The organism is Candidatus Villigracilis proximus (genome assembly GCF_016717045.1).
Classification (GTDB): Bacteria; Chloroflexota; Anaerolineae; order Anaerolineales; family Villigracilaceae; genus Villigracilis; species Villigracilis proximus.
On record NZ_JADJUO010000010.1, the window covers coordinates 1 to 55413 of the forward strand.

Sequence of the window (55413 nt, forward strand, 5' to 3'; positions counted from 1 at the left end):
CCAGAGTCTGTGTTCCAAATTGAAGTACTCACTTCATCCCCATTTATGCCAGCGGCATTTGCCATCTTCAAATAACGCGCCAGCTATAATCGTATCATCAGATATAGACACGTGAACAGCAAATTCATCGCCTGCTTCTGTGTTAGAGGCTTTTAAATAAGCCTGCTGACTCAAACCCCTGCTGTGCGGGTGAAGACATACGCAGCACCAGGATTGCATTACGGCTGGATTATCGGCCTGATTGCCATTCCACCAGTTGCGTTACTATCTTCATATCGCGCTGTAACGACAAGGGTATCTCCAAAGAGTGACACATCCCAGCCGAAGTAGTCGCCTGCTTCGGTATTTGAGGCTTTTAGGTAGGCTTGCTGAGTCCAAACTCCCCCAGCGCGGGTAAAGAAACTGACATGGCATTGCCAAATAGATCACTTTCTTCAGTGTTAGAGGCTTTCAGATAGGCTTGTTGAGTATTAGGAACTACCCCGCAGGCAACAAGGCTTTGACTTGTGCCCAATCAGCTGAATTCAAACTGGTGGAGGTTTCAAATCTGTTGATTCAACCGCCTGCACAGACGGAACAAACACGGCGCTGCCAAGCAGGGATGCCAGTAACGCGACAAGAGTAAAAATATTGAACGTTATTTTTGATCGGATTTTCATTATATATTCTCCATAGAAGTTGGATAATCTTATTTTTTCTGCGGCGTTGAATAAACGGATTCACAGGGAAATACAATCACAGATTGCCGCAGCCAATAGACACAAAAATCATATCTGCAGTTTTTTAGAATTTTTATGAGGGTTTGATTTACGCTTCCCCCATTTTTTTTATTCGTGAACATCTTACACCCCGCGAAAAAGAAAGTCAAGATTCTCACAATTCACCCATGGCTCTTCCAGAGGTGGGAAATCTTAACAAGCGCACCCACGCATACATAAATTCTATATTTTCCCCGCAATAAGGTTTTGACTTTATAAAAGCGGTTAAAAAATCCGTTGTGCATTGTCCCCTGCAAACAAATGTGGTTAAATCGCTCTGTTATAAAATCCAGACGTAGGAATAGAGCCATGCACATCCTTGGAATTGACGTAGGTGGATCAGGCATCAAAGGCGCCCGTAGACACAGAAACAGGCCTGCTGCTTGCAGAGCGGATTCCGGATTAAGACACCCAAAAAAGGCGAACCCGAACCCGTGGCCGAAGTGGTCAACCAGATCGCGCAATCCTTCAACTGGCGGGGGCCGATCGGCATTGGGTTTCCTGCGCCGATCAAAGGCGGGGTGACCATGATGGCGGCCAACGTCTCAGAAAAATGGGTTGGCACCAATGCAGATGCGCTCTTCACCAAAGTCACAGGCTGTGACTGCACAATGATCAACGACGCGGATGCAGCCGGGCTGGCGGAAATGCACTTCGGCGCCGGGCGCGGACAACCCGGGACCGTGATCATGATCACCCTCGGGACAGGCATCGGCTCCGCGATCTTTCACCGCGGACAACTGCTCCCCAACACTGAATTTGGTCACCTCGAAATAGAAGGGGAAGACGCAGAATTCCGCGCTTCTGATGCGGCTCGTCAACGCGATGACCTTTCCTGGAAAAAATATGCCCGGCGGCTCAATAAATACCTGGCGACAATGGAAACTCTTTTCTGGCCCAATCTGTTTATTATTGGCGGCGGCATTAGCAAAGAGTCTGAAAAGTTTTTACCTTTGCTTACGCTTGAAACGCCCGTTGTACCCGCGCAGTTATTAAATGAAGCCGGCATCGTCGGCGCAGCGCTGGCAGTTCGAAAAGGCGTTTAATTTTTATCCAACAGATCCTAAAGTAAACAGTCACAAAATATGACCCACCCCCGAAATTAAGGTTTCGAGGGTGGGTTCGTTTTTAAGAATAAATGGGACGCAGATTGCTTCGCACACTAACCCACGCTGACAAATGCAAAAAGTCAGCGTTTTCTGCATGAGCCAGCGTGTGGTCAGCGCGGAGAAACCCGAAGCGCAGGCTGGCAGCGTGATCCCGAATCTCGAAGATGCATATCTCTATTTCATCGGCTCGCACAACGACGGACATCAGCAATTCCAGTTTATCCATTACTCACGTTAATGAAATTGCTCCTGTTCCACAAAATAAAAAACTCCCCGAGATTTTCATCCCGGGGAGTTTCCAGTATTCAGTGTGAATTAGTTGACCACAACTACGTTAGTAGCCTGCGGACCCTTGGGGCCTTTCTCAACGGTGAATTCTACTTTCTGACCTTCTTCAAGATTTTTGAAACCGTCGCCCTGGATCGCGGAGAAGTGGACGAATACATCTGCGCCGCCTTCACGAGCAAGAAAGCCGTAGCCCTTGCTTCCGTTGAACCATTTGACTGTTCCTGTAATACGTTCTGACATGTTTGCCTCCTATGGCAAATAAAAAATTTGGAGGACCCGGTGCTTTCGCCAGAACTCTAAAACAAAACGGCTCATGGACTGTTACCCATGAGCCGATGGTTATACTTCCAAAGCGAACTACTGGTATCCGTGTAGGGCACTACTTTATCATGTCGATTAGGATGTGTCAATCATGACTTTCAAAAAGCTTTTACGACTTTACCAAAGTGAATTTGTCTTTCCCGATCCGGTAATTTCCATTGTGCTTCAATACTTTTTCAACCAAAGCTTCGGGCACATCCACATAGGTGAATTTATCTTCAATGCGGATCTTGCCGATGGAACTGCCGGGGATGTCGGCGTGATGAGCGATCGTGCCCACAATATCATTCGGGCGGACGCCATTCTCTTTGCCTTTGTTCAACTTCAAACGGATCATACCAGCTTCGTGAGAGGCGCGTTTGTTTCCAGAATCGCGTTCGCCGCGTTTTCCAAAATCGCGTTTGCCATCTCTGCTCTGCGGTTTACCGCGGCCATATTCACGATCGCCGCGATCACGATAAGAGGAGGAACGGCCTTCGGATGCGGCAACATCTGTCACGTTGGCAACCGGGCGCTGCTTCTCATCGGCACGGGATAATTTCAAAGCGGCGGCGGCAATTTCCATTGCGTCATGGCCTTCTTCGACCAAACGCGCCACGAGTTCACGCTCGCGTTGATAACGTCCACGGCCAAGCCAGATCTTCATCTGCTCGAGTACCTGATCTTCGCGATGTTGATTAATATCCGCGGCGGTTGGAAGTTTCCCAAGCGTAAGCGCCTGCTTGGTCATGTGTTCGATCTCGCGCAAACGGCGCTTCTCGCGCGGGGCGAATAATGAAATGGCAATACCGGTCTTGCCGGCGCGGCCTGTGCGTCCAATACGATGGACATACACTTCGGCATCATCAGGCAGGTGATAATTGAAAACATGTGAAATATCGTCGATGTCCAAACCACGGGCGGCAACATCTGTGGCGACCAACACTTTAATCTGGCCGGCGCGGAATCTGCCGAGGATTTGTTCACGGGCATTTTGTTCGAGGTCGCCATTCAAGGCTTCAGCGGGGAAGCCGCGTGAAGAAAGTTGACTCGCAAGCTGGCCGGTTTCGACACGAGTGCGGACGAATATCAACGCGCTGGTAATGGGTTCGATCTCGAAGAGATTTGTCAGCGCTGCAAGTTTGTCGCCTTCATGAACCAGGTAGTAGCGTTGTTCGATGGCTGATACAGTGAGAGTCGACTTTTTGATGGTGATCGATTGCGGGTCACGCATGAAGCGGTCTGCGAGGTGGCGAATGCGCACGGGGAGAGTCGCGCTAAAGAGAGCGGTCTGCCGGGCGGCGGGAGTCGCAGAGAGAATTTCCTCCACGGGTTCAATGAAACCCATGTTGAGCATTTCATCTGCTTCATCAAGCACAACCGATTTGATCATGCTTAAGTCCAATACTTTGCGTGCCATCAAGTCAATGATACGGCCCGGGGTACCGACAACGATATCCACACCGCGCTTGAGTTGATTCACCTGCGGACCATAAGGCTGTCCGCCGTATACTGCGAGTACGCGCACCTTAAGATGCTTGCCGTATTGTTCCATCGCGGAGGCAACTTGAACAGCGAGTTCACGCGTAGGCGCAAGAATAAGCGCCTGCGGAAGTCGTTGATGAATGAAATTGTGAAGAATGGGGAATGCAAAGGCGGCAGTTTTACCGGTGCCGGTTTGAGCCTGACCGATTACGTCCACGCCTGTCAGCATGAGGGGGATCATTTCGGCCTGAATGCCTGTGGGTGTTATATAGCCAAGTTCAAGAATGGCCTGCTCCAACTCTGGGCGCAGGTTTAAAGAAGTGAATTCGGTTGTCATAGATTTCCTTTTGTCATTGCAACGGGTCGCAGTGACACTAAATTATGAAATGTTTTGACAACTCTTTCCAACTTCCTTCTTGCCAACAAAGTTTACTTTTGCAAGTAAACCCGCCCAACAAAAAAGCCCGAATAGATTTCATCGGGCTTACAGTTCAGAGTGATCAAAACAATTTCCCAAAAAATGCTCTCCGTTGAGAGCGGACAAAAGTTTACCACAGAATTTGTTTTATATCGTCATCAATACGATGGCGATCAAAGCTGAGCCGATGCCGAGCCATTGGCTGAGAGACAGGCGTTCCTTGAGGAAGATCCACGCCAATACCACCGTCGCACCGGGGAAGAGGGAACTTAACACGGCAGCCACATCCAACCGGCCAGCCTGACTGGCAAGGATGAAAAATAAATTTCCGGAAATATCAAGAATACCGTTCAAAGTGATCATAGGCCACGCAGACTTATCTTCCACTTTCCATGAGGAATGGGTAACAAGCATATAGGTGACGATCAATATCATGCCGCCGCTGCGGGAGGCGACCATCGGCCAGATGGTGGCGCCGGTGCTGGTGGCCTCACCCATCAGGACAAAGTAAAAGCCAAACCCAATGCCTGCAAGCAGTGGCAGTTTCAAGCTGGAAAGATGCGAAACGCGAAGCGTATCCATCACACCGCCTGCACTTTGTGAGATCATCCACACCGCAAAGAGGGCGAAGCCAAATCCGATGATGGTTTCCACACCCGGAAACCCATCTCTGAAGAGTCCGATCAAAACCGGAAGTGTGGCGGCCAGCAAAGCAGAGACCGGCGTGGCGATGCTCATCAGACCGAGAGTCATGGCGTGATATAAAAACATTAAGCCCACTGTTCCAAACGCGCCAGCGAGCATGGCGAGCATCCACGATCTGCGATCAGGGATGGACTCGCCAACGAACATAATGACAAAAAATAAAAAGAAGATGCCGACAATTTCGCCATACAGCACAGTGCGATATGCGCCCGCCTTACGCGAAGCAAGCCCGCCTGTGAAATCGCCCGCACCCCAACCAATGGCGGCGAAGAGACCGTAGATGATGGATAACAATGAATACCGTCCTTGAAAATTTGACGGTGGACAATTGACGGCGAACCATTTTATGGTCTATCGTCTATTGTCCATCGTTTGTTATTATGCTTTTGCCCGTTCCAAAACCTTTTGCGCATTCTTTAAGAGCGGCATATCGATCATCTTACCATCGAGAGAATACGCGCCTTTGCCTTCTTTTTGACTCGCTTCAAATGTTTCGACGATCCGTTTTGCATACGCAATCGCTTCATCACTCGGAGTGAATGCAGTCTGCACCGGCTCCACCTGCGCAGGATGAATAATTTGCTTGCCCATGAAACCAAGCCGCGCACCGAATTCAGATTCGGCACGCAGGGATTCAACATCTTTATAATCAATGGTGACAATATCAATCGGTTGCAGATCATTGGCGGCGCAGGCCACAATCACCGCCTGACGTGCATATAACAACTCAACTGCATCTTTGGTACGAGTCGCGCCAATTGACGCGGCAAAATCTTCACCGCCAAAGATGATCGCATCCAACCGTGGATGTGACGCGATCTCTTTTAGATTCAAGATCCCTTTGGCAGTTTCCACACCGATCAAAACGCGGATTGAATTAATCGGCCAGCCATATTTCAACTCGGCGGCTTCGATAATTTTCGACGCCCATTCCACCTGCTCAAAAGATTCCACTTTGGGAATCACAATTCCATCGGGATGATGTGGAAGTACCGCATCAATATCTGCCTGTTCCCAGCCTGAGCCAACGGAGTTGATCCGCGCCAGTTTTTCGCTTGCGCCGAAATCCAATTCCTGCAAAGCTTTGACAATAGTTGCGCGTGCCTCGGCATTTTTATTTACCGCCGCGCCGTCTTCCATATCCATACAAATTGAATCCACGCCAAGCGTAACGGATTTTGAGATCATCTTCCAGTTATCGCCCGGCATGTAAAGTAATGCGCGTCGTGAGTGCATGTGAGTCTCCGTTTAAAAAATAGTCGAAAGTCAAAGGTCGAAGGTCTGACTTTTGACTTTCGACCTTTGACGATTTTTTTTCTATGGCAAAAAGTCCAAGCGCTGACCGCTCTTTAGGAACATCGCGGTTCGTTCAAATTCGATCACAATCGTACCATCAGATTTTTTACCCCAATGTCTTAACTTTACGATGCCCACATTCATTCTCGATTTTGACTCGCGGCTTTCCAGCACTTCGGTTTCAGCGTAGATCGTATCGTTATGAAAGGTCGGGTTGGGATGCGTGACCTTATCGTAACTTAAATTTGCAATGATCGTCCCTTCGCTGATATCAGAAACCGTCAACCCAACCACCAATCCCAGTGTGAAAATCCCATTCACAATGCGCTGACCAAATTCCGTATTCGCGGCAAATTCTTCATTGACATGCAAAGGCTGGGTGTTCATGGTCAACGACGAGAACAGCACATTATCCATTTCGGTGATCGTGCGTCCCGCCGAATGTTTGAAATGCATCCCCACTTTCAACTCTTCAAAATATTTTCCGGCCATTTAGTCCTCCATTTCGATCAGGATCTGCTCACGCTCCACGGTCTGTCCTTGCGCCGCGTAGACCATTTTGACAACACCATCCTTCAAAGCCTGAATGCGGATTTCCATCTTCATGGCCTCCATCGTCAGCAGGGTTTGACCTTTCTTCACGGCATCTCCCGCGCTGACAGAAACGCTTCGCACCTGACCGGGCATTGGGGCGATCAATCCCCCGGCATGATCGTGGCGGACGCCGCGCTTCGCTCCCGAGGTTTTCGTCAGCATTATTGTCTGCCCGTCGATCGTCACCCAGCGCTTCGCGCCATCAGAAGATACGTGAACGGATTTGAAAACGGATTCACGGATAAGCGCAGAGTCAGACATGTCGGTAAAACGCAAGTCCATGCGTCCCTGACCAAAATCCACGCGGACAATTTCGATCCGCATCTTTTTACCGTCCATCATGGCCACATAGCCATCACCTGACGGATTAATTTCAAGCGACTGCGCATCAAATATGATCTTCATTGGTCGCTCACTCTATAATTATTCGTCTGCTTCCACGGATTAAATGGATCGGTCTCATTGGAAACCGCCGGCTGTGACTTTGTCCCCGCAAAGACCACATCCGTGAGGGCTGCTGCGATCAAACTATGGAGTGCAGGAGCTTGCTCCTGCATCTGCAAGTCAAACAGCAAGCTGTTTGACTCCATAATTAACTCCATATTTAATTCAACCCAGCGCGTGGATATTTTCCCCTGAGCAAAATCTTCATGTTTCAGCACCGCCTGCATGAAATCAATATTCGTCACCACGCCATGCACAATGAATTCACTTTCAGCGGTTCTGCATTCTTTGAATGGCCGCATCACGATCTTCAGCATGGACAATTAACTTCGCCAGCAGCGGGTCGTAAAAATGAGTCACTTCACTGCCGGCTGTGAATCCCGAATCCACGCGGATGCCGGGGCCGCGCGGTTCGATGAATTGCAAAAGTTTGCCGGTACTGGGCATAAATCCATGCGCGGGGTCTTCAGCGTAGACGCGGCACTCGATGGCATGTCCGCGCTGGTGGAAGTCACTTTGGGTAAATGGGAATTTCTCGCCCGCCGCGATTCGAATCTGCCACTGGACAAGGTCAATGCCGGTTACGAGTTCGGTGATGGGATGTTCAACTTGCAGGCGGGTGTTCATCTCAAGAAAGAAAAAAGAGGAAAGAACGGGATCGAAGATGAACTCGATGGTTCCTGCGTTGTAGTAATTTACGGCTTTGGCTGCGTTGACAGCGGCTTCGCCCATCTTTGCGCGGATTTCAGGAGTTAATAACGGCGATGGAGTCTCTTCGATAATTTTCTGATGTCTGCGCTGTACGGAACATTCACGCTCAAACAAGTGGATTAAATTTCCATGCTGATCGCCAAAGACCTGAAATTCAATATGATGTGCGTTGGCGATATATTTTTCGATCAACAATCTTTCATCACCAAAAGAATTCAAGGCTTCACTGCGCGCAGAGTCGATGGCTTCGCTTAGTTCATTTTCTGCATTGACCACGCGCATACCTTTGCCGCCGCGGCCGGCTGATGCTTTGATCAAGACCGGATAGCCAATTTCCTCTGCGGCCTGCCTGAATTCGTCCTCTGACTCCAGCCCTTCAAAACCAGGGACAGTGGGCACACCGGCTTTTTTCATGGCGATCTTCGACTCGGCTTTATCTCCCATGGCGCGGATCGAATCTGCCGAAGGGCCGATAAATTTCAGGTTTGCTGATTCAACTTTCAGGGCGAAGGATGCGTTCTCTGAGAGGAAGCCATAGCCCGGATGAATGGCATCTGCTTTTGAGTCGAGCGCGGCCTGCACAAGTTTATCCATATTTAAATAAGATTCTTTCGGCGCTGCATCGCCCAGCAAAATGGATTCATCCGCAAACTGCACATGCAAAGAATTTTTATCAGCGTCAGAATAGACGGCAACTGTTTTGATGCCAAGCTCACGGCAGGCGCGCATGATGCGAATGGCGATCTCGCCGCGATTGGCGATGAGGATTTTGGTGAAGGGCGGAGTCATAGTGAAAAATGAAACGTGAAACGTGAAGGATTCATGGTAAGGGAATTTTCTCCGACAAATCTACTTCTGAGATTTGCAACTCGGGCACTACAAGATAAGAAGCTGGCTGTTCTCTTAAGATTTGTCCGCGTTGCTGTGGAATCATTGTCAGTAACAACTTGATAATTTGAGTCAAAAGAGAAATACGATGGCGTACGACTTCATCTTTGAGAATGTGATGCGATTTGTAATACCAATCGCGGCTCTCGCGTGCCGATCCAAGAGAGTATTGATAAAACTGGGCACGGGATTTCCCTGTGTGATGAGAATAGCCTTCGGCAAGATTCGCGCTGACGGAACCAAGTGAACGATAAAGTTGATCTGCCAGCCCAAGCGTGCGGCGATCTTTCATTAGCTCAGTCACATCGTGCCAGCCAATTTCCGTGGCAAATAAAGAAAGGCGATAAGCCTCCACCTTCCACAAAGTATCGCCTTTTATCTCTGCCGGTAAACTCGCAACCCATTCATCAAAGGTCATTGCAATTATTCCTCACGTTTCATTCTTCACTCATCAATCGAAGCAATTCCGCTTCTCTCTCTGCTGATAGTCCCGCTTTCCATTCATGATTCTCCGGCCGTTCTGATGCCCATTGAATGGTATCGCGCGCCGTTTGTTCCAGCGGCGTAAATTTCAAACCGGCATTCACTGCTTTTGAAATATCCACGCGAGCGAAGCCGGCATCTTCTCGATTATCTGGAACCCAAACCGGCATGTCGCTCCACGCGGCTACTTTATTTTTTTCAAGAAATTCCACAGATGCCCATTTGAATTTCGCATCACTCGCGCTGACCAGTTTGCAGGTATCAAGCAAAGCGCCCAGCGTCAATTCATGATCCGGTCCCGTTGCATTGAAAACGCCGGACACATTTTGTTGAATGAGTTCAATAATAAAATCTGAAAGATCGCGCACATCAACGATCTGAATTGGCGTTTCAGTTTTTTCAGGCGCAAGCACATCACCGCCGCGCGCCACACGCACCGGCCAATACGTGAAACGATCAGTCGGGTCATGCGGGCCAACGATCAGCCCGGGGCGGATGATAAGCGAGTCGATGCCAAACACATCCTGCACTGTCTTTTCGCACAACGCTTTCAGCGGACCATACGCGCCGCCGCCAACATCTTCGACAGATTCATCTTCGATCTTCCCGACGGGGTCGCTTTCATTGATGCCGATCTTGCTGAAATCAGAATAAACGGAAATGCTCGAGATGAAAACATAACGCTCGACTTTATCTCTCAACGCCTCAGCAGACATGCGGACGATGCGCGGAAAATATCCGCAGGTATCAATCACCGCATCCCACGTACCTGTGAGCTGATCCAGATCCCGTTCACGATCTCCCCGTATCTTTTCCACTTGACCAAACAGATTCGGGTTGGATTGTCCACGGTTGAACAATGTCACTTCATGTCCGCGGGCGCGGGCCGCGTTGACCAGATGACGTCCAACAAAACGAGTACCGCCGATGATTAAAATTTTCATTTCTGCATCCTCATCAATTTGGCTTCGACAGCTTTGGCCTCGCCACCCTCTGGACTTATATTATAGGCAGTGACCATGAGTTCGTCAGCAATCAATTCAACTTCTGTGCGCCAGTTCCAGTCCGGTCCGCCGGTTGGGTCGGGGTAACTGCCTGTGACGGCGAATCCATTTTCTTTTTCTGCGCCGATGCAAAACATAATGCCAGTGCCAGTGTGAAACGAGTCCACCCATGAAGTTTCAAATTGTTCGAGCGTGGTGTTGTAGCCAAAAGTGAACATTCCATGCTGAGCTTCGCCTTCAATGGAGCCTTGATACAGAAAGAGCGCAAAGCGGCCTTCGAGCAAAAGTTGAATGGTCCCAACAATTTGAGCTTCTTCAGCGAGCTTTTCAGGTTCAAGCCAGAGTTTGGATGTGCCGCGCCAGTTGCCGGCCATTCGTGCGAAGAAGTGATGAGGTGTATCGATTGAGTTTGAGAAGGTCATGATGAAAATCCTTATTTGATATAAAACACTGATAACTCCGAAGGAGTGAAATAATTATAGATTTGCAAATGGTTTTTTCGAAACCCCAAAGGGGTGACATGGATCGAAAAGAACTATGCCATCCCTTCGGGATTGAATCCGGCTTCACTTCTTTCTATAATCTTTTCATCCCTTCGGGATTACATTCGGAACACGCCGAAGCCGCCTTCTTCTTTTGGCGAATTCAAAACGATCGATAACGCCAACCCCAGCACTTGACGTGTTTCATCGGGGGCGATGACGCCATCATCCCATAATCGCGCGGATGAATGATATGGACTGCCTTCGGTTTCGTATTTCTCCAACAGTGGACGTTTGAACTCGTCCGCTTCTTCCTGGCTGAGAGCTGGTTTGCCTTCTCTGATGAGTTGATCTTGCTTGATGGTTAAGAGCACATTCGCGGCCTGCTCTCCGCCCATGACGGAGATTCTCGCATTGGGCCACATCCATAGAAAACGTGAGCCGTAGGCGCGGCCGGCCATGGCGTAGTTGCCTGCGCCGAACGGGTAGCCGTGGATGCGGGCAAAGCCGCAGATGAGGGTTGTGCCATAGCGGGCTTTGAATTCACGGAATTTACTGCCATCCACCAGACGGGCAATGATCTCATGCACGTCATAGGATTCTTTAAACGTGCGCGGCAGGACGCCGTACAATTCTTCAGGGGCGTATAAAGGCTCTTCTGGCGGAGCAACATCCAGCGCGGAAAGATTCGATTGCAAACTTCCTCGGGGCAGAGTCTCTACGATGCTGCGTAAAATCTCAATGGCATGATCATCATCCTCGGCGAAGTGATCCGCAACACCGCTCTTACGGGTATGGACATCCGCCCCGCCCAATTCTTCAGCAGTGACATCTTCACCGGTGGCCGCCTTCACGAGCGGCGGGCCGCCCAGAAAGATCGTGCCTGCACCTTTGACAATAATCGCTTCATCACTCATGGCAGGGACGTAGGCGCCGCCCGCCGTGCAATTGCCCATGACCGCCGCGATCTGCGGAATGCGCTTGGCAGACATGCGCGCCTGATTGTAAAAAATGCGTCCGAAGTGATGCGCATCGGGGAAGACCTCATCCTGCAAAGGCAAAAATGCCCCGCCTGAATCAACAAGATACAGACAGGGCAGATGATTTTCTTCGGCGATCTGCTGCGCGCGCAAATGCTTTTTGACGGTCATCGAAAAATACGAACCGCCTTTAACCGTGGCGTCGTTGGCAACGATCACCACTTCGCGATTGGACACACGTCCGATGCCGGTGACAATGCCCGCGCCCGGCGCTTCGCCGCGATACATGTCACCTGCCGCCAGCGGAGAAAGCTCGAGAAACGGCGCGCCGGGATCAAGCAATCTTTCAATGCGCTCACGCACAAAAAGTTTCCCCTGCTCTTCATGGCGTTGACGATATTTCTCGCCGCCGCCCTGACGCACAAGCACGAGCCGCTTTTTCAATTCACTCGCGAGGGCGCGGTTGTGTTCTGCGTTGGCTTTGAATTCGTCGGAGTTCGGATTAAGTGCGGAGGAGAGAGTTTCCATTTTTAGTTTGGTAGTCCCGTGGTTGATTGGCTGGATGGTTAGTAAACAGTTATCAGTAATCAGTAGAGAGAATAGAAAGTGGAAAGTGGTGAGTGGGTGGAGGAAAGACGAAAGAGGAAAGAAGTGGTGGGGCGAGTCTAGCATAAAAAGGGGGGATAAGGAATGAGGGATGAGTAATAAGTAATGAGGAAAAAGGGAGAAGTAAAAAGGACTCGGTGATGGGCTGAGTCCTTTTGTATTCTTTGTCCATGATGGTGGTTTCAACCCCCTCCGCCCTGCGGACACCTACCACTCGCTTCGCTTCGGGTACGATGTCCCCCAAATACGACATTGAAGCGCTTTCAGTTGACTAAAATTTACAAGTCGTACACTTCGCGGGGGAGGACGGGTAGGGGCAGTCTTTAATTCCTCATTCATCATTCTTCATTCATCATTTTCAACATTCTCTCCGCTTCTTCATATGCGACCTTGTAATAATACGGCGGACCATCGCAATAGGCCAGTTTCAGCGCGGACTCGGCATATTCCTTTGCCTTGGTTTTGTCCTTCTCCTGCTCCAGTGCGTATTGCGCGAGGAAGAGATTCACATCCGCCCCCTGCAACACATACCCGCTGCGCTCCGTGATCATCAACGCCTCGGACGCTTTTTCTTGCGCGTCTTTGAAATCGCCTTGGGCGTAACGTAAACGAGCAACATCAAGCAAAATGTCGGCTTCATGGTCAACCATATTGATTTGCTGACAGAGATTGAGCGCTTTAGACAGGTTTTCTCCTGCCAGTGTCAATTCATTATTTGCGCGATATGCCGCCAAGTAGCCAGTGAGCGCGAATATAATCATGGGGATAAGGCATATATTTTATTGAATGTTCTTCTGCTAATTTAAGGGCTTGAGCAGCGAATTCAATTGAGGAATCTATATGTTTTTGCCCATTAGCTCTACCAAATAACGAGGCGATGTAAAGAACGATATGCCCAATTACCAGAGCCTAAATTTGTTTCTACCGTCCCCATTCCATCAAATATTTTTTGACTCTTTAATAACTCTTGCTCTGCCTCATGCCAAGCACCACGATAAGACAGGACACGCCCTAAGGCCTGATGACCCACAGCCTCTTGGAATAATTCATCGTCCACGACTTTCTTGCGGCACAGTTTAATTTTACGGCGCAAATTGCGTTCTGCTAAATTCAGTGAGCCTAAAATCAGTTGTTGTGTCGCCACGTTTCCTAGTCCGATGGCAGTATTCGTCTTATCATTCCTCTTTTCAGAAACTGAAATGTAACCTTCAAACAACGAAACTGCACGACGAATCTGTCCACTCATAGTGTAGGAATTAGCGAGTCCATTGAGTCCATGCTTGGGCTTTCATCTTTCAAGTGGGGCAACTTGTCTTCACCATCAAGAAATAAAACGCGTAAAAGTTCAATGCGTAATTGATATGCGCCAAATTGATAGTATGTAGCTTCATTTATACGATCATGAAATAACTTCCATGCCTCATCCAAATTTCCCGCCCTGACCATGTGATGATACAGTTCGATAACGGGCACGAGGTCTTCTAACATTTTCACGGTTTCGGGTTTGGATACGGCCTCAAAGTAATTAATCAAACGGGTGTGCGCAACGGCTCGGTCAGAGGCGGTCAATTGGTCGTAGGCATAACGGCGCACAATGGGGTGTAAGTCAAACATTTTATTACTCTTGTCATACTGCAACAGACCGCGCTTCATCAAATCGCGCAAATCATTCTCCAAAGTTTCTTTGTTTTCAATTATCGACTCCAGCGCATCAAGTTTTGTGGAAGAACGAAAACAGGCAATCGTGCCGAGTAATTTTTGCTGGCGGGATGAAAGTCCGTTGTATGAAACTTCAAGAATATGATTCTGATGAGCTGTTATATCGCCGCTAACGTTCAGCTTTTGAGCAACCACAATATCACCAGCATGTTTGAAGTCGCTCATGATATGTCCAGCCAACAAACGCAGGCTCAGAGGGTGAAATCCATATAATTTGCAGACCTCTTCAATTTCGTGATTACTTCCTTTTTTGAACACCTTGCGCCCTGAAAAACGCAATGGCATCATCCTTGTGCATGGCCTTGAGTTCTTCTTCGCGACAACCTTGGAATGAACTGCCCAATATTTTCGAGAGCATGCGGAGACATGCGCGTGGTCATCAAGGCTTTGCTCTTCATATTGGGCATGGAGCAAATGCTTCTCAAGAAATGCTCAGTGTTGAGATTCACGCAATCACGATCTGTATCTTCCCGCTTTTTATCTTCATCACTTTGGTATGAAGCATTCATATTCCCATATGCACGGAGAAGGCGTTCAAAGCCATCCATGATGAGTAATATTTTTTGAGATTGCATAACTTTAAGCAACTCATCCACCTGCTCGCGTTTTTTCTCCGGCACATCTTGTTTGAGATACTTGAGCGTTTCTTCTATGAAATTCTCAAAACTAGAATCTCCTTCGTAGAAAGACCAGAAGACAACCTTCGTCCATGTTTCGGGATTTACATCATAGGTCAGCCAATGCCATGTCAGCGCGGATTTGCCGAATCCGCCCAGCGCGGAGGATGAACAAGCGATTTTCGGAATCGTCATTCAACCATTGAGTGAGCATGGCACGCTCGGCCACACGTCCCGTAAAATTGGGAGGCATGGGGTAAGGATGTTTGAGATTCCAAGTTTCGGGTTCGTGTTGTTCAGTATTGGTCGAAACAGTTGCGTAATAATTGACGACATTGTTATTGCCATCAATAATCACACTCTTCTCTACATTTCCCACCAACATTAACGGAAGTTTTAGGCTCAGATTTCACCTTGGTATTTTTGTTCTGCTCAGGTTTTAATTTCTTTGTCATAATTGTCCATCCTACCCATCAAATGACGTTCGACCTTTGACGTTCGACCTTCGACCTTTTCTCAACTCCCTCCATTTTACATCCACTTTCCACTTTCCAATCCGTGTTACGATAATATACATGAACTTCTCCCCATCACCAACGACCTGTTCATCGGCACCACCCCTTCAGCGGAAGATTACAACCACCTGCGCGGACTTGGCGTGAAGCTCGTCATCAACATGCGCGTGGAATATCGTCCGCGCAAGGATGAACATGAAACGCCGTTGCAGTTGCTTTGGCTGCCCACATTTGATTCCCCACTGATCCGCATACCGGTTAGATTGTTACATCGCGGAGCGCAGGCTGCAATCGAAACCATCAACAGCGGAGGAAAAGTCTACGCTCATTGCGCGCGCTCCACACAAAATAAAAAAGGCGACCTCGCGCAGCGGGTCGCCTTTTTTCATCATTCATCATTCATCATTCTGAATTTCCCTACCGCGGCGTACTTACATCGTACACAAAGACCTGCACATCCATGCCATCGGTGTTCAACATATCCATCGCGGGTTGAAAGGTGGCGTCTTTGATCTTTTGCATATCGTCCGCGGGCGCATAGACGGAAAGCCGCGCTTCTTCATCAGACATTTTTGCAGCTTTAATTTCCGCGCCGGCAGATGCGGCTTTGATCAGGTCGGTCATTTTTTGAATTGCATCATCAATGGACATAATAGGCTCCCGGTTTGAGTTGCAAAATTATACCAACACGAAAGATTTCGGAAGTCTTTTTTAGACCACCCAAATGGGGGAGCCTCCAATCAGACTTCCGAAATCCGGCATTTATCTATCCGCCCTTCATCTTCGCGACCGTCACACCCTCGCCGCCTTCCTTATCGCCGCCTTCTTCAAACGTATTCACATATTCATGTCCGCGCAGCGCCTCACGCACCGCCTGCCGCAGCCGCCCCGTCCCCTTGCCGTGAATGATCCGCACAAACGGCAGCCCCGAAAGAAACGCCTGCTCCAAATATCTTTCCAGCTTATCAAGCGCATCGTCGGCCATCAGTCCGCGCAAGTCCACTTCCATGCCCGGAGATTTCGAACTGACAGTCACCGTCTCACGCATCATCGTTTTCTTTTTTTCTTCGACAACAACCGGCTCGCCGGATTTCCTGATCAGATCGGATAATCTTGCCCGCACACGTAACGTCCCAATTTGGACTTCCGCATCAGACTCACCCAAAGCTGTTACCAGCCCCTCGGCATTCAACGTGCTGACAGTAACCCGCTCGCCCAACTTAACACCTGTCTTCAACGTTTGACGTTCAACGTTTGACGTTTTTCTTTCAATCGGCTCTTCCACCTTCTCTTCCATCTTGTCCATTTTTTCTTCAATGGCTTTAATGGCCTGCAAAGGTTGACTCGCCTTCTTAAGTTGTGACTTCAACGAATCGATATTACGTTTCATCACCGCAACTTCCAACTCACCTTCGGCGCGGGCTTTGGCTAATGTATCGCGGCGTTCATCTTCTATTTTCTCGAGTCGCTTTTCAAGTTCGCGGGTCTGCGCTTCCAGTTTATCGCGGGCCTTCTCCAGCTTTTCACGTTCACGCGATGTGCGGTTGCGTTCCTTGCGAATATCATCCAGCAATTTATCAGCCCGCAGATCCAGCGGATTAATTTCCGCTTTTGCTGAATCAATGATCGATTGCGGAAGTCCCAGCTTTTGCGCGATCAACAAAGCGTTGGACCTGCCCGGGAGACCGAGAGTCAGCTTGTAGGTCGGGCGAAGCGTTTTAATGTCAAATTCCAAAGAAGCATTGACCACACCGTCGGTACCGTGTGCAAAAGTTTTTAATTCGGGATAATGCGTAGCCACCAAAGTCATCGCGCCTGATTCAAGCAAATGACTCAAGATCGCGCGCGCAATTGCCGCGCCTTCCTGCGGGTCTGTGCCTGAACCCAGTTCATCAAAGATCACAAGTGAACGATGATCTATCTTTTTGATAATGCGGATAATATTCGTGATATGTCCGCTGAAAGTTGAAAGCGACTGCTCGATCGATTGTTCATCGCCGATATCAGACCAAACCGAATGGAAGCACGGCAGTTCCGATCCGCTTTGAGCGGGGATGTGCAGTGAGCACCGCGAGATTTTCCACGCCATACTTTAATTCGTCAACATGCTCGCCAACCTGAGCAGAGACTTCCGCGAGAATACGGCGTTCTTCGTCACGTTCTGAAAGCTGCAATTCACGGATCTGATTATTGGCTTCCACAACCGGCAGCGGTTCCACAAATAAAGTCGCGCCGCTGGAAGATTGGTCGTGAATGATCGATTTTATTTTTCCTTTGAATTCTGCACGCAAAGGAATCACATAACGCCCGTCACGCTGGGTGACGATCGGTTCCTGTAACATCGAAACAGTTTTTGAATCGGTCACATATTTCTGCAAACGACTCATCAACCGATCCTGTGAAATGCGCAGGCTGCGGCGGATCTCGCCAAGTTTGAGCGATGCCGAATCCAAAATTTCGCCGCGATCAGAGAGGATGCGCGAGATCGCGTCCACCAGACCGAAAGTTTCGGGCAGTCCCATGGCGGCCTTCGTCAGGCGCGGATATTCGTCCGCCCGCTTTTCGAAGGCTTTTTTAAGTTCGCGGCATGAGATCAGCGTGGACTTAATATCAAGCAATGCGTGCGCATCGAGTACACCGCCACGCGCAGCGAGGTCCGCTTGCGGGCGGATATCATGCGCGGCGCCGACGCCTGCACTTTGCATCGAAAGTAATTTACGCGCTTCGGTGGTCTCTGCGATGTAGGCGGTTGCCAGTTCATACGAAGAGGTCGGTTCGAGCGCGCGCGCCAGATCCATCGAAGCGGAGAAACCGCAGTAGCCGGCCAGCCGGTCGAGGATCTTTGGGTATTCGAGAACGTTGAGTGTCTTGCTATCCATAATGGAGGATTATACTTTGGAGTCAGACAGCTTGCTGTCTGAGCATACGAGAGGAGTGTCCAATTGTGTGAGCCTACTAAAAGATTTAACCACTGAGATCACAAATAACGCAAAGGAATTTATCTTACACGAGCGGCAAGCCGCTCGACTCCAAAGGAGACGATATGAAACTCAAAAATAAAACAGCAATTATTACCGGCGGCACCAGTGGAATTGGAAAAGCAACAGCGTTGTTATTTGCAGCAGAAGGCGCAAATCTGATCGTCACGGGCAGGCGCTCAGAGAAGGGAAAAGCTGTCGAAACAGAATGCAGGCAAAAGGGCGTCCGATGCGTGTTTGTCGAAGCGGATCACACGAAGCAGGAAGACTGTCAGAGAGTTGTGGATACCGCGCTTAAGGAATTTAATCAGATCGATATTTTATTTAACAATGCGGGCATCGTGACCAAAGGGACAGCGGATACAACGCCCGAGGATGTGTGGCTTGATACGTTGAATATTAATGTGACGGCGGTCTGGCATATGTGCAAGCTGGTGATCCCGCAGATGAAGAAGCAGGGCAAAGGTGTGATCGTAAATAACGGGTCTGATTGGTCTGTGGTGGCGGGGAAAAATGCGCTGCCTTATATCATGAGCAAGGGCGCGGTGGGCATGATGACGAAGGCGATGGCGCTCGATTATGCGCGTGAGAATATCCGCGTGAATGCGGTTTGCCCGGGCGATACCTTTGTTGATCGCTGGATGGAGAAGGGATATTTTGAAGGCTCTGATCCGGTGACGATCGAAGAAGCGATCAAAGAATCAAGCGCGTATATTCCGATGGGCAGGTTTGGCAGGCCGGAAGAAATTGCGAATGCGGTTTTATTTTTGGCTTCGGATGATTCGTCATTTGTCACCGGTCATTTGCTTTTGGTGGATGGCGGCAATACGGCGCAATGATTTAATTATCAATAAAAGAGCGTATATCATGACAAATGAACATTCTCTCACCGGCGTTAAATTTGCGAAAGGAAATTTTTCATTCGCTGAAATTTTTGTCATTCTGCTCATCAGCGGGCAAATTGCGTTGTATGCTTTTATGTGGTTGAACCTGTTGAGCGACTCATCTTTAAAAGGGATGGACTTCATCAGTTTTTACACTGCTGGAAGAATCGCGCGGCAGGGTGATTATCAAATGCTGTTCAATCTGGATGCGCAGCGCGCTGTTCAACATACGATCGTCGAGGCAGATACCTTTGCAGGCGGAGTAAATCTATCGCAGCATCCGCCTTATATTGCGCCTTTGTTATCACTTCTGGCCGTTGATGATTTTGTTAATGCATATATTCTATGGACGCTTGTTCGTCTGTTGGTTATGGCTGTGTGCGGTGAGTTGATTCGCCGTTTCCTCCTGCGCTCAAAATGGAATCCGCGGTTTGCTTTATTGGGCGCGATCAGCTCTCTATGTTTTTTTCCTTTTTTTATTGGATTGTTAGGCGGTCAGGATACCGCCTTTATTATGCTGGGTTTATTTCTTTGGATGTTTGGGTTGCTCGCAGGAAATGAAATCCGCGCTGGAGCAGGTCTTGCGCTTGTCAGTTTGTCACCATTGATCGCCGGCGCGCTGGGGATTCCATTATTGGTGGTACGCAGACAAGCCGGTTTATGGTTTATGCTTACCATGCTCCTATTAGGTTTATACAGCATGACTTTGATCGGGGTTCAGGGTGTTCAAGACTTTGCAGGGTTGATGCGCCTAAGTTCACAGGGAGATGGATATGGGCTTAATCAGGCTTCCATGTATAACCTGTTGGGACTCTTATTACGCACCTTTCCCAATCTGAATGTTGATACGATTCATACTGCGGCATGGGCCGCGACTGTATCATCCATAGTTGGCATGTGTATCTTCTGGTGGAATCAAAAAAGTCAACTGGGGATCCGGCACATCGGTATTGCTGTCGTATTAGGCACATTCACAGCGCCGCACCTGCATCTGCATGGCTTAAGCTATCTGCTGCTCCCCCTGATGGGCATGATGGGAATACTCCATGAGCGGGGGTATAAAACAACTGCACTTGTTCTTCCATCCGTGATTTCCAGTATTTTGATCGGCATCATGTTCCTGATCCCGGCATGGAATTACGCCGCATACTATCTGCTTATGCTTGCATTGCTTATTGGATTTTTTGTATTTAAGCCGGCATTAAATGGCATGTAACAGGCCAAACAAGTTAACTAATTTGTAAATTCATTTTCGAACTTTTTTCAGTATAATAAAAGGGTAAGGTAAAAAAATTTACTAGAAAGGAGGTAAAACCACATGTTATTCTCTCCAAAAGAGAAGGGCCAAGGCCTTGTTGAGTACGCGCTGATCCTTGTTTTAGTTGCTATCGTTGTTATCGCTGCGCTTATGATCCTGGGCCCCATTATCGGCAATGTATTCAGCAAAGTTAATAGTAGTTTATCCCGTGTGTAAAACCACTGGGTAAATCAATAAGAACATGGGCGGCCTGTTGATATCAACAGGCCGCCCATGTTCTTATCATTACATAACGATTGAAAAGAGGAAACGAATGATCGTTGCATCAGATCTAATGGGAACATTAACCACCGGCTCGCCATTCTTAGGATTGGTGGATTGGGTAAAACACAACCAGAGCAAACTTCAAGCGAACCTGCACATGGCGGCCATCATGCCTTCTTATGTGCTTGCAAAAAATGGGATGATCGACTGGCAGGCCTGGGGACAAAAATTAATGGTCAACAGTCTCGGCTATATAAAAAATGCCGATCCTGAAAAATTAGCCCAGGCTTCTGAATGGGTCGTGGAACATGACTTCTGGAAAAACGCCGCGAAGATGTGGTGGCACGTCTCATCAAACACCGCGAACAGGGCGCAAAAGTTTATATTGCCAGCAGCGTGGTGGAGCCTTTCATTGAACCATTCGCAAGACGCATCGGTGCGCAAACCATCGGCACGCCAGTGGAAATTGTCAACGGGCGGGTACAAATGGTCGGCGAGTTAATGGCAAATGAAAAGAAGATCGAGCAGGTTTTGAGTCGGCTGGGCGTTGACCGCGTGGATGTGGCCTACGGCGATACGATTCTGGATGTCCCTTTGCTGGAACATGCCGAGCATCCCGTGGCGGTGTATCCCGATGCGAAGTTGAAGGTCATTGCATTGCAGCGCGGATGGGAGATCATTGGCGCTACGCCGAAGATCGGGGAGATTGGTCATTAGGTAAACAGGTGAATAAAATGGAACGAACAACTTTAAGAAGAATCAGACAACGCAAGGCCGATAATAAAATTTATTTGTGCGCACCGGTCAATGCGCTGGTGGAAGGGATCTACGAACAGAATATTCCATTTTCAGAGATCAAGAAACATGGTGATTTTGGTCTCGGCACCTTCAACGATCTTGATGGAGAGATGATGATGTTTGACGGGCTGATCTATCGTATCGGTTCCGATGGAAAAGCAAACCAGATCACAGATGATGAGATTTGCACCCCGTTTTCCTGTGTTACCTTCTTTCAGCCTTCCAGTGAAGATGAACTTGCAAAGGAATTATCCTATGAGGAATTCTTAAATTGGCTGAAGGAATTAATGCCTTCGCCAAATCTATTCTATGCCTTTCGCATCGAAGGTGAATTTGACTATGTAAAAAACACGTTCGGTACCAAAGCAGGAAAATTACCGTCCACTGGTGGAAGTGGCGAAGGAACAGCCAACTTTTGAATTCAACAATGTAAAAGGCACGATGGCCGGTTTTTACACACCCGCCTATATGTCTTCGTTAAGCGTGCCGGGCGTACATTTACACTTCATCACCGAAGACCTGACCAGCGGCGGACATTTGCTGGAATGCCGTCCACGCAAGGTGAATGTGGAATTACAATATTTATATACGCTCGAATTATCACTCCCGTCCAATCTTGATTATCTAACCTGGGATTTCCAGCGCGACATCGGCAAGGATCTGGATAAGGCAGAGAAATAACTTGAAAACTGACAACGAACGCTTGAGTATCTTAATATTGGTCTTTGGCCTTTTGCTTGGCGCGTACGCCCGCTTCCTGCCCGCGCTGACAGTTGGATTCCCGGTCAGTGACGGCGGTTTATTTTACGCAATGGTAAAAGCACTCCAATCCAATCATTATGTTTTACCAGCGTTCGTTGAATATAACGGTGCATTGATTCCCTTCGCCTATCCGCCTTTGGGATTTTATATAACGAGTCTGGTTTCTGATCTTTTCAATATTCCTCTGATCGAAGTTTTTCGCTGGCTGCCCGCCATTGGCAGTGTGGCCTTCACGATCGCTTTTTTTCCGCTGGGATCAGCTATCCTCAAATCCACTTTGAAGGGTAGTTTTGCGACTGTTTTTTTTACATTATTACCCAATCCTTCTATATCATGGGCGGCGGTATCACCCGCGTCTTTGGGACATTGTTCCTGATCCTAACCCTGTACAGCACCTACAAGTTATTTACCACCTCATTTAAAAAATACATCTGGCTGACCATTTTATTCGGAAGCGGTGTTGTGCTCAGTCATCCCGAAGCGGCATTGCACACGATCTTCCTCTGTCTTGTTTTATGGATATTCTTTGGAAGGTCTATAACAGGAATCAAAAACGCCTTACTGGTTGCACTGGGCGTGACCGTGTTAACCGCGCCGTTCTTCCTTTTTGTGATCTCTCAGCATGGGATACAGCCGTATCAAAGCGCCGCGCAGACCGGGTTCCTCTCACCACTGGCATGGCTGGCGATCATCACCGGTTCTTTTTCCGATGAAAAATTTGTAACTTTGATCTCGGCGCTGGCTTTATTAGGCTTGGTCATGGCGCTGGCTAAAAAGGATTTCCTGCTGGTGGTCATGCTCTTCGTCCCCGCTTTTGTAGACCCCCGCAGCGCATCCACCATGTCGCTCATTTCATGGGTCATGCTGGCCGCCATCGGATTTACAGACATCATCATCCCCGGTTTATATGCCCTGCAAAACGGATTTCAAAATATTCAGGATGTTGAAATTAATTGGTTTGATTATTTCAATAAAACCCCCGCCATTAAAATCGCACTGACCGGATTGATCTTTTACACTTTTTTTGGTCTCATCCTTTCAGATCAGGTGTATCCCCAGGTCAGTTTGAGTCCATCAGACCGCGATGCGATGGATTGGGCTGCAAACAATATCCCCCAACAAAGCCGCTTTGTGATTCTGACAGGCGATACCGAAACTTTTACAGATGCCGTTTCAGAGTGGTTTCCGGTTCTTGGTAAAAGCGTCAGCGTTGCAACTGTTCAAGGTTATGAGTGGCTGCCTGAAAAAATATTCCAAACCAAAATGGATAACTATTACGCGCTTCAACCTTGCATGAACAAGACCTTCACCTGTGTTGAGCAATGGGCGATCCATACAGGCAATCAATTTGATTATCTGCTCATTTCACAAAACGATCTATCAAACAATGAAAACCCGGCGCTTCAAAATCCACTTTTGGCATCGCTTCTGGACTCTTCAACCTATCAAATGGTTTATCAGAAAGCAGATGCCGCCATCTTTAAGCACAAACTGCCCTAGCGAGTTCCATAATCCAAATTTATCAGAAAAAACCGACATCACGGGCCGAGGTGTTCAGAGTTCTAAAACCATACCCGTGGACATTGTCCTTGGGGGCGGAATCACGTGTCCGTGTGAAGCATCCCAAGATTTGATCAAAACAAAGTACAACGATGATATAGTAACCGTGACAAAAATACAGCGACATGTCTCTTTAGAAAAAAGCGGAAAGAAGAGCAAGACCCCGATAACAATATCAAAGTGATTGACAAATTGAATAATCGAACCCTTAACCATTAAGGCGGTCATTATTACCAAGCCTCTCCCAACATATGCAGCGCTTAAAAGTAACAGAAAAGAGACGATACCTTTTAATGATTTTAAGAATGTTTTGTTTTCAATCATATAAATAAACTCCGGGCTCTGGTAACTCACTTCAAATCTCAGGAGCGAGGCAATCGCATGCGCAGTGAATTAAGAAACACGCTCTACCTATTCAACGCATCCACAAATACACTCGCCATCTTTTGAATGTTGATCTCTTCTGAAACAATTCGATAAGACTCTGACCATTCTTCGCAAACGCGCTATGTCAGATAGCGCGTTTTGCATTGTGGATACCAGCGCACCGAAATCCTCTGGGTTGATCTGCCAGCCATTCTCCGCGCGGACGAGATCATCCTGCGTGCCGTCGCCTTTGGCCACGATGACAGGCAGCCCGTGACTCATCGCTTCCTGGACGGCCAAGCCGCCGGTTCCGGGCAGGACGAATAGATCTGCTTCTGCGAAATAGGGTTTGATCTCAGCCCCATGTTTGGCTCCGGCAAACACTGCGGCAGGATACACCTCTTTGGCAAGTGACTCCAATGCCGCACGTTCCGGCCCATCACCGACAATGATCAAACGCGGATTCGATTTCATCTCAGCGCATGCACGTAATAAATAATCTATTCTCTTCCGAACTTGAAGCCTTCCAACAAATAAAATGGTCGCACGGTCTATTGTCTGCGGTTTATGGTCAGCTTTTTTTTCTGGAGCAGGTGAAACTGAATTATGCGCGACAAATATTTTCTCACGTGGGAAACCGAGCGCAGAATATTCATCCGCGCCGCGTTGACTGTATGCGATCAGCGCGTCGAACTGACTCAGGAATGAGAGTCTGCCCCTTTGACGGAATCCAGCCAACGGCGGGGAAAGACGCGGCGAACCCAATCCCCAGCCGATGACTTTTCTTCCCCGGGCACGCATCCACTTCACAGCGGAGGAAGTTGACAGATAGCGGGGGTTCGCTTCCACAATTAAAGAATCGGGATTTGATTCTTCGAGCCAGTTGATAAAGCCCTGTTGATAACAAAGATAAAATGCGCCGCTGAATAAATGAATATTTTTTGCCGCGTGATATTTTGCAATTTGAGGCGTACCGCTCACGATCATTTCCACGGGGCGCGGCATTCCGGCAAAGAGACCTCATGCTCTCACACGATTGCGCGAGCAGGTCAAAAAATGGCACGCGATAACTGGGGAGTACGCGCTGTTGTAACCCAAGCCGGCCTGAATAATGATTCATGGACATGCACCTGAAACCGATCTGCTAAAAATAAAAGTGTCTTCATCGTGATACGCTTCGCACCACTGATCCGATCTTTGCATGGCAGTTATCAACAGCGGTTCTCCACCTGTGGATAACATTGCGAGTTGAATATTTTCTTCATCAAGCAATGTCTGCCATTCCTGTGACGCGCTCGCGATGGCGATATATTTCTCCCATTGCGCGGGCGGATATAACTCAAAGCGTGTGTCGATCCAGACGGGGCGGGAGGGCAGCGCAAAGATGAGATAACTCGCGTGGCTAAAGTCGCTCCAGAGCGGACCTTGCAATTCGGGGTGCGCCGCAAGCCATTCTGTCGCTTCAATGGGATTGGCGCTGTCATAGGCGCGAGGCGCATCCGGCCACCACAAATCACGGAAGCCGGGTAACAGCGCAAAAGGAATCAAAAGCAAAAGACATGCGGCAAAAATATTGATGGCGGGCTTTTCTTTTTCAACGGGATTTTCCAGATAACGCGCGTCCCACTCTGCAAGGAGAGTTGCTGTAAGAATAACCATGATAAAGATGAACCAGATCACATAGCGGACTCCAAGCAATGCAAGCCAGCCGAAGCCGATAAAATAAATCCATTCAAGCAAAGTTAACTTGCGCGGAGCAAGCGCAGACAATGGCGCAAAAAGCAGCAGCCACATATAAAATAAATTTGCCTGCCAGCCGCGATTGACCATCGGCAGCCACTCGACACTAAACAATTGATTCGATGGCGCGCTGAGCATATCTTTCACGTAGCCTAAAACATAAACGCCATGTGGATTAATAAAAAGCGTAACGACTGAAACGCCAAGCCCAAATGCAAAGAGCTTTTTTATCTCCCTTGCCGAATAAAAACGCAGTCCCGCCAAGAATAAAAAACAATGGAAATGATCCATGCAAATTAACCCATAACATGGAAAGCACAGGCAACATCCATAATCCGCGCTTTTCACCTTGAGTCCATTTTGTGAGAATATATAAAAGAAAAACAAAAATTGGATAAATAAATAACTGTGGACGAAACGACCAGTTATTACTCCCCGCCAGCGCGGCCAGCACGATCAACAAACTCGCCAGGCGCGGACCGACTCCCACGCCGCGCACCATAATCCATAGCAATGAATATGTCACCGCGATGATCACGGCACGCAGGAGAAAGGTCAATGCGAAACCGCCTGCTTGAAATGTTTTCCAAAACAACAAAGCTGCCAGCCATGATTGATAAAAGAACGGCGCGCCCGCTCTGGTGAAACTATAGGTATCCACCGTTGGGATGGCCCCCGTGGACGCCACATCCTGTCCGAGCCGCAGATACCACCAATAATCCTGCGGAGAAAGCGGCAAAAGAAATGCAAGGCTTATCAGAACCAGTAAGGCAATACTGAGCCAGAGAAAATCGTAAGAGCGGGAGGAGTTGGGCATTTTATAAATTAACCACAAAGTCACAAAGGCACGAAGACACTAAGATTTTTAGCATGCTTCCATGTTCACAAAACGATACGGCGAATACCATTCTTGATCAGCGAAACATTGAAATTGATGAGAAAGCCAAGTCGGTTTTCTGTCAGTTTTAAATAAGTTAGTACCTGAGAAAGATAAACATTCTCCATTCTTTCAACAGATTTTAGTTCACAGATAACCCGCCCTTCCACAAGAATATCAAGGCGAAATCCTTCAGCAAATTTAATACCATCATAAACCAAAGGAACGATTACCTGTCTTTTGTACGCCAAACCTCTTTTACCAAGCTCATGACACATACATGTTTCATAAACACTTTCCAGGAACCCGGCTCCCAAAGTTTTGTGTACGGTATATGCCGAATCAACCATCAATCGCGCAATACCTTCATCTTCAGGCGAAATGGAACTATGATATTTGTCGGCATTTTATTCCTCCAAAAAATCTTTGTGTCTTCGTGTCTTTGTGCCTTCGTGGCAAAAAACTACATACCATATCCATAGATTACTTTTCCAGTAGCACCTTGAGATATGACTCGACCATTTGGTCCAACCCGAATGCGGACTCAGCACGCTTCCTTGCCGCCGCCCGAAACTGATCCTGTTTCGTCAGCACCGCTTCGGCTGCAAAAGCCAGCGCGGAAATATCAGGCGTTTCCAACTTCCACGGGTTGCCGCCGTAGGGCACGATACAGCCGGCATCTTCTGTGACCAACTCTTTGAGCGCGCCGCTGTCGAAGCCGATCACGGGCAATCCGCAGGCCAGCGCTTCGATCACAGAATTCGGGCACGGCGGATTCACTTCGGCGGAATACATCATGTGACTCGAACGCGCCAGCGCCGGAATCTGTTTGCGTGGAATGGTACCAAGAAACTTAACAGGCACCTTGCTTTTTATACTTTGCTGAGTAACAGCATCCACTTTGCCAGCCACTATCACTTCCATTGGAAAATTGACAGAAAGTTTTTCAGCCGTTGAAATCGCGTGGAACAAACCTGAGTTCAAACCGCCAGCGAGACTTCCCTCAAGCAGCAACAAACGAAAACGGTCGGTCGGCCTTTCGTGTGCGCCATCGGGCGTATAAGTTTGCAAGTCCACACCGTTGATGATGACCGTGGATGGCACCTTCGCCACCCCATACCAATCCTCCCACCACTTACGAATAAATTGACTCTGATAAATAACATGGTCGGCAAAACGCGCGCGGATCAACGACAGCATCGCGTTGCCATATTCCGCGCGGACGGAGTACTTCATCCCCGCCCAGCGCACACGTTGCACCCAGTTGACTCCGTCCAGACGCTGCACGATTCTCTGTCCGCGCTGACGAGCCCTCCATAACGGGAGCAGGTTTCGGGTACCAGCGATCACGAGCGCCGCATCCGACTCAACAGAAAGTTCGTGCGTCACATCCACACCGCGCGCGCGCAGTCCCTGTTCAAATTTCAAACGAAAGGAGGCCATTCCGCCCGACCCATCAACCCGGGGAACAATACAAATTTTAGACATCCACCCATTATACAATCTTCTACTCTCCGCCCTTTTTACTTTTTACTTTTCACTTTTTACTTTTTCACCCTTTCTTTATGGTATCCTTGCTTTCAACTTTCTCACGGAGCGTTTTTTCATGTACATAGCCATCGAAGGGGTGATCGGCGTCGGCAAGACCACACTTGCCCGCCTTCTTCAAAACACGTTCGACGCGGAAGTTCTGCTCGAAATATTTGAGGAAAACCCATTCCTCTCCGATTTTTACGCAGACCGCGCGCGCTACGCATTTCAAACCCAGATCTTTTTTTTACTCAGCCGCTATCATCAACAAAATAACAACGTCCCCAAGATTTTGGCTGAAGGGAAAAATTTGATCGCCGATTACACCTTCGCAAAAGACGCGCTCTTCGCCGGCATCAACCTGCAAGGCGACGAATTAAATATGTATCACAAAGTGCATGAAGCGCTCGGCGAAAAAATCCCCAAACCCGATCTGCTCGTGTATTTGCAGGCCACCACCGATACGCTCATGAGCCGCATCGCCTTCCGCGACCGCCCCTATGAAAGACAAATGGAACGCGCCTACATTGACGAACTCAATCGTGCGTATGACAACTTTTTCTCGAAGCCATTTGACCATACACCTGTTTTAAAGATCGACTCGAACGAATTGAACATTATCCAAAATCCCGAACATCTCAAGCGGATAGAGAACCGCATCCGTGAGACGTTGAACCTGACACCGTTTCAAGCGAGTCTGCCGCTCGCTGACGAATTTCAAGGATAGCCATCATGCGCGTGACACGAGAATCCCTGCTCCGTATTGCCAAAGAGACCGCCCAGGAACGTGCCTACAATGACACCGATATTGTAGCCGCCTACCTGACAGGCTCCCTGCTCAACGTTGACCCGATGCTCGGCGGAACCGCCGATATTGATATTGTCTTTGTTCATAAAAACAAACCGGCACAGAAGCGCGAATTCGTAAAACTCACACCTGATTTCCACCTCGATATCAGCCGCCGTGAAAAGTCCGAGTTCAAGTCACCGCGTGAATTGCGCGGCGATCCATGGCTTGGATATGAAATGTACGATCCCATGTTGTTATTTGAACGCGAAAAATTCTTCGACTTCGTGCAAGCCAGTCTGCGCGCCGGTTTTGAATTTGAACAACCGCCGCTTATTCTCCTGCGCTGCCGCACCATGCTTTCGCATGGCCGTGGAATATGGACAGACATAACCGAATTGGATGAGTCCAGTATTGGCCCGAAGGAAATCAGAAAATATATGAAGTCGCTCTTCCACGCCATAAACACCGTGGCCGAATTAAGCGGTCCGCCCATTCACGAGCGCAGACTTTTACTTGAATTCCCCGCGCGCGCCGCTGCCGCAGGAAAACCCGAAATGACCGCCGCGGCCTTTGGTCTGCTTGGCACACACCACGTGGATATGGAAAAAATAAAACTATGGTTCTCTGATTGGAAGTCCGCGTTCAAACTTGCCTGTGAGAAACCGGGCGTTGACATTCGTATTCATTCTGCACGCCTCAACTATTACGAGAAAGCCATCAAAACCATGCTGGAGGGAGAAACTCCCTTCGCTGCGCTCTGGCCTCTCCTGCACACATGGACCATGTCCGCCGAAGTACTGGAAGGCGATCACTTCAAATTCTGGCAAAATGCAGTTGGTGAATTAGGCCTGCTCGGCTCAGGCTTCACCGAACGCGTGGAAGGGCTTGACCATTTCATTGACGACATCGAGATCACACTTGATGAGGTCGCCCGCGAAAACGGGCTGGATGAATCCACTGGGATGTAGTTCAAACTTCCGAAGTCTTAAGGCTTCGGAAGTTTTTTATAAAAGAGAAGTAGATCATGGAAAACTTTACGGATGTAAAACTTGAGATCTTCGTGCCACAGGAATACGCCCTGAAAATTCGCGATGAACTGGCAAAGATCGGCATAGGCCGAATTGGAAATTACGATCATTGCGTGGCGCTTTCCCCCGTTCAGGGATATTTCCGCCCGCTGGCAGGCGCAAACCCATTTGAAGGAGAAATCGGCAAGATCAGTGAAGTTGTTGAATACAAGCTTGAAGTCAATTGCAAACGTGAACTGGTTAATAACGCGCTCAAGGTCATAAAGCGTACTCATCCGTATGAAAATTTCGCGGTCAATATTTTTCCGCTCGCGAATCATCTTTTTGAAACCGGAGCATCAGAACAAAATGCCGATCAGTCTTAGAGCCCGTTTTTGGCGCATGCTGCTGCGCAAAACATTTATGACTAAAAAACGATCCGTGGCAGAGTACCGCACCAACGATGTAAAAAGCGCAAAACTTATGGGCGGAATTTCCAAAACTGTGAGTGTTGAAAAAGTTGAAATTGACGGTCTTCAAACCGAATGGATCATTCCCGCAAATGCCAATACTAAAAAAGTGATCTTATATTTACACGGCGGCGGATATGTAACCGGCTCCATCGAATCGTATCGCATGATGTGCAGTCTGCTCGCAAGGTATACCGGCATCAAAACGCTTACACCAAACTACCGTCTCGCCCCAGAACATCCCTTCCCCGCCGCATTGGATGATGCCCTGAAAACTTATCGCTGGCTTTTGAAGCAAGGCCATTCTCCTGCGGACATAATCATCTGCGGAGATTCCGCCGGTGGTGGATTAAGCCTCGCGACAGTGATTGCCCTGCGAGACAACAACGAATCACTCCCCGCCGCTACTGTGTGCCTGTCTCCCTGGACAGATCTGACCCTGAAAAATAAAACCCATGTCACGAATGCCAAAGTTGAATCCATGCTGCGGGCTGATATTTTAAGTGAATGGGCATCTGCCTACACTGGGGAATCAAATTTAAACAATCCGCTGATTTCCCCCATCCGCGCAGATCTACACGGCCTTCCGCCATTATTCATTCAAGTCGGCAGCGATGAAGTTCTACTTGACGATTCCATTCTGCTCGCCGAAAAAGCCAAAGCAGCCGGAGTAGATGTAACGCTCAAAATCCACGATAATATGTGGCATGTCTGGATGGTATTGGGAGAGTTGATCCCTGAAAGTAAAAAAGCGTTTGAAGAAATTTAGCCCCGCCCCCCCCCCCCCCACGGGGGGGGGGGCGGGGGGGGGGGGGGGGAACCCGCCCCGGCCCCTTTCCCCCCCCGGCCGCCGGCCGGGGGGGCCCGCCGGGATTTCCCCAGGGGGGCCCCGCCCGGGGTTGTGGCGCCGCGGCACGCGCCCCCCCCCCCCCCGGCGGCGGGGGCGCCTGACAACCAAGGAAGGGCCCCCCCCCCCCCCCCGCCCCCCAGCGGGCGGGGCCCCCCCCCCCCCCCCCGCCCCTTCCGAAAGCGGGGGGCCCCCCCCCTGCCCCCCCCCCCCCCCCCGGGCCGGCCGGCGGCGCGCCCGCCCCCCCCCGCCCCCCCCCCCCCCACCCCCGGCCCCCGGCCCGCCCCCGTTTTTTCCCCTTTTTCCCCCCCCCCCCGCCCCCCCCCCCCCCCGCCCGCCGCGGGGGGGCCCCCCGGGGGGCCCGGCCCGGCCCCCCCCCCCCGGGCAAGCGGGGGGCGCACCCCCGCGGCCCCCCCCCCCCCCCCCCCCCCCCCCCCCCGCGCCCGCGGCCCCCCCCCCGCCGCCCCCCCCGCGACCCCGCGCCCCCCCGCGCGGGGCCGCGGGGGGGCGGGCCCCCCCACCCCGCCCCCCCCCGCCCCGCCGAACGACCAACACAAAAAAAAGGGGCCCCCCCCCCCCCCCCCCCCCCTGGGGGGGCCCCCCCGCAGTCGTTTTGTAAATACTCGATTTGAAAACAAATTTAAAGGTATGAAAATGAAAACATCCAATCTTCCGTTCATTTTACAGGCTCTGCTCGCTGCGATATTTTTCGGGGCAAGTGCTCCGATTGCCAAGTTATTACTGGGTGACAATATTGCGCCGGTTTATCTTGCGGCATTTTTGTATCTCGGAAGCGGCACAGGGACTTTTCTAGTCAGACTCACGCAGCGAATGCAAGGCAAAGCTAAAGAAGCGGATATCAAAAAGCCGGATATTAAATGGCTGGCGGGGGCGATCATTTCCGGCGGAATTCTTGCGCCGATCGTTTTAATGGTCAGCTTGCAGAACACACCCGCATCCACGGCGTCGTTGTTGTTGAATTTTGAAGGCGTGGGGACAACCCTTATCGCGTTATTATTTTTCAAGGAAGCCATCAGCCGCCGCGCGTGGTCTGCGATTTTGGTGATTACCCTGGCAAGCATTTTCCTCTCTGCCAATTTCGAAAGCGGATTCGGACTCTCGCTCGGAGCGCTGGGCATTATCCTCGCTTGTGTGCTGTGGGGCGTGGACAATAACTTCACGCGCAATATCTCAGGCAAAGACCCGCTTGCCATCGTGGCGTGGAAGGGATTGGTCGCCGGGACGTTCTCATTTTTTCTGGCGTTTTTTCTTGGAAACGAACTACCATCCTTGACGATCATTCTCAGCACACTGGCTTTGGGATTTATCAGCTACGGGTTGAGCACCATGTTATTCATCCGCTCAATGCGCGGACTTGGAGCGGCGCGTACCAGCGCCTTATACGGCACGGCTCCACTGGCGGGCGTGCTGCTTATCGATTGTGATCTTTGGGGAGTTTCCGTCTTTTCTATTTATCATCGCCGCAGTTTTGATGATCGGCGGCGCGTTGTTACTCATCAACGAAGAACATTCTCATGCACACGCGCACACTGCGATGATCCATGAACATAGTCATAGCCACGATGACCCCGCGCATGGGCACGATGACTCAAAGGAAGTTCATGCTCACGAGCATGAACATTCCGCTGAAGAGCATGAGCACGACCACATGCCTGATATTCATCACAGGCATGGCCATGAGGAATGATTCAGGATGGAAAATATTCCTCGAAACAGCGACCCGCTCACCCGTCGAAAGAAGCGGATGGGAAAATGGTCAGGTGTAGAAAAATGTGATAAAACGGGATGATTTGTCAGCGTAAGATCAAGGTCCCGATCAATAAACCAGTTCTGAATTACAAACAAGGAGATTAAACAATGCCTACCCCCACTCTTAACCCCCATTTGCCTTTTGGTGAAAACAAGCAAGCCGATTGGTACGGGAAGGATATTTTGTCTGTCAAGCAATTCAGCCGCGATGACCTGCAATATGTGTTCGGCGTGGCGCATGAGATGCGCGGAATGGTCGAGCGCATTGGAACGTTCGATCTGCTGAAGGGCAAGATTTTGGCGAATCTGTTTTATGAACCGTCCACGAGAACATCGTCATCTTTTATCGCGGCGATGGAACGGCTCGGTGGAAGTGTGATCTCGATCAATGAAGTGAAGTATTCATCGGTGTCGAAGGGCGAGAGTCTGCCGGATACGATCCGCACGCTGGAATGCTACGCGGATGTGATCGTGCTGCGTCATCCTGAAACCGGCTCGGCGGCAATCGCGGCCAAGGCAGCCAAGAAACCGGTGCTCAACGCGGGTGACGGCGTGGGCGAACATCCGACACAGGCATTGCTGGATACATTCACGATCATGGAAGAACTAGGGCGGCTCGATAATTTGACCGTGACCATGCTCGGCGATCTGAAATACGGACGTACCGTTCATTCACTGGCGCGCCTGTTGACCAACTTTACGAATATCAAATTAAATTATGTCTCGCCTGATATTTTGAAGATGCCCAAGGAAGTGATGGATGAAGTGGGCGCAAAGAATGTACCGCAGACTGAACATTCATCGCTTGATAAAGTTTTGGCTGAGACCGATGTGTTATATGTGACCCGTGTGCAGAAGGAAAGATTCGAAGACCCCGCTGACTATGAAAAAGTGAAGGGCGCGTATGTGATCGACCCTGAAATTATGAAGGCGGCCAAGAAGGATATGATCGTAATGCATCCATTGCCGCGCGTGGGCGAGATCAGCACAGACTTTGATGATGATCCGCGTGCCGCGTATTTCCGTCAGATGGAATATGGTTTGTATGTGAGAATGGCGTTGTTGGCGCTGGTGTTGGGGAAGGCGTAGTTTTTTTAGGGTTTCTGAGGTGTCTAAGGGCTCTGAGGTTTCTAAGGTTTAAAAAGTATCTGAGGTATCAAGGTGTCGTTCAACACTTTTGATACCTCAGATACTTTAGACACATCATACACTTTACGCACCAGAGACGCGGCACATCCCCCCCTCACACACCTCAGAAACTTCAAGCAAAAACTAATCTTCTGCCGCTCTTGCTACTTCATCGGCTTCGAAGACTACTTCTTCCTTGCCGGTTAATTTATCGTTTACTTTTGAAACAACCAGTCGTAAATGACCGGAATGCGCCACGTAATCAAGATCATCCGCAGGGACAGCCAGCACGGGACACAACGTAAAGTTCTCAATCCATGATTCGTATAATTCATTCAGGTTCTGTAAATATTCGGGGGCGATGGTGCGCTCGTAGGTCCGTCCACGCGAGTTGATGCGGTTTAAGAGGGTTGGCACGGATGCCCGCAAATAAATAACGAGGTCAGGCGGAGGGAGAAATTGCACGGCGGTCTCGTATAACTCACGATAGGTCTTGAAGTCACGGTCTTTAATATTTCCCTGATCGTATAAATTTTGCGCAAAAATTTCTGCATCTTCATAAACACTGCGATCTTGAATGACAGAATTCGGATGCTGGGCTAAATTCAAATGCGAGCGCAGGCGGTGAGTCAAAAAGAATACCTGTGAATGGAAAGCCCAGTCAGACATGTTCTGATAAAAATCTGCGAGGTAGGGGTTTTCTGTCACAGGCTCGTAGAACGGGTCCCAGCCCATTTCATTGCACAACATTTTCACCAGTGTGGATTTTCCCACACCGATGTTTCCAGCGACTGCAATAAATTTTCTCATGTGATGCCCTCAGGGGTGAATTTTTAGATCTTTTATTCAATCGCTATCATACCAAAAAGAAACAGAGTCCACGGAATCTTTAAGAACTCCATGAACTCTGTTTCAACTCAATAAATAAAAACTGACTTTCTAGGGGATTTCTCCGGCCAGTTCCTTATCGATGATCTGCTGAAAATTAACAAGCGGCTGGGCGCCCACGATGGCAAGTCCATTCACAAAGAAGGTTGGCGTGGACTGCACTCCCAGATCAAGCGAGAAGTTCATATCCTGTTGAATGAATTCATCGTGGCTTCCGCTGGTAAGGCAGGCGGTGAATGTTTCCACATCCAGACCGAGATCAGTGGCATATTGAATGTAAGTCGCTTCGTCCAAGGTTTCACTGCTGAATAATTTTTCGTGAAACTCCCAATACTTATTTTGGTCATTGGCGCACAGCGAAGCAATTGCAGCGGGCATCGCGCTCGGGTGAATGGAAGTGAGCGGCAGGTTGCGATACACAAAACGGATCTGGCCCGGGTAGGCATCGAGCAATGCCTGATAGGTATCATCATGGAAGCGGCGGCAGAATGGGCATTGATAATCGCTAAATTCAACGATGACGATCTCCGCATCATCCGGACCGAGGCTTGGGTAGCCTTCGGTGGGGATTTCATAACGGGTATAGGGAGACTGAGTCGGTTGCGGCGCTTCAACAACTGGACCGGAGGGCTGCTGCGCCGCTACGGCAGCAGGAGCGGCGGCTGTAACAGTTGTGCCGCGTCCCCAGGCAACATAGCCAACGAGAATGCCAACTGCAAAAGCCAGTACAACCAGAACAGAGTAAAGTGACTTAACTTAAAGGTGACTGGTTTCTTCGGAGGTTTCAATCACTTCTTCCTCCTCTTCTTCTTGAAGTTCAATAATAGGGGTGGATTTTTTTTAGTCATGGGCGGGATTATAGCCTTTCTACATGCTTTTGGAGAGGTACTTAAGTTTGAAGCGCTTGCGTCATTTCTTGAAATTTTGCGTACATAAAACAAGGAGACCTTATGACTACTCAGACAAAACAATCTATACCCTGGTATTTATGGCCTTTTGCCGCGATCTGGAAACTACTTTCTGTGATCGTGGAAATGACCGGCCGTTTTGTGGCAATGGTACTTGGCATTGTCTTTATCATTGTCGGTGTGATTGTCAGCTTGACGATCGTGGGGGCCATTGTGGGAATTCCGCTGGCGTTGGTTGGTTTGCTTTTGCTGCTGCGCGGAATGTTCTAGAATTACAAACTTCATCTGCAGATTTATGCGAAATCTGCAGATGAAGTTTTATTAAGGCGTATCCACTTTGGGATGCTGATTCTTTTTGGGGAGCAGAGCCAGCATCCGGCTTGAGAAGGATGCGAGCGCTTTGCGAACGGGGGGAATCCGAAAGAAAAGAAAAACTGCGATGACGAGTCCATACATCAAAGGTTTGACCACTTCCCCCTGAAAGGAAAGGATGTCGCCTTTTTTGCTCCATAAATAATGCAGCACGGTCAGCGGGCCGATCAAATAAACGACCTGATGCAGGCGTTTCCAGTTTTTGCCGAGACGTTTTTTCCAAATATCGAACGAAGTGATCGCAAGCGGAATGAGCAGCACAAAGGCGATTAAGCCCGCAATCAGGCGCGGCTTTTCGACAACCTCGGTTATTAAGTTACTCCATGCAAGGCCATAATCCAGATCGGCAAAAATAACCACATGAATGACTGCGTACATGAAGGCATATAAGCCAAGTGCGCGGCGGCGTTTTAGCGGTTCGCTCCACTTAAAGATGGTGTTGATGGGTGTGCATAATAATGACAATACCAGCAGAGTGATGGCGTGACGGCCGGTGCGCTGTTCAAGATCCTGAATGGGATTGGGCGAAAGATTGCCGGTGACAAGATCAAAGACCAACCAGATAAGTCCAGACCACGCATAAATATGCATGGCAATTTGTAAAGGGGTGTAGGGAAATTTTTTCATAAATTTTTTTACAGCTCCGATCTGTGATATCGAAGCTGTAAAAATTTAATAATTTTCAACAAGGCTCATGCCATCATACAATGCGGCGACCTGCTCACCATATCCATTAAAGGACAGGCTGGGTCTGCGGCTGAGTTCGCCAATGCGGCGCTCGGTGGCCTGTGACCAGCGTGGATGATTCACTTCAGGGTTTACATTTGCATAAAAGCCGTATTCGTTTGGCGCTATGCTGTTCCATAAGGTGGCAGGCATTTCAGCGACCAGCTCAATCTTCACGATGGATTTAATGGATTTGAATCCGTACTTCCACGGCACTACCAAACGAATGGGCGCACCGTTTTGCGGCACGTTGGGTTCGCCATACAAACCGGTGGCAAGAAGCGTAAGATCGTTCATGGCTTCATCAAGACGCAAACCTTCCTGATATGGCCACGGATAAAATGGGCTTTTTAACCCGGGCATTTCTTCAGGACGATTGATGGTTTCAAAACGGACGTATTTCGCATCTGAGGTGGGTTCAACCATGTTTAACAAAGCCGCCAATGTAAACCCTTCCCAAGGAATAACCATGCTCCAGGCCTCAACACAGCGCAAACGATAAATCCGTTCCTCTTGCGGAAATTCCTTTAACAGATCTTCAATGCCAAATGTTTTGGGTTTATTGACCAGACCGCCCACTTCAACTGTCCACGGACTGGTGGTGAAGCCTTTTGCTTCAGCGGCCACCTGCTGTTTATCGACAGTGAACTCATAGTAGTTATTATAGTTGGTGATATCTTCATACGTATTGAGCGGATCACCCAACTCATCGGTCGCACTGGACGTAGGAACTGGTTCGGCGTTCTGAATCTCATCCGCCACTGACGGCGCACAAGCGCTCAAAAGAGCCGCGCCAGTGGCAACGGTGGCGGCTTTCATAAAATCACGGCGTGAAAGGTAGGTATCTTTTGGCGTGATCTCGGAAGAACGAACGGGAACGGACTTATATAAATGGGTCATGGGTGAACTCTCCTTGAATATTTTCACTCTGCAAGTAAGCTTTGAATGGCGGCTTCTGTGGTTTTGTATCCACCTTCGCCGATGTGAGTGTAGCGAAGGTGTCCATTTTTATCGATAAGGTATAACGTAGGCCAATAACGGTTTTTATAAGCTCTCCAAGTCGCACCTTCGTTATCCTGTGCAACTGCGTATTTGATCCCATATTCATCAATGGCATTCTGTACATTGTTCAGGTCTTCCTCAAAGGAAAACTCCGGGTAATGATTGCCAATGATGACCAGGCCCTGCTCGCGATATTTTTCGTCCCATTCCTTCAACGAAGGAATCACATGTTGGCAATTAATTCAGCCAAATGTCCACATGTCGATGATGACGACTTTGCCGCGCAAATCTGCGAGGCGCAGCGGAGCGTCTACATTCAGCCAAATATCATTTGTCAGTTCGGGAGCAGGCCCAAGGTCAGGCAGAGAAACGGAGGCAATGTTGGGCAGGGAAACGCTCTCTGTTGTCTGAGTCGCGGTACAGGCGGTTAATCCAAAGATCAATCCAAGCAGCCATAATCTTTTCATTTGTTGTCTCCTTGATGGGGTTATTCTAAGAAAACTTTCTTACGAAAAGATTACACAGGGTTAAGAGTTTTGTTAGGGCAGGTTAAACATGAATTGACTGCCGCGCCCGGATTCGCTTTGCACAGTGATCCTGCCCCCGTGCGCGTGGACAATGCCGCGCGAGATGGCAAGCCCCAGCCCTGCGCCGCCCGTGGAACGGCTGCGCGATTTTTCGCCGCGATAAAAGCTTTCGAAGACATGCGGCAGATCATCTGCGCGAATGCCTTCACCTGTATCAGATACACACACTTCAACACCAGAGCTTGTGCGCATTACGCGAACATCCACGCGGCCTGCGGTCGGCGTGTGGCGTATGGCATTGCCAATTAAATTATTTAGCACGCGCCCAATGCGCTGCGTGTCCATGATCACAGGGTCAACATTTGGATCGACACTACCTTCAAGCTTCACACCCTGGCGTAATGCCAATTCAGAAAAAGATTCGAGCGTGTCTGAAATTAAATCAGACAAGGATGACTGAGCACGGTCAAGCGGAAATCCGCCAGTATCCAACTGCGCCATTTGAAAAAGATCATCGATCAAAACTGAAAGCGAACGCACATCCCGCTGGGCAGTTCCCAAATATCGTTTGACCGTTTGAGGGTCGTCCACCACCCCATCTTCCAACGCTTCAAGAATTGCACGCACCGAGGCCAGCGGAGTTTGCAGATCATGCCCAACCCATGCGATCAAATCCGCGCGCAGGCGTTCAAGTTCACGCTGTTTTTTATCCACGGTTTCGAGTTGTTCGGCCATTTGATTAAATGTGTTTGCAAGCGCAGCAATTTCATCACGTCCGCTGGCTGAGACACGTGTTTGCAAATCACCTTCGGCGAGTTTTTCGGCCGCAATTTTCAACATGTTAATTCGATTGGTGATCGTGCTGGAAATAAAATACCCCAACATCATCGCCATGCCGCTTGCAAAAACCAGCAGAACAACGGCAAGCAAAAGATCGTGCTGGCTGGCAAACATCATTTGCGCAGAGAACCAAACGTTGAAAAAAGTCAGCAGGCTTGAAAGTGCATAACCGCCAAGCAATGACCAGCGTACTGTAGGCGAGAGATTGAGCCAGCCCAGTTTATACGCACCATATCCCACTAACGCCGAAACCAACGCGGTAATTCCAAGGAACAAGGCCATTAAGCGCAGATCATTTAATGGCGGGGCCATTAAAAAATAAAACACACCAAGTGACAGCACAACGATGAATAAAATACCAGAAACAAAACGCGCGGTTAAATTTTTCATGGCTCGAATTTATATCCAACGCCCCAAACGGTTAATAATTTTTCTGGCTTTGATGGGTCACTCTCGATCTTTTCGCGCAAGCGGCGCACGTGTACTGTCACTGTGCCAGGGTCAATATATTCTGCTCCGCCCCAAACCCGTTCCAATAATTGGTCGCGTGTAAAAACCTGTTTTGGGTGGCGCGCCAGCAGATAAAGCATATCAAATTCTTTTGCAGTTAATTCGATCTCAGATTTATTGACCAACACAACACGTGTGAGCGGATCGATCTGAATGGACTCAAAAGATAAAGCGCGATCAGACTCCGCCCCAGATTGGTCCCGCCCAACACGCCTTAACACCGCCCGAACACGGCTGACCAACTCCTGCGGGCTGAACGGCTTGACCACATAATCATCCGCGCCCATCTCAAGGCCGGCGATACGATCCACTTCCTCGCGCCGCGCAGTGACCATGATGATCGGCACATCTGAACGATCTCTCAACCAGCGCGTCAGGGAGAGTCCATCAACTTCGGGCAGCATGATATCCATGATGACAAAATCAGGAATCTGCTTTTCCAAAATAACCATGGCTTGTCTGCCATCACTCACTGTTTGCACCTGAAAGCCCGCTCGTTTCAAGTACAGACTGACTACCTCTGCCAGGCTGGGCTCATCTTCAACAATCAAAATGCGTTTTCCACTCATTCGTATGATGATACTTTATTATCGTCAGGAGGATATTAATAAATCCTTACGATTATCGTTAAAGTTCATCTTCTTGTAAGGATTTGGCATGTTTTTTGTAACAACCTTTGGGTACCCTTGTGTCATCAATATATTCAAAGGAGAAACATGAAAACAAAACAATTTCTTTTATACACACTCATAATAATGGCACTTCTTATTACCGCTTGCGGAGGGTCTATTTCAGCTACTGAAGAGGCCATGCCTCATGCCGATGCCACAGAAGTCATGATGGATGAGGAAACGCCAGCTGCAGATGCAGCGATGAGCAAAGAAACCCCGGCTGCTGATACGATGATGGAATCCCCTGCCTGGTACTCTGCGCCGCTTACTGATGTGCGCACGGGGCAGATTTTCACGATCAACGATTTCAAAGGCAAGGTTGTGCTGGTGGAAACCCTGGCAATGTGGTGTCCCAACTGCAAAAAGCAACAGGGACAGGTGCAGGCTTTGCATGAATTGCTTGGCGAACGGGATGACTTTATCAGCCTGGGACTGGATATTGATTTGAATGAAAACTCCGCTGACCTCAAGAGCTATGTTGAAAGCAATGGCTTCGACTGGTTGTACACGGTAGCTACAACAGAAATTGCACAGGATATCTCAAAACATTATGGTGACCAGTTTCTGAATCCACCATCCACGCCTATGCTGATAATTGACCGCCACGGTGAAGCGCATCCACTGCCATTTGGAATAAAAAGCGCGGACGAATTGCTGAAATTTATCCAGCCCTTCCTTGACGAAGCGATCTAAAATCAAAATGCCCGTCAAGAGAACATCTCTTGACGGGCAAAGGATAACCATGGAAACCATCATCACCTCTTTAACAATCGGCTTGCTCGCAACCACCAGCCCATGTGTATTGCCTTTGTATCCGGGTTTTCTAGCTTATATCAGCGGCGGGCAGGATGGACTGCAAGGGAAAACCAGCCGTTATTTTCTTGGCTTTTTTGTGCTGGCAGGCGTGTTGACCATGATGCTTGCACTCGGTGGAATTATTGCACTTCTTTCTGTTTCCATTGGAAAAGCACTTTCGGTCATCATTCCCATTGCAGACGCGATCATCATTATTTTTGGGTTCATGCTGTTATTCAACGTTAATCCATTCAAAAAATTACCGCAGGTGCAAGTCCCATTTTTATCACACCCATTTGTAAATGCCTTTGTGTATGGGTTGCTATATGGCCCAATTGCATTGCCATGCTCGGGCCCATTGGTGGTGAGTATTTTTGCATTGTCACTAACTGTTGCAGACGCTCTCGGAAAACTAAACGTATGCTTTTGGTTTGGGATGGGCTTTGGTGTTCCATTATTGGCATTATCTTTTCTTTCAGGAGCCGCGCAGCGTTGGATCACACGACAATTTGCATTACGCGCACAACTGATCAACTTTATAAGCGGCTTGTTACTGCTCGGCGTGGGAATTTACGATATCATCATCAATTGGGAATTAATCAAAGCGTATCTTGGTTAATCCATGCGCCTGATGGCAGGGTGCAATAATGGCAACAGACTGACCACAGCTGTGAATCCGCCTGCGGCAATAAATACAATTGTCACACCCACCCTGTCGATCAGCCAGCCGGTAAATGCGAAACCTATGGGCAGTAAAACAAAAGAACCCAGCGCATCCATGCTGAAAACACGTCCCATTTTCTCGGGCGGCACCATTTCCTGCATCAGGTTCATCCAGACCAGGGCGGTGACCTCCAGCGCGGCGCCATTCATCAGGGCGGCAAATACCAAAACCGGAAGTGGAAGTCCGAAGCCGAATACACCGAGGCCAATGCCTGCGATGGCGCCGCTGATATAAAACAGAAGGCCGCGGCGGCGAATCTTCTTAAGACTTCCCATGCCCAGGCTGGCAATGGCATAACCAATTGGGAAAATCGCATAAATAAAGCCAAGCATTTTTTCATCACCGCCTAGCTTCTGTTGGACAAGAAAGGGCATGGCGATGCTATATGGGCCGGCCAGTGTAACATTCATAAATGCAGAAACAAGAATCCCGACCCATAAAATTTGCGAGGAAAATATCGCTCCAAACCCGTCGCGCAGATCCTGCTTGAGTTGATCGAGCGTGAACCCCGGTTCTCCCTCACGGGCAGGCGCGGGGATGTTAAGCAGCGCGGTGACAGTCAATGCGCCGATGAAAAAAGATAATGCATTAAATCCAAAAGCTGTGGCGGTGCCGCCAAATCCCACGATCAATCCGCCGATTGCAGGGCCGGCCACACGCCCAAATTGCATACTCAGGCTGTTGATCGAGTTGGCACTGGAGAGATCATCTTCGGCTACGATCTGTTGGATGAGCGCATTATAAGCGGGCATAAAAAATGCATCGGCAAATCCAAATAAAATGGCGATGACATAAATTTGCCACAATACAAGCTGATCTGTATACGCCAGCCACGCACCGATCGCCATAATAAAACAACGCGCCGTGTCAGAAATAAAAAGCAGCAGGCCGCGCGGCATTCGATCCACGACCACGCCGCCGATCAACACGAAGAGTACCATGGGCAGTGTGCTAAAAAACAGCACAGTACCCATCGCGGTGGCCGAACCTGTTTTTTCCAACACCCACCAGGCCAGCGCGATCTGAAAAAGAAAATCGCCGATGCGCGAAAGAGTCTGCCCAAACAGCAATGCTGAAAATTTCCTGTTGCGTAAAGCACGAAAGGTGAATTTCATATCAAACCCGGATTACTAAAATGAGAAAATCTTGCTTTGTTTCTGAATCTGTCCGTGCTGATACAGATTAACATCCCCCGCGCCAAATACCTGCCAGATGTGGTTCCCGTTATTAATCATGCCAGTGCGTTCATCAATGCCGATCAGTGTTGCATCAGGCAATGCCTGCGTCAGCTGGCCGACCCATGACTTTCCAAAAGTGTTGTGATGCGGCAATACACATGCGTTGGGAATTAAATTCAGTCCGCGCAATAATTTCTTTTCGTAGGGATCATAATAATATTCACATAAGACCATCGCCCCCGCACTGCTGCCCGCAATGACCGCGCCACGCTCGTATGCGTCCAACACCGCGCGCCAGCAGACACTGTCTGCGAGAGTCTCTGCCAGATGCCGGGGAAACCCTCCAGGTAAATAGATCAGGCTCGAGGTCCGAATGGATGCGGCGAGGGTTGAGTCGTCTGCGCTGACTGAGTCGATCACATCCGCAGTGAAAACATTTCCGGCGCCCAAACTCTGAAACCAGCGGATGCCATTGCTGCCGGCGCGTTTGTGGTTGTGATCGGGTGCGGCAGCGGTGGGGATGATGCAAATGGGGGCATCAAAACCGCCAGCCAGTTCAATGGCACGCAGATCTGGCTCAGACATTTGCCCGCCAAACTCCGCGCCGCCTGCAAGCAAAAGAATACCTGTCATAAAGTATGGAAAGTTGTGCTATGTAAAAGATATGACATGGATAAAATTTCCTGATCAATGCAGTGATACATAAATTCTCAAATGGGGCAATCTGTTCGGGCATTATATCAAAATCAACTTCCTGCAAAAAAATCCCTGCACTGTGTGCAGGGATTTAATTCAAACCAAAAAATCTACTCGCCTAATTTGGTGACAACAAAATCATCAAAGATGACACTCGCGCCGCCGCTTACATCATCGGTCGAGGCGAAGAGACCAACCGTACCACTGACATAGGTGCTATCAGAAACGCTGTCGATCTGCTGCCCATTGACATACAGAGTAAGCACACCGCCGCCGCAATCCAACCCAAGCCGCATGGAATTTGCGGAGGCAGAGATCACATCTGATGTACCTTCCTTAAGGTACACATCATCTCCAATAACAGAAGACTTGATGAAGGCATAATAGCCATCGGGTGAAACGCCGACATAATAAAATGCGTTCGTTGTGCCCGCCTCATTACAGATAATGCCAAACTTGGCTTCAGGGTCTGAGCTTGTGCTCGTTACGCTCGTTTCAATATGAACATTCTCATAACTCACCGTATCTGGTGTGGACCAGGTCATATAGAACGGGGTAAAGACAGTCATCTGTAAACCGCCATTTGCATATTCCACCGAACTGTCGGTATCTGTTCCTGTGCCCCAACCGCTGCTGTCGCTCGAAAAGTCATCCGAGGGTAATGGATTCAGTATCGAATCCATGTTTGGGGCTGCACAGGCAAGCGCTGCCAGTGCCAAAACAATGATAAAACCAAAAACTTTTAAACCTGCTGATTTCATGTAACACTCCTTTTGTATAGTGGGCAATATTTTAGCATCACCGCCGGATACGCAAAGAGTACTTTACTCCTATCGATTATTCGCTGCGTTCAACTTCCACGCGCAGTTGATCACCATCGGTGATGACGGATATCCATCCGCTGCGGTCAGTGCGCAAAACAGAAAAACCATCCAAAGATTCCAAAACAGATTCTGAGGGCAGCCCGTTGGGGTCACCGGCGGCCACACTTAACACCACCAGCTTTGGGTTCACATTTTCAATAATATCCGGCGGATTGGACGGCGCGTAGCCCGAATCCGCGAGCAGCAGCACATCAACATTGCCGATCACATTGCCATATTCCAACTCTTCGAGCATTCCCTCACTCATGCCAATCGGAAGCAAGGCACGAAAATTTTCATATTGGATGAGAACCACGCTTCCCTTCGGACCGACAGCCTGAATCTCGATAAATGCGCCGTCACCCAGCTCAAGCCTTTGTCCTGCTTCCACGCGGCTGACGGGGATTCCTTCCTCTGCGAAAAATTTATCCAGCGCCTGGGCCGGGAATGAAGCTTGCACATTGCCGCTCCACAAAACATTTTCAGGCGGATATCTTTCGAGCACGCGCGGCAGAGCAGCCAGTTGTTCCTCCTGGGTGGAGGCGATGATAAGCCAATCCAGTTTGCGTGAAAAGAAAGGAAGCCTTCTGCCCAGTTCGTCAGAAAGTTTGGATGTGCTTGCACCGCCATTGATCAAAATATTTCGGCCTTCAGGCGTTTGAATTAAAACTGCATCGGCGGAACCGGCTTCAAGGAAGGTAATGTGAAGCTGCCCATCACCAGTGGTCGCAGATGCGCGCCAGATCATGATCATGCAGATAAAGAGCAGCGCGAGAGTGGCTGTCAACGCAACGGCTCGAAGCGAACCTGCCAGAGAGCTGATCCACTCTTTAATGGGCTGCCAGTTGAAGGTCACAGAAAGAAGCGCGATGTAAAAGGCGAGCACCATTCCAAAAGAGGAGTCCCCCAGATAAATGGAGGCATAGGGCACACGGTCAAATAATTCCACGATGCGAATGGTGTACGACGCGAAAGGCCATGCGACCCAGGCAATCAGTTGGCCGAGCGGGAAGATGACGAGACTGGTGAAAACAGCCAGCCCGCCAGCGACCATTACTGCGGGTTGCACAGGCAGAATGAACGGATTGGCGATGAATGAGATAAGGGAGATACGTTTGAAATGATAGGCCATGATCGGGATGGTGGTGAGCTGCGCGGCAAAGGTCAGCACTACGTTGTCGTTAATGATCCGCGTAAACATGCTTGTATCCTGTTTTGAAATTTTTGAAATAAGCGTACTGGTGAAATTTGAGAACGGTTCGGCGTAAAGGATCAGCCCAAGCGTGGCAAAGAATGAAAGTTGAAAGCCTACATCCCAGATCACAAGCGGATTGAAGATGGTCATGATCAGCGCAACCAGCGCGAGCGCATTCATGCCATCGTTGCGCCTGCCTAGTTGACGCGCCAGCAGTGAAATGCTGCCCATAAAAGCGGCGCGCACAACTGCCGCATCCGCCCCAACCAGCAAAGTATAAAAGATGATTCCAAGAATGGCAAAAGCTGCGCCCAGCCTTTCACCAAACATATTTTTAAAAATGGAAAAGAAAATCCCGGCGATGATGGCGATATTAAAACCCGAGATGGCAATGATATGTGAGGTGCCTGTATTTTTAAACGCGTTTTGCAAATCACGCGTAAGACCTGTATCCACGCCAAGCAGGATGCCCGCCATAAGCGAGGCTTCGGGATCATGATACAGGCGATATGTATGTTCAAGCAGTTTGTCTTTTAGTTTGTAAACCTGCACAAAAAACAAGTTGCCGCCATTCCCCGGCAGAATGGTCACATCTGCAATGGACATGTAGGAATGAATCCCTTCGCGCGCGAGATAATCACGATAGGAGAATTCTTCATCTTCGGGCGGAGTCTTCAAGTCGCCGCGCACCCGCACCCGTTCGCCGTATTCATATTTGACAAGCGTTGGCACGCGCACCAGGACGGCGCCGCGGGCGGGCAGGTCACCGCTGCCTGAGTCCACGGCTTCTACTTTGATATGCAGGTTTGTGTATGTGTCGCGGTAATCCGGCGGCTCTGCCAGCGTGCCTGTGACCAGTATTTCATAATCGCGGTCATTGTAAAAAGCAATATGAAACGCATCAATGGCAGGTTGCCGAAATTGATACCACCATGCGCCGCAAAGAAAGGAAATGGGAAGGATGAAAATAAAAGGATGAAGGATAAAAGATGGAAGACGGAATGTGGAAGACAGAAGGCGAAAAAGTATTACGATGAATAAAAGCGCGAGCATCATCGCAAGCCAGAGGTTTGCAGAAAACGCAAGCAGGCTGGCGATCATAATTCCTGCAATAAAAGAAAGTGAAACCCATGGCAATGGCATGATTGGGATTGTACATTAGATTTTCAGATTATGAACCCGGGGAAATAAAAATTTTATCTTGCAGGTTTATAATAAAAGTACTATGACGAACCAAAACCTTATTCTCATCACAGGCGCAACCGGCTATGTCGGCGGGCGGCTGGTGCCGAAACTTCTTGAAGCGGGTTATCGGGTGCGCTGTCTGGTGCGTGACCCTTCCCGTTTGCAGGGACGTTCCTGGCTCAATCAGGTGGAAGTGATCAACGGGGATGTACTCTCTGCTGAAAGCCTTGCCGAAGCGATGAAAAATGTGTCTGTGGCATATTACCTGATCCACGGGATGCAGGGCGGAAAAGTCAACGCTGAACGTGATCTGCAAGCAGCGCGTAATTTTGCACAAGCCGCCGAAGATGCAAACATTGAACGCATCATCTATCTTGGTGAATTGGTTGACCCAACAGCGAATCTCTCGCCCTATTTGCGTGCACGCCATGAAACGGGATATATCCTGCGCTATGGGAAAGTGCCCGTCACCGAATTTCGGGCGGGTATGATCGTCGGCTCGGGCAGCGCGCTCTTTGAAATGATCCGCTATCTGACCGAGCGCGAACCTGTGTTGATCTGCCCTGCATGGTTTTACTCACAAGCGCAGCCGATCGCCATTCGCGATGTGCTCTCTTATTTAATAGACACCCTCAAGACCCCGGACAGCAACGGACGTGTGATCGAGATCGGCGGGCCAACCCGCCTGACCTACGCCGAGATGCTTTTAGGATATGCAAAAGAACGCGATCTACACCGCTGGTTGATTCCAACGCCGTTCAACGCGCCGCGCCTTTCGGCTTATTGGGTACACATGATCACCCCGATCCACTGGCGGATCGTAGCCCCGTTGATCGAAGGCCTGCGTGCCAAACTTGTTGTGCGTGATGATACAGCGAAGAAAATATTCCCACAGATTCACCCGATCGATTTTCAAACTGCGGCTCATCTCGCATTGGGGCGTATTCAACGTGATAATGTAGAGACGAGCTGGTCTGATGCGCTTGTGGTTTCAATGGGCGATTTCAAACCCTATCAATTCACGGTGGAAGAAGGCATGTTTATTGAGCGCCGTCAGATCCTTTTGGATCTGAAACCCGAGGATGTGTTCCGCGCTTATACGGGTATCGGCGGCGAACGCGGCTGGCTTTATATGGACTGGTCATGGGCAATTCGCGGCTGGATGGATAAAGCCATTGGCGGCGTTGGCCTGCGCCGCGGGCGCCGTCACCCTGATGAAATATACACGGGCGAGTCGCTTGATTTCTGGCGCGTGGAAAGTGTTGATAAGAACCGGCTGATGCGTCTGCGGGCGGAGATGAAACTGCCGGGTAAGGCCTGGCTGCAATTTGAGTCTACGCCGCAGGATGACAAAACCCTGTTGACGGTCACTGCCTATCTTGCGCCGTATGGAGTGCCGGGCTTTCTATATTGGTATGCCATGTGGCCTTTTCATAAATTTATTTTCGATGGGCTTGCGCGTCAGCTTGCATCCCGCGCGCGCGTGTTGGCACATTCGTATTAACGTTTATTAGCAATCCAACAGCGATGGTGAAAATAAAATGCCTCACATTTCCTACTTTCTCTTTCCCATTCTTGGTTATCTTTGCGGCTCGCTGACATTTTCGGTTTGGGTCACACACTTTGTCAAAGGCGTGGATGTGCGTGACTCGGGGTCAGGCCATGCAACTACGACCAACACGATCCGTCAGGCCGGGTTTGGCTGGGGCGCGCTGGTGCTTGCGCTGGATATTGCCAAGGGATTTATTCCAACGTATCTGGCAGTCCGCGAGGTAAGCACTCCGGTCTACATCATTGCGATTACGGCAACCTGCGCGGTGATCGGTCATTGCTGGCCGTTGTTTGCACGCTTTCGCGGCGGAATGGGACTGGCAACCGCAGGCGGAACGTTTCTGGCGGTGAATTCGCTGGTGTTTTTGATCAGCCTTGGACTTCTGATATTGCTTGTGTTGGTGATTCGGCATTCGGCGCGCGCGAGTGTCTTGACTGGAATTCTCATCGCGCCGGCGCTATGGATACTCAACATCCGCGATGCAGCATTTTGGGTAACAGTCGGCGCGGGTGTTGTGATCGCGATCAGATTTCTAACAGATTGGAATCGTCAATATCGTGAGCTATGGCTGGACCGCGAACAAACAGGAAGAATCTCGGAATAAGAATCTGTCCATCGTCCGCCGGGCAGGCTGGGGCGCGGCGCGAAGCGGAATTTACATCCAAATAAAAAGAGCCTCAGTCTGCACTGAGGCTCTTACTCATCTCCCAACAACCAATCCAAAATATTGGCTTTCTTTTTTGGTATTTCTTCCAAACGCGGTGTGGATAAGATGACAACCGTGATGTTATCGTGACCGCCGCGCTCATTTGCCAGATTGACCAACGCTTCGGCTGCGGCTTTCATATCTCTTTTTGAGCGGATGATCTTTAGCATTTCATCATCCCACACCAGATCGGTCAGACCGTCACTGCACATTAATATGGTATCGCCCGGCTCAAGATGGAAACCCTGATTGCGCTCTGATTCTTCATTGCTTTCTTCGTTATCGATGCGTAAACGAAAATCCACTTCGGGTAATTTTAAGCCGCCCAAATGCCTGCGGATAACATGCACGTTCGGGTGGTCGTGCATTTGCTCGGCAGTGATGATGCCTTTTTCGTAGGCTTCCTGCACCCAGGTATGATCAATGGTCAGTCTTTGAATTTGCTTGCCGCGCAAAAGATAAATTCGCGAATCGCCGACGTAGGCGGTATAGAGTCTGTTTTCAATAACCCAGACACAGGCACAGGTCGCGCCCATGCCGGTCTCATCATCATTTCCGGCAGAATGAGAAGCGATTGCCTGACTCGCTTCCTGAATTGCATACTCAAGCGCTTTGACAGGTTTTCTGGCGCTGCTCTCGGCGATGCCTTTGGTGATGTAGTTCACCGCAAGCTCTGCCGCCACTTCACCGGCGCGATGTCCGCCGATGCCATCTGCAACAACGGCAAAAACCGCCGGACGCGGGTCTTCCTTACTCAGCAGATAAGATGAGATCGCATAACGATCCTCATTGTTCTTGCCGGACATTCCGGCATGACTGAGTGCGGCAACGTGAAGATGAGCGAGTGTGGTACGAATCATTTTTCAATGTCAGTTAAGACGGTAACCGTGGGTTTTGACACAACAGGCGCTGTCCTAAAGGATAAACGATAGATTAATTGGCCGAAGTGTATCATATCCCCATGCATCAGCCGATAGCCCTCACGGGGGATGGGTTCATAATTCACCCAGGTGCCCGCGATCGAATTGTTATCCTGCAGTAAATAACCGCCATCATCGGTTTGCCTGAGTCTCGCATGAACAGAAGAGATGGAGGGGTCATCCAAAATTTGGGTACATTGCACAGGATCGGTGCCAAAGATGACTTCCTGCTCAAGCAGTGCGATCGGTGCAACTGCCGCCACCTGACCATCTGCATTAATGCGGAATAAAGATGCCGCCGCTTCTGTTCTGGACTTTGGAACTGCCACGGCTTTCTTTGAGGGTGCGCGCCGCTTTTTGATTTTTTCTTCCACGGGCGCGGGTGATTCTGCAATGGCTTGTATGGATTGGGTCAACGGGTCGGCATCGGCGCGGCGCGCTTCCTGCGCGGCACGCAATGACGGAATACGCAGCCGTCCGCTAAGCAAGATGAAGAAAAGCACCAGACCGGCAAGGATGATCGCGCCAAATGTAATGGCTGTGCGATATTTGGCAAGCAATGCCGAAATTCCGCGCGGCGGCTGGACAACCGTCACCAATACTGGAACGGGCATACTGCTCTTGCTCAAACCAAGCACATCCACCGCCTCAACAACAACCTGATGTTCGGCAGTATTGGTATAGGCGCTGATGTCCCATGTCAACACAAGGAAAGGTTCGGTAGTGTTCTCGTCCACGATCACACCATCTACATATAGAGTGGTGCGCGTCAACGGGCGCGGATGTCCGTCGAGGAACTCGACGATCATCTCAATATCCTGTGCGGCGGGCAAAAGGATCTCCGTATTGAACGGATCATCTTCCGGCGCGCGGCGTGTGATCTGTAAAGAAGTGGTGATCGGGAATGGGTTGGGCGGCTGAACATCCATGCGGAATTTCTGCTGGGCAGAATTAACTGCGCCCGCTGGAAGGCTGACCTGCACGCCAAGCGAGTGATCGCCTGAAGTATTTAATCGTGATGTGTAGGAAAGTGTATACACTCGCCGCAAAGCGGAAAAATACGCCTCGGGGTCGGGGAAGCGTTCAAGACCCGAATATGTGAACATGCTTCCGCCGGTTTGAATGGCAAGGTTATTAAACGCGGCTGCACTGGTTGTGCTGAAGGTTGTTTGCAGATCAATGAACCAGACAAAGATATGAATATCACTTTCCCCTGCCCGCTGAGCGTAGGTCTCAAGGACAGAGATAAGATTGGCGTCATCCATGTGCGGAGTGATAAAGAGGATGGCGCGTTTCATTCCCAGGCGCGGAGTCTGTGCGTTGACAGTATCGATCGCGATGGAAAGGGATTGCAGGTTGGGAATCGCCGCGCGAAAATCCGGCTGGAAGGCATTTAACCCAACAACAAAATCCGCTGCGCCCGCATGATTGATAACAGGGCCAGCCTGACTGACGAGACTATAGTCATCGGGCAGGTCGGCGGGACGGCTTTGCACCCATTGCGCCAACACTTGCGCTGTCCGCTGGAAACGGGAGGCGCCGGTTGGATCCCGCGCATCGAGTTGTTCGCCTTGATTAACAGCGATAACAAGCTGCAACGGCACAGCGATCTCATTCAGCGCGTTGACCGGGATCGGCTTATTGTCTTCGATAACAGTAACAGCTTCGGGCTTAAGGCCTGATACGAAAATGCCGTTTGAGTCGAAGACATCCAGGAACGAGGAAACTGTCGGAAAGGAGGATAAATCCGCCGGGTAGAGATTCGCAGCGGCAAGGCTTTGCTGTGCGTGCGCATTTGAGGCTGCACCAAACAAAAAGATTAAACCAAGAAACAGAGCTAAAATTTTACGCATTGGCCTCAAGAAAAACGGGAGCAACTTCTTTGGGAGTGGTGCTGCGCAGGTAAGCCAGAGTCCAGACAGATTCGGTGTAGGTTGTGAGAATGCCGTTGAGTACCCATAAAACCGGACTGTAACAAAGGACAAATATACCCACCGCGATAAAAGGCTGCCATGAAGTAATGTTGCCATCAATAAAGGTTTGCATTAATGGAATAACCAGCAGCAGGATGGGTAATAAAAGAATAAGGTTGATGATAAAACCAGCGATACCAAGCACAATGCCGATAATGAGCAGGGGAATAATATTTTGTAAAAAGACCTGCCAACCACGCCCCAATGCGCCAAAGACGCCCAAATTATCTACAATAATGGAGCGCTTGACCTGCACATGATACAAGCTCAATGCGATGGAAACTGGAATCGCGCAGCAACAGACGGCGATCAGGATCAATACAACCAAACCGCCCGCAGCGGTCATATCAGGCATACTGGTTCCGCTGTTAATGAGTGGAAGTAACCCTATGAACATCGCGGCAAAAAAGAGAATGAAATAGGGCAGCCAGATGACGATTGCCGCTCCGAACAGCCGCCAGAAGTAATCGAGACTTTCACCGAATAGTTCACCAAATTGGAGGGACTCTGCGCCATTTTCCGCTTTAACCACGCCGCGCGCCAGACCAGCCGTACCGACAAGCGTGAAAAATATTTGCAAAATAAGGGCAATGAAAAAAACTGCAAATAGTGCAAACACGATCCAGGTATTTTGTTGAAACCAGCTTTCCATGCGCGCCAGGAAAACTTCGATCTGCCTCAGCATTTCAGGTGTGAACGGGTTTTCGCCTGTTCCACTGCCATTGCTTCTGCTGCCTGAATTGGAATTACTTCCGCTGCCCCTGCCGCAACTGGCAAGGATGCCGAATATCCACAATATCTTGTATTTCCAGGTGATCTTTCCGGCACGGATAAAAACTTCAAGAAGGTCGAATTTCATGGCAGACTCCTTTTCTACAATTTACTGAATAATACCTGATTCTCGGTTTTCCAGCAGACTTGGGGAGAGTCTACGGTAGGTGAGGTTTAGGGCTGTCTTCATGAAAACACCAAGGAAACTTGAAAGCAGGATTATCGCCGGAAAGAAAATGCAAAAAAAGAACAGGGCGATCAAAACCGTACCCTGCAAACTCATTTCCTGTCCAAACTCCAGCAAAAATGGAAATACAAAAAGCGGCATCATCAGTGGCGTGATAAGAAAACTGCTCAGGATCGAACTGCCGAAATAAATGACCATGGTGATAATGACATATTTCCAAAAATGGGCGCGCACCACATGCAGCGCATGTTTAAGCGCATCCATGACGCTCATCTCTTCCATGAAAATCGCAGCTTGAGCAGCTTCCAGAACAGCGCTCATCAGGAATACCAACGGCATCAACAATATCAAAATCGGCTGCAGACAAATGGAAGCCATGCCGATGGTAACCACGATCAATATAAACATGAGTAGATTAAAGAGGGTGAGTGCCAAGCCAACCGTCAAATTAACGATCAACATCAGCCCGAGGACGCGCCAGAAATACGGCAGACCATCTCGCAATAAATCCATGAAACGGGTGGAGCCTTTGCCCCGATCCGCGCGAGCAACTCCCAGCGTGGCAGCTGAACCGGTTGCGGCACGAACTACATAGTTGAAGATGCCAAAGAAAATAAGACTCAGAAAAAAGAGGATCACAAAGATCACATCAACAAACGCGGGGAGCTCCGCATTTGCAATCATGATGCGAATCAAAAAGAGAACAATGAAAACAGCAAACGGCAGAAACCCCGTCACGATCGGCAGCAGAAGCAAGCCCCAAATGGACTTATGCTTCCAACTGAGTTGGGCGGCACGCGTTAAAACGTTGCTGTAATCGAAATTCATATTCCAGCCTTAACAGATGTGTCTTCTGCCATAATGGGCGTGTTCGCATCAACGCTCAATCGCAGGTACGCCACGGCCCAGGCGGATTGAAAAAAGGCCATTAGAATGCCCTGAACTACATACGAAAACAACATCATGAACGGGAAAGAAAATCAAAAACAACACGCCCAGCATTGCGCCGGTATTTCCATCCATTTCCATCGCCATCGGGAATATCATCATCGGGAACATCGCCGGGAATATAAATATGCTGGATAGCATGGAAATCGCAAAATACAGGATCACCATCAAGATGATTACATGTAATGCATTGGCACGAAAAAGTTTCCAACCGTGCGAGATCGATTCCAGCGTACCCATATCATCCGCAACAATGGCGGCCTGTGCCAGTTCCAAAACAGAATATCCGACAATAATAATCGGGGTCAGCAGCAGAAACATTGGCATAAAGCACAAAGCAGCCAGCCCGAATGTAAAGACCGAAACAACGGAAATAAAAATCAAAAAAGCAAACCAGATCACCATCCATACACTGCCGAAGATGAAATACAAACCAAAAACCCGCCAGAAATATGGCAGGCTTTCAGTAAACAATTCACGAAAAGAAAGTTTCTCTGCGCCTTTTTCCACCTGCACTGCGCCGTATGTGGTTGTCAACTGAGCGCCGATACCTGCCGCCATCAGTGGAAATATCAAAAGAAATATCAACACCATAAACAAGATCATGACCCAGCCTTCACTTACAAACCGGTTCCACGGCGCAGGCATGAGTTCTGCAAAAGCAGGGTTTCCAATCAACATCAATGGCATCAAAAAAGCAGCAAATAAACCCGGCAGCATCTGCCACAACCACAGCACCTTATGATTCCAACCGATCTTCCATGTCCGTCCCAACACTTCGCCAAAATCGAGTTTCATATTTTCTCCCTTATTCATTATTTATTTTTTTAGAAGCAGATCACTTC

71 protein-coding genes are annotated in these 55413 nt (G+C 49.3%); 24 read left to right on the top strand and 47 right to left on the bottom strand.

Going from position 1 to position 55413, the window contains the following annotated elements:
• Positions 1 to 33 precede the first annotated feature (33 nt).
• From IPL71_RS25930 to IPL71_RS11810, 3 genes are all read right to left on the bottom strand, one after another.
• Entirely contained in the window at positions 34 to 219 is a 186-nt protein-coding gene (locus IPL71_RS25930) for an FG-GAP repeat protein (RefSeq protein ID WP_514130776.1), read from the bottom strand.
• Positions 219 to 422: an FG-GAP repeat protein gene (locus tag IPL71_RS25935; protein ID WP_514130781.1), complete on the bottom strand. Its 204-nt coding sequence runs from the start codon at positions 420 to 422 to the stop codon at positions 219 to 221. Before IPL71_RS25935 ends, IPL71_RS25930 begins: the two co-directional genes overlap by 1 nt.
• 102 nt (positions 423 to 524) lie before the next feature.
• A complete protein-coding gene (locus IPL71_RS11810) occupies positions 525 to 659 on the bottom strand; it encodes a hypothetical protein (protein WP_345321814.1) in 135 nt (44 codons plus the stop codon).
• Positions 660 to 1141: 482 nt separating this feature from the next.
• Between IPL71_RS11810 and ppgK the strand changes: the two genes are divergently transcribed.
• Together ppgK and IPL71_RS11820 are read left to right on the top strand one after the other, a co-directional pair.
• Positions 1142 to 1804: a polyphosphate--glucose phosphotransferase gene (ppgK, locus tag IPL71_RS11815; protein ID WP_345321816.1), complete on the top strand. Its 663-nt coding sequence runs from the start codon at positions 1142 to 1144 to the stop codon at positions 1802 to 1804.
• Positions 1805 to 1937: 133 nt separating this feature from the next.
• Positions 1938 to 2105 (top strand): hypothetical protein, encoded by a 168-nt coding sequence (locus tag IPL71_RS11820; protein WP_345321818.1) that lies wholly within the window; start codon positions 1938 to 1940, stop codon positions 2103 to 2105.
• A gap of 77 nt (positions 2106 to 2182) precedes the next feature.
• On the opposite strand, the gene IPL71_RS11825 is transcribed toward IPL71_RS11820, so the two are convergent.
• From IPL71_RS11825 to IPL71_RS11925, 21 genes are all read right to left on the bottom strand, one after another.
• A complete protein-coding gene (locus IPL71_RS11825) occupies positions 2183 to 2395 on the bottom strand; it encodes a cold-shock protein (RefSeq protein ID WP_345321820.1) in 213 nt (70 codons plus the stop codon).
• A gap of 190 nt (positions 2396 to 2585) precedes the next feature.
• Entirely contained in the window at positions 2586 to 4277 is a 1692-nt protein-coding gene (locus IPL71_RS11830) for a DEAD/DEAH box helicase (RefSeq protein WP_345321823.1), read from the bottom strand.
• 228 nt (positions 4278 to 4505) lie between these two features.
• Entirely contained in the window at positions 4506 to 5357 is an 852-nt protein-coding gene (locus tag IPL71_RS11835) for an EamA family transporter (protein ID WP_345321825.1), read from the bottom strand.
• A gap of 84 nt (positions 5358 to 5441) precedes the next feature.
• Positions 5442 to 6299, bottom strand: coding sequence for an HpcH/HpaI aldolase/citrate lyase family protein (locus tag IPL71_RS11840; protein WP_345321826.1), 858 nt, complete (start codon positions 6297 to 6299; stop codon positions 5442 to 5444).
• A gap of 81 nt (positions 6300 to 6380) precedes the next feature.
• Entirely contained in the window at positions 6381 to 6851 is a 471-nt protein-coding gene (locus tag IPL71_RS11845) for a MaoC family dehydratase (protein ID WP_345321827.1), read from the bottom strand.
• Positions 6852 to 7358: a biotin/lipoyl-containing protein gene (locus IPL71_RS11850; protein WP_345321829.1), complete on the bottom strand. Its 507-nt coding sequence runs from the start codon at positions 7356 to 7358 to the stop codon at positions 6852 to 6854.
• Complete coding sequence (locus IPL71_RS11855; protein WP_345321831.1) at positions 7355 to 7699, bottom strand: hypothetical protein; 345 nt, start codon at positions 7697 to 7699, stop codon at positions 7355 to 7357. Before IPL71_RS11855 ends, IPL71_RS11850 begins: the two co-directional genes overlap by 4 nt.
• Positions 7668 to 8897 carry an acetyl-CoA carboxylase biotin carboxylase subunit gene (locus IPL71_RS11860; protein WP_345321832.1) on the bottom strand — a complete coding sequence of 410 codons (1230 nt, stop codon included), beginning with the start codon at positions 8895 to 8897 and terminating at the stop codon, positions 7668 to 7670. Before IPL71_RS11860 ends, IPL71_RS11855 begins: the two co-directional genes overlap by 32 nt.
• Positions 8898 to 8928: 31 nt before the next feature.
• The gene (locus IPL71_RS11865; RefSeq protein ID WP_345321834.1) at positions 8929 to 9414 is read right to left on the bottom strand and encodes a four helix bundle protein; all 486 of its coding nucleotides are present in this window, start codon (positions 9412 to 9414) and stop codon (positions 8929 to 8931) included.
• A gap of 19 nt (positions 9415 to 9433) precedes the next feature.
• The gene (locus IPL71_RS11870; protein WP_345321835.1) at positions 9434 to 10423 is read right to left on the bottom strand and encodes an NAD-dependent epimerase/dehydratase family protein; all 990 of its coding nucleotides are present in this window, start codon (positions 10421 to 10423) and stop codon (positions 9434 to 9436) included.
• Positions 10420 to 10905 (bottom strand): DUF1579 family protein, encoded by a 486-nt coding sequence (locus IPL71_RS11875; protein WP_345321837.1) that lies wholly within the window; start codon positions 10903 to 10905, stop codon positions 10420 to 10422. The genes IPL71_RS11870 and IPL71_RS11875 overlap by 4 nt, the downstream gene beginning before the upstream one ends.
• Positions 10906 to 11084: 179 nt before the next feature.
• Positions 11085 to 12473 carry a carboxyl transferase domain-containing protein gene (locus IPL71_RS11880; protein ID WP_345321838.1) on the bottom strand — a complete coding sequence of 463 codons (1389 nt, stop codon included), beginning with the start codon at positions 12471 to 12473 and terminating at the stop codon, positions 11085 to 11087.
• 416 nt (positions 12474 to 12889) lie between these two features.
• Positions 12890 to 13312 carry a tetratricopeptide repeat protein gene (locus IPL71_RS11885; protein WP_345321840.1) on the bottom strand — a complete coding sequence of 141 codons (423 nt, stop codon included), beginning with the start codon at positions 13310 to 13312 and terminating at the stop codon, positions 12890 to 12892.
• Between the two features lie 98 nt (positions 13313 to 13410).
• Entirely contained in the window at positions 13411 to 13797 is a 387-nt protein-coding gene (locus IPL71_RS11890) for a hypothetical protein (protein WP_345321842.1), read from the bottom strand.
• Complete coding sequence (locus IPL71_RS11895) at positions 13794 to 14435, bottom strand: hypothetical protein (protein ID WP_345321844.1); 642 nt, start codon at positions 14433 to 14435, stop codon at positions 13794 to 13796. The genes IPL71_RS11890 and IPL71_RS11895 overlap by 4 nt, the downstream gene beginning before the upstream one ends.
• A 119-nt stretch (positions 14436 to 14554) precedes the next feature.
• Positions 14555 to 15082, bottom strand: a complete 528-nt coding sequence (locus IPL71_RS11900) for a hypothetical protein (RefSeq protein ID WP_345321846.1) — start codon at positions 15080 to 15082, stop codon at positions 14555 to 14557.
• On the bottom strand, positions 14997 to 15245 hold the full coding sequence (locus IPL71_RS11905) for a hypothetical protein (RefSeq protein WP_345321848.1): 249 nt from the start codon (positions 15243 to 15245) through the stop codon (positions 14997 to 14999). Before IPL71_RS11905 ends, IPL71_RS11900 begins: the two co-directional genes overlap by 86 nt.
• Positions 15246 to 15668: 423 nt before the next feature.
• A complete protein-coding gene (locus IPL71_RS11910; RefSeq protein ID WP_345321850.1) occupies positions 15669 to 15794 on the bottom strand; it encodes a hypothetical protein in 126 nt (41 codons plus the stop codon).
• Between the two features lie 25 nt (positions 15795 to 15819).
• The gene (locus IPL71_RS11915; protein WP_345321851.1) at positions 15820 to 16053 is read right to left on the bottom strand and encodes a hypothetical protein; all 234 of its coding nucleotides are present in this window, start codon (positions 16051 to 16053) and stop codon (positions 15820 to 15822) included.
• Between the two features lie 115 nt (positions 16054 to 16168).
• A complete protein-coding gene (locus IPL71_RS11920; RefSeq protein ID WP_345321853.1) occupies positions 16169 to 17491 on the bottom strand; it encodes an endonuclease MutS2 in 1323 nt (440 codons plus the stop codon).
• Positions 17406 to 18281 (bottom strand): MutS2 family protein, encoded by an 876-nt coding sequence (locus tag IPL71_RS11925; RefSeq protein WP_345321855.1) that lies wholly within the window; start codon positions 18279 to 18281, stop codon positions 17406 to 17408. The genes IPL71_RS11920 and IPL71_RS11925 overlap by 86 nt, the downstream gene beginning before the upstream one ends.
• A gap of 164 nt (positions 18282 to 18445) precedes the next feature.
• On the opposite strand from IPL71_RS11925, the gene IPL71_RS11930 reads away from it, so the two are divergent.
• The 9 genes from IPL71_RS11930 to IPL71_RS11970 all read left to right on the top strand — a co-directional run bounded on the left by IPL71_RS11930 (position 18446) and on the right by IPL71_RS11970 (position 23846).
• Positions 18446 to 19219, top strand: coding sequence for an SDR family NAD(P)-dependent oxidoreductase (locus IPL71_RS11930; RefSeq protein ID WP_345321857.1), 774 nt, complete (start codon positions 18446 to 18448; stop codon positions 19217 to 19219).
• A gap of 28 nt (positions 19220 to 19247) precedes the next feature.
• On the top strand, positions 19248 to 20480 hold the full coding sequence (locus IPL71_RS11935; RefSeq protein ID WP_345321859.1) for a glycosyltransferase family 87 protein: 1233 nt from the start codon (positions 19248 to 19250) through the stop codon (positions 20478 to 20480).
• A gap of 102 nt (positions 20481 to 20582) precedes the next feature.
• Complete coding sequence (locus IPL71_RS11940) at positions 20583 to 20738, top strand: Flp family type IVb pilin (protein ID WP_345321861.1); 156 nt, start codon at positions 20583 to 20585, stop codon at positions 20736 to 20738.
• A gap of 97 nt (positions 20739 to 20835) precedes the next feature.
• Positions 20836 to 21288 carry a hypothetical protein gene (locus IPL71_RS11945; RefSeq protein WP_345322311.1) on the top strand — a complete coding sequence of 151 codons (453 nt, stop codon included), beginning with the start codon at positions 20836 to 20838 and terminating at the stop codon, positions 21286 to 21288.
• Positions 21171 to 21503 carry an HAD family hydrolase gene (locus IPL71_RS11950; protein ID WP_345322300.1) on the top strand — a complete coding sequence of 111 codons (333 nt, stop codon included), beginning with the start codon at positions 21171 to 21173 and terminating at the stop codon, positions 21501 to 21503. Before IPL71_RS11945 ends, IPL71_RS11950 begins: the two co-directional genes overlap by 118 nt.
• Positions 21504 to 21520: 17 nt before the next feature.
• Complete coding sequence (locus tag IPL71_RS11955; RefSeq protein WP_345321863.1) at positions 21521 to 22003, top strand: acetolactate decarboxylase; 483 nt, start codon at positions 21521 to 21523, stop codon at positions 22001 to 22003.
• Positions 21978 to 22265, top strand: a complete 288-nt coding sequence (locus tag IPL71_RS11960) for an acetolactate decarboxylase (protein ID WP_345321865.1) — start codon at positions 21978 to 21980, stop codon at positions 22263 to 22265. The genes IPL71_RS11955 and IPL71_RS11960 overlap by 26 nt, the downstream gene beginning before the upstream one ends.
• Position 22266: 1 nt before the next feature.
• Entirely contained in the window at positions 22267 to 22722 is a 456-nt protein-coding gene (locus tag IPL71_RS11965) for a hypothetical protein (RefSeq protein ID WP_345321867.1), read from the top strand.
• Positions 22680 to 23846 carry a hypothetical protein gene (locus tag IPL71_RS11970; protein WP_345321869.1) on the top strand — a complete coding sequence of 389 codons (1167 nt, stop codon included), beginning with the start codon at positions 22680 to 22682 and terminating at the stop codon, positions 23844 to 23846. Before IPL71_RS11965 ends, IPL71_RS11970 begins: the two co-directional genes overlap by 43 nt.
• 54 nt (positions 23847 to 23900) lie before the next feature.
• Here IPL71_RS11970 and IPL71_RS11975 read toward each other — a convergent pair whose 3' ends face one another.
• The 6 genes from IPL71_RS11975 to IPL71_RS12000 form a co-directional block, all read right to left on the bottom strand.
• Entirely contained in the window at positions 23901 to 24230 is a 330-nt protein-coding gene (locus IPL71_RS11975) for a hypothetical protein (RefSeq protein ID WP_345321871.1), read from the bottom strand.
• 87 nt (positions 24231 to 24317) lie between these two features.
• Positions 24318 to 25277: a glycosyltransferase gene (locus tag IPL71_RS11980; RefSeq protein ID WP_345321873.1), complete on the bottom strand. Its 960-nt coding sequence runs from the start codon at positions 25275 to 25277 to the stop codon at positions 24318 to 24320.
• Between the two features lie 111 nt (positions 25278 to 25388).
• Positions 25389 to 26150, bottom strand: a complete 762-nt coding sequence (locus IPL71_RS11985; RefSeq protein WP_345321875.1) for a hypothetical protein — start codon at positions 26148 to 26150, stop codon at positions 25389 to 25391.
• A 37-nt stretch (positions 26151 to 26187) separates the two neighbouring features.
• Positions 26188 to 26829, bottom strand: coding sequence for a hypothetical protein (locus IPL71_RS11990; RefSeq protein ID WP_345321877.1), 642 nt, complete (start codon positions 26827 to 26829; stop codon positions 26188 to 26190).
• 65 nt (positions 26830 to 26894) lie between these two features.
• A complete protein-coding gene (locus tag IPL71_RS11995; RefSeq protein ID WP_345321879.1) occupies positions 26895 to 27239 on the bottom strand; it encodes a GxxExxY protein in 345 nt (114 codons plus the stop codon).
• Positions 27240 to 27372: 133 nt separating this feature from the next.
• Positions 27373 to 28317 carry a glycosyltransferase family 4 protein gene (locus IPL71_RS12000; protein WP_345321881.1) on the bottom strand — a complete coding sequence of 315 codons (945 nt, stop codon included), beginning with the start codon at positions 28315 to 28317 and terminating at the stop codon, positions 27373 to 27375.
• 178 nt (positions 28318 to 28495) lie between these two features.
• On the opposite strand from IPL71_RS12000, the gene IPL71_RS12005 reads away from it, so the two are divergent.
• From IPL71_RS12005 to pyrB, 7 genes are all read left to right on the top strand, one after another.
• The gene (locus tag IPL71_RS12005) at positions 28496 to 29146 is read left to right on the top strand and encodes a deoxynucleoside kinase (protein ID WP_345321883.1); all 651 of its coding nucleotides are present in this window, start codon (positions 28496 to 28498) and stop codon (positions 29144 to 29146) included.
• Between the two features lie 5 nt (positions 29147 to 29151).
• Complete coding sequence (locus tag IPL71_RS12010; protein ID WP_345321885.1) at positions 29152 to 30177, top strand: hypothetical protein; 1026 nt, start codon at positions 29152 to 29154, stop codon at positions 30175 to 30177.
• Positions 30178 to 30233: 56 nt separating this feature from the next.
• Positions 30234 to 30602, top strand: a complete 369-nt coding sequence (locus IPL71_RS12015; RefSeq protein WP_345321887.1) for a YqfO family protein — start codon at positions 30234 to 30236, stop codon at positions 30600 to 30602.
• 37 nt (positions 30603 to 30639) lie between these two features.
• The gene (locus IPL71_RS12020) at positions 30640 to 31455 is read left to right on the top strand and encodes an alpha/beta hydrolase (RefSeq protein WP_345321889.1); all 816 of its coding nucleotides are present in this window, start codon (positions 30640 to 30642) and stop codon (positions 31453 to 31455) included.
• Between the two features lie 732 nt (positions 31456 to 32187).
• Positions 32188 to 33099, top strand: coding sequence for a DMT family transporter (locus IPL71_RS12025; RefSeq protein ID WP_345321890.1), 912 nt, complete (start codon positions 32188 to 32190; stop codon positions 33097 to 33099).
• On the top strand, positions 33096 to 33320 hold the full coding sequence (locus IPL71_RS12030; protein ID WP_345321892.1) for a hypothetical protein: 225 nt from the start codon (positions 33096 to 33098) through the stop codon (positions 33318 to 33320). Before IPL71_RS12025 ends, IPL71_RS12030 begins: the two co-directional genes overlap by 4 nt.
• A gap of 91 nt (positions 33321 to 33411) precedes the next feature.
• Positions 33412 to 34392 carry an aspartate carbamoyltransferase gene (gene pyrB, locus IPL71_RS12035; RefSeq protein ID WP_345321894.1) on the top strand — a complete coding sequence of 327 codons (981 nt, stop codon included), beginning with the start codon at positions 33412 to 33414 and terminating at the stop codon, positions 34390 to 34392.
• A gap of 183 nt (positions 34393 to 34575) precedes the next feature.
• Here pyrB and IPL71_RS12040 read toward each other — a convergent pair whose 3' ends face one another.
• The gene (locus IPL71_RS12040; RefSeq protein ID WP_345321896.1) at positions 34576 to 35241 is read right to left on the bottom strand and encodes a deoxynucleoside kinase; all 666 of its coding nucleotides are present in this window, start codon (positions 35239 to 35241) and stop codon (positions 34576 to 34578) included.
• 129 nt (positions 35242 to 35370) lie between these two features.
• Positions 35371 to 35889, bottom strand: a complete 519-nt coding sequence (locus IPL71_RS12045; RefSeq protein WP_345322302.1) for a DsbA family protein — start codon at positions 35887 to 35889, stop codon at positions 35371 to 35373.
• Between IPL71_RS12045 and IPL71_RS12050 the strand changes: the two genes are divergently transcribed.
• Together IPL71_RS12050 and IPL71_RS12055 are read left to right on the top strand one after the other, a co-directional pair.
• Positions 35791 to 36069 (top strand): hypothetical protein, encoded by a 279-nt coding sequence (locus tag IPL71_RS12050; protein ID WP_345321898.1) that lies wholly within the window; start codon positions 35791 to 35793, stop codon positions 36067 to 36069. The genes IPL71_RS12045 and IPL71_RS12050 overlap by 99 nt on opposite strands.
• A gap of 200 nt (positions 36070 to 36269) precedes the next feature.
• Positions 36270 to 36497 carry a hypothetical protein gene (locus tag IPL71_RS12055; protein ID WP_345321900.1) on the top strand — a complete coding sequence of 76 codons (228 nt, stop codon included), beginning with the start codon at positions 36270 to 36272 and terminating at the stop codon, positions 36495 to 36497.
• Between the two features lie 51 nt (positions 36498 to 36548).
• Here IPL71_RS12055 and msrQ read toward each other — a convergent pair whose 3' ends face one another.
• From msrQ to IPL71_RS12085, 6 genes are all read right to left on the bottom strand, one after another.
• A complete protein-coding gene (gene msrQ, locus IPL71_RS12060; RefSeq protein ID WP_345321901.1) occupies positions 36549 to 37226 on the bottom strand; it encodes a protein-methionine-sulfoxide reductase heme-binding subunit MsrQ in 678 nt (225 codons plus the stop codon).
• Between the two features lie 45 nt (positions 37227 to 37271).
• On the bottom strand, positions 37272 to 38225 hold the full coding sequence (msrP, locus tag IPL71_RS12065; protein WP_345321902.1) for a protein-methionine-sulfoxide reductase catalytic subunit MsrP: 954 nt from the start codon (positions 38223 to 38225) through the stop codon (positions 37272 to 37274).
• A gap of 23 nt (positions 38226 to 38248) precedes the next feature.
• Positions 38249 to 38554, bottom strand: a complete 306-nt coding sequence (locus IPL71_RS12070; protein ID WP_345321904.1) for a redoxin domain-containing protein — start codon at positions 38552 to 38554, stop codon at positions 38249 to 38251.
• Positions 38555 to 38569: 15 nt separating this feature from the next.
• A complete protein-coding gene (locus IPL71_RS12075; RefSeq protein ID WP_345321905.1) occupies positions 38570 to 38794 on the bottom strand; it encodes a thioredoxin domain-containing protein in 225 nt (74 codons plus the stop codon).
• Between the two features lie 72 nt (positions 38795 to 38866).
• Positions 38867 to 40084, bottom strand: a complete 1218-nt coding sequence (locus IPL71_RS12080; RefSeq protein WP_345321906.1) for a sensor histidine kinase — start codon at positions 40082 to 40084, stop codon at positions 38867 to 38869.
• Positions 40081 to 40755, bottom strand: coding sequence for a response regulator transcription factor (locus IPL71_RS12085; protein WP_345321907.1), 675 nt, complete (start codon positions 40753 to 40755; stop codon positions 40081 to 40083). The genes IPL71_RS12080 and IPL71_RS12085 overlap by 4 nt, the downstream gene beginning before the upstream one ends.
• 165 nt (positions 40756 to 40920) lie before the next feature.
• On the opposite strand from IPL71_RS12085, the gene IPL71_RS12090 reads away from it, so the two are divergent.
• Positions 40921 to 41568, top strand: a complete 648-nt coding sequence (locus IPL71_RS12090) for a TlpA family protein disulfide reductase (protein WP_345321910.1) — start codon at positions 40921 to 40923, stop codon at positions 41566 to 41568.
• A 49-nt stretch (positions 41569 to 41617) separates the two neighbouring features.
• The gene (locus IPL71_RS12095) at positions 41618 to 42289 is read left to right on the top strand and encodes a cytochrome c biogenesis CcdA family protein (RefSeq protein ID WP_345321911.1); all 672 of its coding nucleotides are present in this window, start codon (positions 41618 to 41620) and stop codon (positions 42287 to 42289) included.
• Here IPL71_RS12095 and IPL71_RS12100 read toward each other — a convergent pair.
• The 4 genes from IPL71_RS12100 to IPL71_RS12115 all read right to left on the bottom strand — a co-directional run bounded on the left by IPL71_RS12100 (position 42286) and on the right by IPL71_RS12115 (position 47469).
• Complete coding sequence (locus IPL71_RS12100; protein ID WP_345321913.1) at positions 42286 to 43509, bottom strand: MFS transporter; 1224 nt, start codon at positions 43507 to 43509, stop codon at positions 42286 to 42288. The genes IPL71_RS12095 and IPL71_RS12100 overlap by 4 nt on opposite strands.
• Before the next feature lie 15 nt (positions 43510 to 43524).
• Positions 43525 to 44205, bottom strand: a complete 681-nt coding sequence (locus tag IPL71_RS12105; protein ID WP_345321915.1) for a cyanophycinase — start codon at positions 44203 to 44205, stop codon at positions 43525 to 43527.
• Between the two features lie 173 nt (positions 44206 to 44378).
• Positions 44379 to 45029: a hypothetical protein gene (locus IPL71_RS12110; protein ID WP_345321917.1), complete on the bottom strand. Its 651-nt coding sequence runs from the start codon at positions 45027 to 45029 to the stop codon at positions 44379 to 44381.
• A 76-nt stretch (positions 45030 to 45105) separates the two neighbouring features.
• Complete coding sequence (locus IPL71_RS12115; RefSeq protein WP_345321919.1) at positions 45106 to 47469, bottom strand: ComEC/Rec2 family competence protein; 2364 nt, start codon at positions 47467 to 47469, stop codon at positions 45106 to 45108.
• Between the two features lie 82 nt (positions 47470 to 47551).
• Here IPL71_RS12115 and IPL71_RS12120 point away from each other — a divergent pair, with 82 nt between their 5' ends.
• Both IPL71_RS12120 and IPL71_RS12125 read left to right on the top strand, forming a co-directional pair.
• Positions 47552 to 49015: a DUF2867 domain-containing protein gene (locus IPL71_RS12120; RefSeq protein WP_345321921.1), complete on the top strand. Its 1464-nt coding sequence runs from the start codon at positions 47552 to 47554 to the stop codon at positions 49013 to 49015.
• A gap of 37 nt (positions 49016 to 49052) precedes the next feature.
• Entirely contained in the window at positions 49053 to 49667 is a 615-nt protein-coding gene (locus tag IPL71_RS12125) for a glycerol-3-phosphate acyltransferase (protein WP_345321922.1), read from the top strand.
• A 92-nt stretch (positions 49668 to 49759) separates the two neighbouring features.
• On the opposite strand, the gene IPL71_RS12130 is transcribed toward IPL71_RS12125, so the two are convergent.
• The 5 genes from IPL71_RS12130 to IPL71_RS12150 are packed head-to-tail and all read right to left on the bottom strand — an operon-like array spanning position 49760 to position 55366.
• On the bottom strand, positions 49760 to 50629 hold the full coding sequence (locus IPL71_RS12130; RefSeq protein WP_345321924.1) for a PP2C family protein-serine/threonine phosphatase: 870 nt from the start codon (positions 50627 to 50629) through the stop codon (positions 49760 to 49762).
• Positions 50626 to 52542 carry an FHA domain-containing protein gene (locus tag IPL71_RS12135; protein ID WP_345321926.1) on the bottom strand — a complete coding sequence of 639 codons (1917 nt, stop codon included), beginning with the start codon at positions 52540 to 52542 and terminating at the stop codon, positions 50626 to 50628. The genes IPL71_RS12130 and IPL71_RS12135 overlap by 4 nt, the downstream gene beginning before the upstream one ends.
• Positions 52535 to 53521 carry a hypothetical protein gene (locus IPL71_RS12140; protein ID WP_345321928.1) on the bottom strand — a complete coding sequence of 329 codons (987 nt, stop codon included), beginning with the start codon at positions 53519 to 53521 and terminating at the stop codon, positions 52535 to 52537. Before IPL71_RS12140 ends, IPL71_RS12135 begins: the two co-directional genes overlap by 8 nt.
• Before the next feature lie 21 nt (positions 53522 to 53542).
• Complete coding sequence (locus tag IPL71_RS12145) at positions 53543 to 54448, bottom strand: hypothetical protein (RefSeq protein WP_345321930.1); 906 nt, start codon at positions 54446 to 54448, stop codon at positions 53543 to 53545.
• A 48-nt stretch (positions 54449 to 54496) separates the two neighbouring features.
• Positions 54497 to 55366 (bottom strand): hypothetical protein, encoded by an 870-nt coding sequence (locus tag IPL71_RS12150; protein WP_345321932.1) that lies wholly within the window; start codon positions 55364 to 55366, stop codon positions 54497 to 54499.
• Positions 55367 to 55413: the final 47 nt, after the last annotated feature.

Coding starts and splice junctions, on each gene's coding strand:
- IPL71_RS11915 (WP_345321851.1), bottom strand. CDS start 16,053: ATGTCCATTGATGATGCAATTCAAAAAATGACCGACCTGATCAAAGCC.
- IPL71_RS12140 (WP_345321928.1), bottom strand. CDS start 53,521: ATGAAATTCGACCTTCTTGAAGTTTTTATCCGTGCCGGAAAGATCACC.
- IPL71_RS12150 (WP_345321932.1), bottom strand. CDS start 55,366: ATGAAACTCGATTTTGGCGAAGTGTTGGGACGGACATGGAAGATCGGT.
- IPL71_RS11855 (WP_345321831.1), bottom strand. CDS start 7,699: ATGCGGCCATTCAAAGAATGCAGAACCGCTGAAAGTGAATTCATTGTG.
- IPL71_RS12090 (WP_345321910.1), top strand. CDS start 40,921: ATGAAAACAAAACAATTTCTTTTATACACACTCATAATAATGGCACTT.
- IPL71_RS12130 (WP_345321924.1), bottom strand. CDS start 50,629: ATGATTCGTACCACACTCGCTCATCTTCACGTTGCCGCACTCAGTCAT.
- IPL71_RS12010 (WP_345321885.1), top strand. CDS start 29,152: ATGCGCGTGACACGAGAATCCCTGCTCCGTATTGCCAAAGAGACCGCC.
- IPL71_RS11845 (WP_345321827.1), bottom strand. CDS start 6,851: ATGGCCGGAAAATATTTTGAAGAGTTGAAAGTGGGGATGCATTTCAAA.
- IPL71_RS11850 (WP_345321829.1), bottom strand. CDS start 7,358: ATGAAGATCATATTTGATGCGCAGTCGCTTGAAATTAATCCGTCAGGT.
- msrP (WP_345321902.1), bottom strand. CDS start 38,225: ATGACCCATTTATATAAGTCCGTTCCCGTTCGTTCTTCCGAGATCACG.
- IPL71_RS12025 (WP_345321890.1), top strand. CDS start 32,188: ATGAAAACATCCAATCTTCCGTTCATTTTACAGGCTCTGCTCGCTGCG.
- IPL71_RS12135 (WP_345321926.1), bottom strand. CDS start 52,542: ATGCGTAAAATTTTAGCTCTGTTTCTTGGTTTAATCTTTTTGTTTGGT.
- IPL71_RS11910 (WP_345321850.1), bottom strand. CDS start 15,794: ATGATGAAAAAAGGCGACCCGCTGCGCGAGGTCGCCTTTTTTATTTTG.
- IPL71_RS12075 (WP_345321905.1), bottom strand. CDS start 38,794: ATGAAAAGATTATGGCTGCTTGGATTGATCTTTGGATTAACCGCCTGT.
- IPL71_RS11920 (WP_345321853.1), bottom strand. CDS start 17,491: ATGGCGTGGAAAATCTCGCGGTGCTCACTGCACATCCCCGCTCAAAGC.
- IPL71_RS11935 (WP_345321859.1), top strand. CDS start 19,248: ATGACAAATGAACATTCTCTCACCGGCGTTAAATTTGCGAAAGGAAAT.
- IPL71_RS12005 (WP_345321883.1), top strand. CDS start 28,496: ATGTACATAGCCATCGAAGGGGTGATCGGCGTCGGCAAGACCACACTT.
- IPL71_RS12115 (WP_345321919.1), bottom strand. CDS start 47,469: ATGCCATTGCCATGGGTTTCACTTTCTTTTATTGCAGGAATTATGATC.
- IPL71_RS11890 (WP_345321842.1), bottom strand. CDS start 13,797: ATGAGTGGACAGATTCGTCGTGCAGTTTCGTTGTTTGAAGGTTACATT.
- IPL71_RS11830 (WP_345321823.1), bottom strand. CDS start 4,277: ATGACAACCGAATTCACTTCTTTAAACCTGCGCCCAGAGTTGGAGCAG.
- IPL71_RS11895 (WP_345321844.1), bottom strand. CDS start 14,435: ATGAGCGACTTCAAACATGCTGGTGATATTGTGGTTGCTCAAAAGCTG.
- IPL71_RS12040 (WP_345321896.1), bottom strand. CDS start 35,241: ATGAGAAAATTTATTGCAGTCGCTGGAAACATCGGTGTGGGAAAATCC.
- IPL71_RS25930 (WP_514130776.1), bottom strand. CDS start 219: ATGCAATCCTGGTGCTGCGTATGTCTTCACCCGCACAGCAGGGGTTTG.
- IPL71_RS11990 (WP_345321877.1), bottom strand. CDS start 26,829: ATGCCCAACTCCTCCCGCTCTTACGATTTTCTCTGGCTCAGTATTGCC.
- IPL71_RS11980 (WP_345321873.1), bottom strand. CDS start 25,277: ATGCCGCGCCCCGTGGAAATGATCGTGAGCGGTACGCCTCAAATTGCA.
- IPL71_RS11955 (WP_345321863.1), top strand. CDS start 21,521: ATGGAACGAACAACTTTAAGAAGAATCAGACAACGCAAGGCCGATAAT.
- IPL71_RS11945 (WP_345322311.1), top strand. CDS start 20,836: ATGATCGTTGCATCAGATCTAATGGGAACATTAACCACCGGCTCGCCA.
- IPL71_RS12120 (WP_345321921.1), top strand. CDS start 47,552: ATGACGAACCAAAACCTTATTCTCATCACAGGCGCAACCGGCTATGTC.
- IPL71_RS12050 (WP_345321898.1), top strand. CDS start 35,791: ATGGAAGCGGCGGCAGAATGGGCATTGATAATCGCTAAATTCAACGAT.
- IPL71_RS11840 (WP_345321826.1), bottom strand. CDS start 6,299: ATGCACTCACGACGCGCATTACTTTACATGCCGGGCGATAACTGGAAG.
- IPL71_RS12105 (WP_345321915.1), bottom strand. CDS start 44,205: ATGACAGGTATTCTTTTGCTTGCAGGCGGCGCGGAGTTTGGCGGGCAA.
- pyrB (WP_345321894.1), top strand. CDS start 33,412: ATGCCTACCCCCACTCTTAACCCCCATTTGCCTTTTGGTGAAAACAAG.
- IPL71_RS12030 (WP_345321892.1), top strand. CDS start 33,096: ATGAACATAGTCATAGCCACGATGACCCCGCGCATGGGCACGATGACT.
- IPL71_RS11900 (WP_345321846.1), bottom strand. CDS start 15,082: ATGACGATTCCGAAAATCGCTTGTTCATCCTCCGCGCTGGGCGGATTC.
- IPL71_RS11970 (WP_345321869.1), top strand. CDS start 22,680: ATGGGCGGCGGTATCACCCGCGTCTTTGGGACATTGTTCCTGATCCTA.
- IPL71_RS11820 (WP_345321818.1), top strand. CDS start 1,938: ATGCAAAAAGTCAGCGTTTTCTGCATGAGCCAGCGTGTGGTCAGCGCG.
- IPL71_RS11885 (WP_345321840.1), bottom strand. CDS start 13,312: ATGATTATATTCGCGCTCACTGGCTACTTGGCGGCATATCGCGCAAAT.
- IPL71_RS11985 (WP_345321875.1), bottom strand. CDS start 26,150: ATGCTCAGCGCGCCATCGAATCAATTGTTTAGTGTCGAGTGGCTGCCG.
- IPL71_RS12080 (WP_345321906.1), bottom strand. CDS start 40,084: ATGAAAAATTTAACCGCGCGTTTTGTTTCTGGTATTTTATTCATCGTT.
- IPL71_RS12125 (WP_345321922.1), top strand. CDS start 49,053: ATGCCTCACATTTCCTACTTTCTCTTTCCCATTCTTGGTTATCTTTGC.
- IPL71_RS12110 (WP_345321917.1), bottom strand. CDS start 45,029: ATGAAATCAGCAGGTTTAAAAGTTTTTGGTTTTATCATTGTTTTGGCA.
- IPL71_RS11865 (WP_345321834.1), bottom strand. CDS start 9,414: ATGACCTTTGATGAATGGGTTGCGAGTTTACCGGCAGAGATAAAAGGC.
- msrQ (WP_345321901.1), bottom strand. CDS start 37,226: ATGAAAAAATTTCCCTACACCCCTTTACAAATTGCCATGCATATTTAT.
- IPL71_RS11860 (WP_345321832.1), bottom strand. CDS start 8,897: ATGACTCCGCCCTTCACCAAAATCCTCATCGCCAATCGCGGCGAGATC.
- IPL71_RS12015 (WP_345321887.1), top strand. CDS start 30,234: ATGGAAAACTTTACGGATGTAAAACTTGAGATCTTCGTGCCACAGGAA.
- IPL71_RS11940 (WP_345321861.1), top strand. CDS start 20,583: ATGTTATTCTCTCCAAAAGAGAAGGGCCAAGGCCTTGTTGAGTACGCG.
- IPL71_RS11810 (WP_345321814.1), bottom strand. CDS start 659: ATGAAAATCCGATCAAAAATAACGTTCAATATTTTTACTCTTGTCGCG.
- IPL71_RS11870 (WP_345321835.1), bottom strand. CDS start 10,423: ATGAAAATTTTAATCATCGGCGGTACTCGTTTTGTTGGACGTCATCTG.
- IPL71_RS11825 (WP_345321820.1), bottom strand. CDS start 2,395: ATGTCAGAACGTATTACAGGAACAGTCAAATGGTTCAACGGAAGCAAG.
- IPL71_RS12055 (WP_345321900.1), top strand. CDS start 36,270: ATGACTACTCAGACAAAACAATCTATACCCTGGTATTTATGGCCTTTT.
- IPL71_RS11925 (WP_345321855.1), bottom strand. CDS start 18,281: ATGGATAGCAAGACACTCAACGTTCTCGAATACCCAAAGATCCTCGAC.
- IPL71_RS11995 (WP_345321879.1), bottom strand. CDS start 27,239: ATGGTTGATTCGGCATATACCGTACACAAAACTTTGGGAGCCGGGTTC.
- IPL71_RS12095 (WP_345321911.1), top strand. CDS start 41,618: ATGGAAACCATCATCACCTCTTTAACAATCGGCTTGCTCGCAACCACC.
- IPL71_RS11930 (WP_345321857.1), top strand. CDS start 18,446: ATGAAACTCAAAAATAAAACAGCAATTATTACCGGCGGCACCAGTGGA.
- IPL71_RS11880 (WP_345321838.1), bottom strand. CDS start 12,473: ATGGAAACTCTCTCCTCCGCACTTAATCCGAACTCCGACGAATTCAAA.
- IPL71_RS12020 (WP_345321889.1), top strand. CDS start 30,640: ATGACTAAAAAACGATCCGTGGCAGAGTACCGCACCAACGATGTAAAA.
- IPL71_RS11875 (WP_345321837.1), bottom strand. CDS start 10,905: ATGACCTTCTCAAACTCAATCGATACACCTCATCACTTCTTCGCACGA.
- IPL71_RS11975 (WP_345321871.1), bottom strand. CDS start 24,230: ATGATTGAAAACAAAACATTCTTAAAATCATTAAAAGGTATCGTCTCT.
- IPL71_RS12100 (WP_345321913.1), bottom strand. CDS start 43,509: ATGAAATTCACCTTTCGTGCTTTACGCAACAGGAAATTTTCAGCATTG.
- IPL71_RS12145 (WP_345321930.1), bottom strand. CDS start 54,448: ATGAATTTCGATTACAGCAACGTTTTAACGCGTGCCGCCCAACTCAGT.